Here is a 53,515-nt window from a genome sequence, read left to right on the forward strand (position 1 = left end):
CGACCTGGACAAGATCCGCGGCGACCTCAGCGTGCGCTGGGCCCGCGAAGGCGAAACGCTCGAACTGCTGAACGGCCAGACCGTCACGCTGGATTCGACGGTGGGCGTGGTGGTCGCTGGCGATCAGGTGGAGAGCCTGGCCGGCATCATGGGCGGCGAAGCCACCTCGGTCACGCTCGACACTCGCAACATCTATCTGGAAGCCGCGTTCTGGTGGCCGCAGTCGCTCGCCGGCCGCGCGCGCCGCTACAAGTTCAGCTCGGAAGCCAGCCACCGCGGCGAGCGCGGCGTGGACTACGCCACCATCCCCGAGCACATCGAATTCATCACGCGCCTGATCATTGACATCTGCGGCGGCGAAGCCGGTCCGCTGGATGACCAGATCATCAACTTGCCCAAGCGCGAGCCCGTGCGCATGCGCCTGGCGCGTTGCCACCGCGTGCTGGGCGTGCCCGTCACGCAAGCCGAAGTCGCCAAGATCTTCGGCAGCCTGGGGCTGGACTTCAAGATCGAGGGCGACGACTTCATCGTCACGCCGCCTTCCTACCGCTTCGATCTGGAACTTGAAGAAGACCTGATCGAGGAAGTGGCCCGTATCTACGGTTTCGAGAACATCCCCGTGGAGCCGCCGATGGCGCGCGCCAAGATGTTCTCGCAGCCGGAAATCCGTCGTGGCGCCCATGCGCTGCGTCGCCTGGCTGCCGCGCAGGACTACCAGGAAGTCGTGAACTACAGCTTCGTTGAAGCCGACTGGGAACGCGACTATGCCGGCAACGAAACGCCGGTGCGCCTGGTCAATCCGATCGCCAGCCATCTGTCGGTCATGCGCTCCAGCCTGATCGGCAGCCTGGTCGCCAACATCCGCCATAACGCCAACCGCAAGCAGACGCGCGTGCGTCTGTTCGAACTGGGCCGCGTGTTCATGCGCGATGCGTCCGTTCAGGACGGTCCGCTGGAAGTGGCCGGCGTGCGCCAGCCCATGAAGCTGGCCGGCGCGGCCTGGGGACCGGCCGTGGAAGAGCAGTGGGGCGTGGCGACCCGCCAGGTGGATTTCTATGATGTGAAGATGGATGTCGAGGCGCTGTTCGGCGCGCGAGGCAGCCGCCTGCGCTTCGAAGCCGCCTCGCATCCCGCCCTGCATCCGGGCCGCAACGCCCGCATCGAGCTGGACGGCAAGCATGTCGGCTGGATCGGCGAACTGCATCCGCGCTGGGCTCAGCAGGCCGACCTGGCGCATGCGCCCGTCGTGTTCGAACTGGACGCCGCAGCCTTGTCCGAAGGCGAACTGCCGCAAGTGCGCGAACTCTCGCGCCAGCCCATCGTGGTGCGCGACCTGGCGCTGTGGGTCGATGCCCACGTGTCGGCGCAATCCATGCTCGACACCGTCGCCGCGGTCGTGAAGGCGGATCCGCAACTGTCGGTGGTGCAGGACGCGCGCCTGTTCGACGTGTGGCGCGAGAAGGCCCACGGCAGCGAGCCCGTCACCGAGAAAAGCCTTGCTTTCCGTTTCTGGCTACAGGACACTGAGGTCACGCTGGACGAGGCCCGCGTGGCGGATTGCCTGGCACGCATCAAGGAAGCCTTGGTGGCTGCGCACGGCGCTCGCCAACGCGCTTGAACCATGGGGAACAGTATGCTTGCTGCCGAGCCGCGCACTCTGACCAAGGCTGAACTGGCCGAACTGCTCTTCGAGCGGGTCGGCCTGAACAAGCGCGAAGCCAAGGACATCGTCGATACCTTCTTCGAGGAAATCCGCGACGCCTTGGCGCGCGGTGATTCCGTCAAGCTCTCCGGCTTCGGCAACTTCCAGGTGCGCGACAAGCCGCCGCGTCCTGGCCGCAATCCCAAGACCGGCGAGACCATCCCCATCGCCGCGCGCCGCGTGGTCACTTTCCACGCAAGCCAGAAGCTCAAGAGCGTGGTGGAACAGGCCGCGCCCGCAGCACCCGACGCCGAGGAGTGATACGCTTTGTCGGCAATTGTTATCGGCACCTGACGCATCGCGGCATAAAATCCCCTTATGACACGTACCGAATCCACCGTTACCTTACCGCCCATTCCCGCCAAGCGTTACTTCACCATCGGTGAAGTCAGCGACCTGTGTGGCGTCAAGCCCCATGTCTTGCGGTATTGGGAACAGGAATTCACGCAGCTCAAGCCGGTGAAGCGGCGCGGCAACCGCCGCTACTACCAGCATCACGAAGTGCTGCTGATCCGCCGCATCCGCTCGCTGCTGTATGAGCAAGGCTTCACGATCAGCGGCGCGCGCAATCGCCTGGGCGATGCGCGCGACGTGCCGCATGATCAGGACGCGGCAGTGCGCCTGTCGGGCGCCGAGATGCAAGCCTTGCGCAATGAACTTGGCAACGTCTCGACGATGCTGGCCGAAGCCTTGGGCACGGCGGCAAACGCAGCAGGCGCAAGCGCCAGCAACGTCAGCCCTGCGGCCTGATCGTCGGCGCATCGTCTTCCCCATATGGTTTGAACGCAGTACCAGCAACGCGCGGCGCAAGCCGCGCGTTGCATTGAGCAGTACCTCGCGCAGCAATCATCGATGCGCATGCGGTTGATGCAATCGATGAACGCAGCGCGAAAATTTTTTTGAGTATTCAGCACTTTTTTTGCACGAATGCGTGCAAACAATTTTTTGTTCTGCTATACTCTTTTTCTTTCGGGGCGTAGCGCAGCCTGGTAGCGCACTTGCATGGGGTGCAAGGGGTCGCGAGTTCGAATCCCGCCGTCCCGACCAGTAGTTCCAAAGGCCGTCAGTGAGAAATCACTGACGGCCTTTTCATTTTTGTTGGCCTGATTTCAGCGAGCGCGGTGCAAGCGCGTTATGCCAATGGCTGATAAAAAACTGCCGGCGTAAAGCGGCACCCTGGCAAAGTGTCAGCCATGGAAAAAGCCACCCGCAGGTGGCTTTGTTTTTTCCGATCAGCTCCGATACTCCAGATGGATCAACGGGTAGGCCCTGCCTTGATCATCAAGCGGCGAACGGCCCGTGCGCTTGAAGCCCATCCTTTCATAGAAGCCCACCGCCTGGCCGTTCTGTTCATTGACGTCCGTCGTCATGTTGGGATGGAGGGATAGGCCGTGCCGCACCAGCGCGGCGCCTATGCCGGTTCCGCGGCAGGCGGGATCGACGAACAGCGCTTGCATGTGGCCGTTGTCGATGAGCATGAATGCCTGGGGGTAGTCGCGGGCGTCGACCGCAAGCCAGAGCGGCACTTGCGGGAGAAAACCGCACACCATCTCGTCGATGGCCTGGCGATCCTCGGGTGAAAGAAAGTCGTGCGTGGCGTCTACCGCGCTGCGCCAGATTTCGACTGCGCGCGCGCCTTCGTCGGGGCGGGAGGTTCTTATCGTAATCATCCTCGCAGCGTATTTGATTTCTTTCTGCGGCGTCAAATTGACGAACCCGAATGGGTACACTGGGACGCTCTTCGACTAGGAAAAGAAATGGCGCAACAGAATGCCGTGAAGAACAAGGCGCGTCGTCGCATGCCTGACGGCCGCCGCTTTTGGTTTATCAGCCTGCTGGGCATCATTGTGACCTGCAGCCCAGATATCCTAGATGCATTGCGAGGCCAATTCGGGCCGGCGCAACGGCTGGTGATCCCGGCGCTGCTGCTGTATTGGCTGTATCGGGGCAGCGAATGGGCGCGCTGGATCTTGATGGTCCTGCTGCTCGGCATCGGTGCGATGAATCTCTACCTGCTGACGGGCATGCTCAAGTATTCCGCCCATCTGTGGTTGCATGCTTACGTCGCCAGCGCTGCGATGGTCCTGACCGGGTTCTATCTGGCATTGGCGAAGAAGGACTTCACGCGTTACTGCAGCCATGTCGCTGTGCGAAACGCCCGCAAGGCAGCCGCGCGGCAGGCGGAACCTCGTTAAACGCCAGATTGGAAACGTGGAGTGGGAGGAAGTGCCGGTGCTGTACGTGGTCTTGTGGAGCGTGTTGGCGCTAGCTGCATTCACTGGCAGCCTGTTCGTCTTCTGGACGCGGCCGTTCCAGTTCAAGGAGCAGGGCGCGGGGCCGGACTATCGGCCGTCTGCCGGTATCGCAGGGGCCTTGATGACGATCGCCGTTCTCGCGCTGGTGATTGCGCTGACCGTATGACCGCGATCGGTTACGCGCCTGAATGGTATAAGTGCGCGGCAGCGTATTGCGGTGCGATTGACGGTCAGTGATAACTCCAGGCGGTATGCGGATGAAAGTCATGAGAAGTCTTGCGGTGCTCCTTTTGCTGGCGCTACAGACGGCCAGCGCTGTCGCTGAAACGCAAGCGGACACGTCGATCTCGAGTGTGGTGGAGGGCGGCCGCTGGACCGACGGCGCGGCCACGGGCGCGTACCGGATCGTCGTGGAAGAGGTCGGGTTCGAGCACGTCAGCTGCCGCATACGGATTCAATGGGTCGCTTCCACGGCCGCTGGCCGTCCCGCCAAGCTCGTCGCGGAACAGACCTTCGCGGAACTCTCGACCACTTTCTGGAGTTGCGGGCAGGGCAAGCAGAGCGTGGTTGTCGCCGGTAATGTGCTGAAAGTGCAGGCCACGCACGCGTATTCCGGTGAGCCATGCACCTTTACGGCAAAGCTCGGCAAGCCGGGCCGATATCAATACGAAGGGTGCAGCAACGAGAAGCCGGCGATCAAGGTTGGCGGTTGAGTAACGCACCCCAGCGGTACATCGCGCACCGCGAGCTCGTGCGACGTCACGCATGGCTTGGTTAAGATAAAGCCCACTCTTCGATATGCCTACTTGATGCCTCCATTCCAACGCACGTCCCTGCTCAAAAGAATATTCGCCAGCAAGATCACGCTTCTGCTGATTGCCTGCAATGTCGCGGTGTACGGCGTGGCGGGATTTTTAGACTCGCGCGCGTTCGAGAGCCTGAGCCAAACCTCGTTCCTGATCGATTGGGGCGGCAACGTACCGGCCTTGACCTTGTCCGGGGAATACTGGCGCCTGTTCACCAGCATGTTCCTGCACATCGGCTTCCTGCACCTGGCAATCAACATGCTGGCGCTGTGGTCGCTGGGGATCATCCTGGAGGCGCGCATGCGTTCCGGGGTGTTCCTGGGCGTGTATCTGCTGTCGGGCCTATGTGGCAGCCTGGTCACCGCGTTATGGCATCGCGACGAGTTTTTCCTGAGCTGCGGGGCGTCTGGCGCAATCCTGGGCATTTTCGGGGCCGCGATCGTTTACGGCTTGCATGACCGGCGTATGGGCCGGCCCCACATCCCGCCCGGCAATCTGCTGTTCAGCCTGGTGCTGACCTTTGGCGCGGGCTTCGCGTTCGACGTCGACAATGCGGCGCACCTGGGCGGCTTGCTGTCGGGAGCGCTGCTCGCGGGCATCGCGCTGTATGCCGAGCGCTTGCGGCCCGTAACGGCGGCGGTGGTCCTGGCCGCGACGGGCACGCTCAGCGCCGTGGCGCTGGCCGCGGTGACGCTCGGCAATCATGACCGCGGCATGCAGGAACAGCTTGCCGCCGCGCAGTTTGGCCGCACGCTGGGAAAAATGGGATTGCTGGGCTCGGATCGGGCGCTGTGGAAAGCGTCGTCGCTGGATGAGTGCATTGCCGGCGCGTTGTCCGCCGCTGTGCGCGATGGATCGCGAGCGCCGGATCTGCGAGGTTGCGCGAAACCCGGAGACAGGGATCAGGCGCTGTTGGCAAGGTTCATGCCGCTGCAGTACCAAAGCTGCCATGCGCAGATCGCAGGGTTGCGCAAACTCTACCCGGATGCCGCCCTGCAAGAGGCATTGACCGCGGCGGACCAGTACTGCGGAGTTCAAGCGCAGATCTATGGCGCGATCTTTCAAGCAGACGGCGCCGAACTCGATCTGGAAAAGGCGCGCCAGGCGCGTTTGAAGATGAACTTCCTGCTCGACGAGCGGGGCATGTACCGGACGGATTCAGCGCCATTGCGGGCGCAGGCAAACGCCATGAAGCGCATGCTCCGCCGCCCGGGCGAGCTGGCCTGGGCAATCATCGGGCGCTCGGGTTGCCCATACTGGAGCTGCGAGAGGTAGCGCGGGCTGCGGCGTGCCGCGCTTCACACCAGACGGCGGCTGGGGTCCGCGACGTGGGTCGTGACGATGTCGATAAACCGCTCGAGCGGCGCCGACTGGTTGTCGGCCCGCCAGACCAGCTCCCAATGCTGGACCACGTCCAGATCGGGCAGCTCCTTGAAGGCAACGGTGGGCGGCGCGGCCCGTGTGGCCGAGTCGGGCAGAACGGTGCAGCCCAAGCCCGCGGCGACCAGGGTGAGCATCGATCCGACATCCACGCCCTGTATCGATGAGCGGGGCACGAACCCGGCCTTGAAAAAGCAATGGATCAGCCTGTCATGCCAGACAGGCGCTGCATTGCGCGGCAGCCAGATGAAGTCCCGGCCGGCCAGTTCGCGCAAGGACGCCGGGCCGTCATTGTCCCAGTGCCAGTCCGCGGGATAGGCGACCAGCATCTTCTCGGAGTAGATGGGGATGCCTTTGAACGCGGGATCGTCGAGCGGCCTGAACAGCGTGAATCCCGCGTCCAGCCTGCCTGTGGGCAGTAGTTCGATCTGCGCATCCGAAAGCAGATGACTGAGTGTCAACGAGACCCCCGGGGCTTCCCGGCGGAATCGCCGCAGCGCATCGGCGAGCAGGGAACGCAACGTCAGCATGACCGGCAGGGCGATGGTCAGGTGACCGATCTCACCGCGTCCCGCGCGCTGCGCGCGCTCCATGGCCGCGGTCGCGTCGCCCAGCAGGCGGTTGGCGTCCAGGAGCAACTGCTTGCCCGCTTCGGTCAGATGGACGCCTCGGGTGGTTCGTTCAAAAACGGCGGTGCCCAGCTCTTCTTCCAATGCCTGGATCTGCCGGGTCAATGCCGGCTGGGCGATATGCACCGACTGAGCCGCGAGGCTGATGCTGCCGCATTCGGCGACGGCAACGAAGTAGCGCAATTGCCGCAGATCCATGGCTATACCTTATTAGTATGACGGACATCGTTAAATAGCATTTTACGGCATGGGTGGGGTGTCTCTACCATTCGGGCGGTAGTGAACCTGTGTAGACAAAAACTTCAATAACGAAGACCCAAGCCCATGCCACAGAAAATCCTTGATCATTTGTCCGCGGACGCCGCCAGGTACAGGCAGATACGGCACGACCTGCACGCGCACCCAGAACTGGGTTTTGAGGAGCACCGGACCGCGGCGCTGGTTTGCGAGGAGCTGCGCCGGCTCTCCATCGGATTCCACACCAACATTGGACGCACCGGCGTAGTTGGATTCATTCCAGGCCGGGAAACGAGCAGCGGACGGGCGATAGGCCTGAGAGCGGACATGGACGCGCTCCCCATCCGCGAATGCACGGGGCTGGGGTACGCGTCAGCCGAGGACGGAAAGATGCATGCCTGCGGCCACGACGGCCACGTCGCCATGCTGTTGGCCGCCGCCGCCTATCTGCAGCGCACCCGGAATTTCAACGGCGTGGTCTATCTGATTTTTCAGCCCGGCGAAGAAGGGCACAACGGCGGGTTGGAAATGGTCAAGGATGGCCTGTTCGAGCGGTTTCCCATTGAAGAGATATATGCGCTCCACAACTGGCCGGCGTTGCCCCTGGGGACGGTATCCATTCCGGTCGGGCCCGTCATGGCGGCGTCCGACCGCATTACGATCCGGATCCGCGGCAAGGGTGGCCATGGGGGGATTGCGCCTCAACGGACGGTAGATCCGGTCCTGATCGCCGGCCATGTCATCGTTGCGGCGCACTCCATCGTGAGCCGCAACCTGGACCCGCAGGACGCCGGCGTGCTCAGCCTATGCGCCGTGGCGGGAGGCAATCTGGCGGGCTTCAACGTCATACCGGACGAGGTGGTGCTTACGGGCACCGCCAGATCGTTGCGGCCGGAAGTTCAGCAGGTCTTGCAGGCCCGCCTGCGGGAAACCGTGGAAAGCGTTTCGAAAGGGCTGGGCGGATCGGCGACGCTGGACTATGAGCCGAACGTGCCGGCAACGGTCAATACGGAACCGCAGACCCGCCTGGCCAGGCTGGCGGCGCAGGACGTGGTGGGCGAACAGCATGTGGTCCGGCATCCGGTGCCCAGCCTGGGCGGGGAGGATTTCGCCTACCTGCTGCGCGAGCGGCCCGGTGCGTATCTGCATCTGGGCACGGGCGATCCGGATCATGTACACGGGTTGCACACCTCGCACTTCGATTTCAACGATGCCGCCATTCCCATCGGAAGCGCGGTGCTTTCCCGGATAGCCGAAAGAGCGCTGCCGCTGGACAACAACAACTAGGTAGCAATTGGGAGGAGACGAGACATGAATAAGGAAAAAAAGAAAAGCGCCCCGCGATGGCTGCAATTGACGGCGGCGATATTTGGCAATGCGCTCGAATGGTATGACTTCGGCGTGTTCGCGGCGATGGCATTCATCATCGCCAAGGTGTTCTTTCCGGAAGCGGGCGAACATACCGCGCTGCTGCTGACGCTGGCGACGTTCGGCGTCGGTTTCGTCACGCGCCCGATAGGCGGCATCGCCATCGGCATGTATGCGGACCGCAAGGGCAGGAAGGCAGCGCTGCAACTGATTATTGCGTTGATGACGGTGTCCTTGCTCATCATGGTCTTTACGCCTCCGTATGCGACCATAGGCGTCGCCGCGCCCATCCTGATCGTGCTGGCCCGCCTGATGCAGGGGATCGCGACTGGCGGCGAGTTCGCATCGTCCACCGCCTATCTCGTGGAGGCCGCGCCCAGGAACAAGAAGGGACTCTACGGCGCGTGGCAGATGTTCGGCCAGAATCTCGCCAATCTGGGGGGCGCCGCCACGGGGTTTCTGCTGACATCGGTCTTCACCGAGCAACAGCTGCTCGACGGGATGTGGCGCATCCCGTTTGTCGTGGGACTGCTGATCGCGCCGCTGGGATGGTGGATCCGGCGCTATCTGGACGAACCCGAAGAGTCCGCGGCGTCGCTGCGCAAGGGGGAGACGGTCAGCCTGGCAGCGATGTTGGGCCGTTATCCGCGGTCCATCGCAGCCACGCTGTGCCTGACCACGTGCGCCACGGCTTCCGTCTATACATTCATCATTTATCTGCCGACTTTCGTGACCCGCCAGTTCGGTTTCGCGCTGCACGACGCCTTCACCGCGCAGGCTATCGGGCTGCTGGCGCTGATCGTCATCATTCCAATTTCCGGCGCGATTTCGGATCGCCATGGAAGAAAGCCGGTGATGCTGTCGTTCCTGCTGCCGTACGCGATATTGATGTATCCGCTGTTCTCGTGGGTGCAGTCGACGCCGACCTTGCCGAATCTGGTCGTGGCGTTCACCGTGCTGAGCATACTGCTGGGCGGCTTTCTTGGACCGTTCGCGACGGCGCTAGGCGAACAGTTTCCAACGAACGTGCGCTCGGCCGGCTTGGCTGTTTGCTACAACATCGCCGTCATGATTTTTGGCGGTTTCGCCCAGTTCATCGTCACCTGGCTGATCCAGGCCACCGGGATATCACTGGCGCCCGTTTTTTACAGCCTTGCAGGCGGCGCGCTTGGTGTGCTGGGCTGCCTGTTGATACGGCCGGCCGATCATGCCAGGCAGGTGGCCCAGGAGTTGCCGGCACGGATGGCGCAGCGCGGATCAGTGGCGTGAGATGCCGCGCGTAGACAGCAAGAAGCGGGAGGACAGGGCCCGCTCGCGTTTGTAGGATGCAGGCATCATTCATGTCTGGAGCAGACGCCCATGTCTTTATCTCTTGCTGGAAAAGTGGCTTTGGTCACGGGCGCGTCCTCGGGTATCGGGCGCGCCGTGGCGTCGCGCCTGGCCGCCGAGGGCGCGGTGCTGGTGCTGACGGCCAGACGCCGTGATCTGCTGGAGCAGGTGGCCGATGAGATCAGGAGCGCCGGCGGGCGGGCCTGCGTTGCTGCGGGAGATGTCGCCTTGCCGGACACGCACAGACTGGCGGTGCAGTACGCCCAGCGCGAGTTCGGCGGCCTGGACATCGCGATAAACAATGCCGGCACCATCGGGCCCTTCAAGCCGCTTGCGGAAGTTGCCCTGGAAGAATGGGAGCATACGCTGAGCGTCAATCTCACGGCGGCGTTCCTGGGCGCGCGCCATCAGATTCCGGCCATGCTGGAGCGGGGCGGCGGCGCGCTGGTCTTCGTGTCCAGTTTTGTGGGGACGAGCGTGGGCCTGCCTGGCATGACGGCCTACGGCACGTCCAAAGCCGCGCTGATGGGCTTGGTCAAGGGCATTACTGCGGACTATGCCGCGCAAGGTATCCGCGCCAATGCGCTCTTGCCTGGGGGAGTGGACACCGAGATGGCCGGGAGCCAGGAGCAGAAGGACTGGGCGGCCGGCCTGCATGCCATGAAGCGGATTGCGCGCGCCGATGAAATCGCCTCGGCGGCGCTGTTCCTGGCCAGCCCGATGGCAAGCTTCGTGACCGGGTCCGCGCTCTATGCGGATGGCGGCAACTCCGCCGTGAAGTGAGCGCGCCGTCCAGGCTCAATCGCGCAAGACGGGTGCGTCGTCGGCAATCGCCTGTCGGCGCGAGTACATCTCCAGGGCTTCCTCGGCATTGACGCCCAACAGCCCGAGAACGGCATCCAGCGCCTTGGCATTGCGGGCAAGCTGATCGCGGCCGGGCAGTTCACCGTTGACCGCCATGATGACGCGATTGCCCGTTTGCAGATTGAAGAATTCTCCGAACACCGCGGCATAGGTCGCCGATTCGCGTGCATAGAGCTGGCTCTCGGTGAAGGTGTTCGCCACCGCCACGCCGCCCGGCGCGAGGATGCCGCGCACGTGTTGCAGGAATTCCAGCGTCATCAGATGTTCGGGGATGTAGTCGACGTCGAACGCGTCCAGCATCACCATGTCGTATTGCAGGCCGTCGCGATGGGCGCGTTCGATGTAGGCGCGGCCATCTTCCAGAAAGAGGCGTTGTGCGGGGCCTTCCTGGTAACCGAAGTAGCCCGCCGCGACCTTGCCCACGGCGGGATCGATTTCCACGGTATCGATGACGGTATCGGGCAGGAGCGCGGCCAGGGTCTTTTGCAGTGTGGCGCCGCCCAATCCGACGATCAGGATGTTGCGCGGCTTGGGATTGATGTAGAGCGCGGTCATCATCATGCGCGTGTAGGAAAACACCAGCTGCCCGGGATGCTCGAGGCTCATGCAGGTCTGGCGGCCGACGTCGTGCATGGAGTTGAAGTTCATGCAGCGCTCGCCGTTTTCCTCGAACACGAGCAGTTTGCCGAACTGCGAATCTTCGCTGTGGATCAGCTTGGGGCCGCCCGTACCTCGCAGCAGCACCAAGGCGGCGCCGGCGATGACGAGGACGAGAATGGCGCGGAGGGCAACACGGAGCATTTGGCGGCAAGCAACAGGTAGGGGACGCGTCATCGTATCGTGGGCCGGGTCCACCGCGCGGACGCTGGCGTGAATCCCCTGGCGGCAAGACGCCGGCGGCGTCGCGACGGCAGGAATCAACGATCGGTTTTATTGAAAGACTCGTTCGATATATTTCATTTCCTTAAATGCTCGGCTCTCCTTAGAATTTCGCTCGAAACGGGGCGCATAGATTCCCGTCCGGTAAATCAGAGGAGACCTGCATGTTCTACGATCCCGTCCCCAGGATTCAAGCCAGCGTATACGCCCGGCTGCCCGACGAGCTGAAGTGGCAGGGCCAGGACCTGAACGAGTGGGTCGCTGGCCAGCCGCAGGGCAATCCGCCGCGCTCGTTGCTGGAAGGGCCGTCCTTCGGGCCAGACGGCCTGCTGTATTGCGTGGACGTCATCAACGGCCGCATCCTGCGGGTCGATGCGCGTGGCGAATTCGAGCCGCTCGTACAGTACGACGGCTGGCCCAACGGCCTGAAGTTCCATCGCGACGGCCGCATCTTCATCGCCGACTACAAGCACGGCATCATGCAGTTCGACCTCGAGCGCCGCGAGGTGCGCCCGGTGCTCGAGCGCTACAACATCGAGCGCTTCAAGGGCGTGAACGACCTGTTCTTCTCGCAGGCGGGGGATCTCTATTTCACCGACCAGGGCATGACCGGCTGGCAGGATCCGACTGGCCGCCTGTTCCGCCTGCGGCCGGACGGCAAGCTGGACTGCCTGCTTGATTGCATACCCAGCCCCAACGGCCTGGTGATGGATCTGGACGAGCACGCGCTGTATGTGGCGGCGACGCGGGCCAACGCGATCTGGAAGGTGCCGCTGCTGCGCAACGGCCAGGTCGGCAAGGTGGGCACGTTCATCCAGATGTCGGGCGGCGGGGGCCCGGATGGCCTGGCGCTGGATGCGAAGGGCGGACTGTGCATTGCCCACGTGGGTCTGGGCGCCATCTGGTGCATGGATCCGTTGGGCCAGCCGGCTTTGCGCATCCAGTCTCCCGAGGGGCTGCACACCACCAACCTGGCCTTCGGGGGAGCCGCGGGCCGCACGCTTTACATCACCGAGTCCAGTTCGGCCAGCATCCTGCGCGTCGAACTCGATGTAGCGGGCAAGCCGATGTACCTGCCGGCGCCGGCCGCGCAGGCGCTCTGACTACCACATACCCCAACTACCAAAAGGACGGAACAGATGGATCAGGCAATTGTGCTGGGCGCGGGCACCATGGGGGCCGACGTCGCCGCCGGTTTTCATGCGGCCGGCTGGCGTGTATGGCTGGTGGAGCCCGACGCGGCGGCGCGCGCGGCGGCCACGCGGCGCGTGAACGCCTCCAGCGAAATGATCGGCGGGCAGGCGGACGCCGGGCGCATCGTCACCAGCGCAACCATGGAAGAAATCGACTGGAGCGATACCCGCATCGTGGTCGAGTGCGTGCCCGAACTGCTGGAAACCAAGCGTGCCGTATTCGCTCGCCTGGAACAGCTGGCGCCCGCTTCGATTCCCTTGACCAGCAATTCGTCGAGCTTTCCCATCAGCGCCATCGGCGAGGGCTTGCAGACCCGCGCACGCATGGTGGGTCTGCATTACTTCATGCCGGCCCATCTGGTGCCCGCCGTGGAAGTGATACGCGGAGAGGCTACCGATGAAGCCATGGCGCAGGAAGTCAGCCGCATCATGCGCGATACCGGCAAGAAGCCGGTGCAGGTCAAGCGCGACGTGCCGGGGTTTCTTGCCAACCGCATCCAGCATGCGCTGATGCGCGAGGCGATCGCGCTGGTCGAGGAAGGCTTCGCGTCCGCCGAGGACGTGGACACTGCCGTGCGCTACGGGTTCGGATTCCGCTACATCGCGGCCGGCCCGCTGCTGCAGAAGGATCTGGCCGGCATCGACATCCATTGCGCGGCGGCCGCGACGATGTATCCGCACCTGCGTACGGACGACAGGCCCAGCGCGCTCATGCGCGAGCTGGTCGAGCAGGGCAACATAGGCGTCAAGTCGCCTTCCCTGAAGGGCTTCTATCAATGGACGCCGGACCGCGTCGCCCAGGAGCAGCGGCGCTACCAGGTCGCCTTGGGCAAGGCCATGCAGATCCTGAAGGATGAAGAGGCGCTGGCCTGACGCCGACTGTCGCGGAGCGGCAGGGCTTCGAACTTGCGGATGTCAGGGTTCTTTAGCCGCCGAGGCTGCCCTGCGCCATTCCGATGCTCGCCCCGGCGGGGCTGCGCTTCGGATGGCTCCGGGGTCCTCGGCTGCCAGTCGCCTAATGCGTTGGTTTCAGCCGCCGTTCATGGGCAGATGCCGTGAGGCGGTGGCCGGACGGAGGGATCCGAAGCGCAGCCCCACCGGGGCGAGCATCGGAATCCCGCAGTCCGGACGCCGGCGGCTTAAGAACCCTGCCGCACAAAAGAACCCAGCCTCACAAAGCCGAAGCGGCAGGGCTTCGAGCTCGCGGATGTCGGGGTTCTTTAGCCGCCGAGGCTGCCCTGCGCCATTCCGATGCTCGCCCCGGCGGGGCTGCGCTTCGGATGGCTCCGGGGTCCTCGGCTGGCAGTCGCCTGATGCGGTGGCTTCAGACCACGTTCCTGGGTAGACACCGTGAGCCGGTGTCCGGACGGAGGGATCCGAAGCGCAGCCCCACCGGGGCGAGCATCGGAATCCCGCAGTCCGGACGCCGGCGACTCAAGAACTCTACTTCACCAAACCGAAGTGCAGCCCGGATTTTCCTCATCCATACGTCCTAGGACTCTCACGGATTTTTTTGACAGAACATAAATTTTTTTCTCTTTTCGCAGGCGGGAGTTTGCGAACATGCGCCTAGAGCTTTCAAGCCATAAGAACGCATCGGGAGACAAAAATGTTCTGTAAGAATGCCGCGCGCAAGCGCATTCACATCGCCGCGGCCGCCTTCATCGCGGCTGCTGCTTTCACCGTTCCTGGCCATGCATCCGCGCAGGCCGCCGACAGCTATCCGAACAAGCCCATCCGCCTGATCATCCCGTATCCGCCTGGCGGCGCGACCGACGTGATCGGACGCATCGTAGGCCAGCGCCTGAGCGAGCAGATCGGCGGCCAGGTCGTGATCGAGAACCGCGGCGGCGCAGGCGGCAATATCGGTGCGGCGGAAGTGGCGCGCGCGCAGCCTGATGGCTATACCTTGCTGATGGGGGCGCTGACTTCGCATTCGGTCATGGCGACCTTGGAGAAGGACACCATCCCCTACGACCTGCGCAAGGACTTCGCGCCCGCCGGGGTGGTCGGCTTTGTGCCGCTGGTGGCCGTGGTCAATCCCAAGCTGCCCATCAAATCGCTGGCCGATCTGGTGAGCTACGCGAAGGCGAATCCCGGAAAACTCAATTTCGCCTCGTCGGGCGCGGGCGCGCCGCAGCGCATGGCGATGGAACTCTTCAAGCAGATCGCGGGCGTCAACATCGTGCACGTGGCCTATCGCGGCAGCGGCCCGGCCATGACGGACCTGGTCGGCGGCCAGGTGGAGACGATGACCGAGACGGTGCCCGCCGCGATCTCCTTCATCAAGTCCGGCCAGTTGCGTCCGCTGGCCGTGCTGACGCCGCAGCGCGTCTCGATGTTGCCGGACATTCCCACCGCCGAGGAACAAGGCTTCAGCGGCTTCAACGTCAGTTCGCTCTTTGGCGTGATGGCGCCGGCCGGCACGCCGGCTCCCATCGTCGCCAAGATCAACAAGGCGCTGACCACGGCGCTGGCCAAGGACGATGCCAAGGCCCAGCTGCTGCAGCAAGGCGTCTATGCCGACGCGCTCGACGTCGAAGCCTCCAAGGCGCGCCTGAACGCCGAAATCGAGCAGTGGGCCAAGGTCATCCGCGACGGCGGCATCACCGTAAATTAACTGGAAGCAGCTTGAACAAGATGAGCAAGAAAAACACCGAGGCGTCGCAGGGCGAGGCCGGCGGCCTGCGCAAAGGCCTCACCAGCTACGGCGACAGCGGCTTTTCGCTGTTCCTGCGCAAGGCCTTCATCAAGGGCGCCGGCTACACGGACGGCGCGCTGGACCGGCCGGTGATCGGCATCGCCAACACGGGCAGCGCCTACAACCCCTGCCACGGCAACGCGCCGCAGCTGCTGGAAGCCGTGAAGCGCGGCATCATGTTCGCGGGCGGCCTGCCGATGGATTTCCCGACCATCTCCATCCACGAGAGCTTTTCCTTTCCCACCAGCATGTACCTGCGCAACCTCATGTCCATGGACACCGAGGAGCTGATACGCGCGCAGCCCATGGACGCGGTGGTGCTGATAGGCGGATGCGACAAGACCGTGCCCGCCCAGCTCATGGGCGCCGCGTCGGCGGACATACCGGCGATCCAGCTTGTGACGGGATCGATGCTGACGGGGTCGCACCGTTCAGAACGGGTGGGCGCATGCACGGATTGCCGCCGGTACTGGGGCAAGTACCGCGCCGAGGAGATCGACAGCCAGGAGATCGCCGACGTCAACAACCAGCTCGTCGCCAGCGTGGGCACCTGTTCGGTCATGGGTACGGCAAGTACCATGGCCTGTATTGCCGAAGCGCTGGGCATGACCGTGCCTGGCGGCGCTACGCCGCCCGCCGTCACGGCTGACCGGATGCGCATTGCTGAACTCACGGGCGCGCAGGCCGTCGAGATCGCCAGGCAGCGCCTGTCGGTCTCGAAGATCCTGACCGCGGATTCCTTCGAGAATGCCATGCGCGTGCTGCTGGCCATCGGCGGGTCCACCAACGGCATCATCCATCTGACCGCCATCGCCGGCCGGCTGGGGCTGGACCTGGATCTGCAGGCGCTGGACCGCATGGGGCGCGAGACGCCCGTGCTGGTGGACCTGAAGCCTTCGGGCCAGCATTACATGGAAGACTTCCACAAAGCGGGCGGCATGGCCACGCTGCTGCGCGAACTCAAGCCGCTGTTGAAGCTCGACGCGCTGACCGTGACCGGCAGGACGCTGGGCGAGGAGATCGAACGCGCGGGGCCGGGGTTCCCGCAAAGCGTGGTCAAGACGCGGCAGAACCCGATCTATCCACAGGGCGGCATAGCCGTCCTTTCGGGCAACCTGGCCCCCGAAGGCGCCATCATCAAGCAGTCATCCGCCGATGCCGGGCTGATGGAACACGAAGGCCGGGCCGTGGTGTTCGAGAACGCCGAGGACCTGGCGGGCCGCATCGATGCCGCGGACCTGGACGTCACGCCGCAGGACATATTGGTGCTGAAGAACATCGGTCCCAAGGGCGCGCCCGGCATGCCGGAGGCGGGCTATATCCCGATCCCCAAGAAGCTGGCGTCGCAGGGGGTGAAGGACATCATCCGGATCTCTGACGGCCGCATGAGCGGCACCGCCTTTGGCACCATCGTGCTGCATGTCACGCCGGAAGCGGCCATAGGCGGGCCGCTGGCCTATGTCAGGAACGGCGACCGCATACGCCTGAGCGTGAGTCGGCGCGAGATCTCCCTGCTGGTGTCGGACGAAGAACTCGACCGCCGCCGCCGCGAGCAGCCGGTCACGCCGCCCACGGCCGAGCGCGGCTACAAGAAGCTCTTCCTCGATACGGTGACCCAGGCCGACAAGGGCGTGGATTTCGACTTCCTGCGCGGCGTGCCGGGCAAGTCGAAGTAGGGCTACGGCGTTGCCCGGCGTGCTTCCATGTTGCCGAAGAGGGTCCGGGCATCCTGGGATATCGACGCGGCCATCTTGGCGTGATGGCCGCGGGTATTCCAGATCAGGCCGTTCCTGCGCACGGGCGCACGGTTCGGCAGCGGGATGCGCGCCACGTCGAGCGACTTCCACATGGACGACCAGTCCGGAATCAGCGCAACGCCCAGGCCTTCATGCACCAGCGCGACGATGGCGAGCAGGCCGTCAATCTCCAGCCGCTGCTTGGGCCAGATCTGGTGGTCGCGCAGATAGCGGTCGGCCAGCTGGCCGCCGTAGATGTTGCGGTCGTAGCGTATGAAGGGTTGGGTCGAGAGCAGGGTGTGGGCGTCCTGGTCCGCAAGATGGGACGGCGCGACGACGACCAGCGGTTCTTCCATGAATGGCTGCCAGAGACAGCTCTTGGGCACCGCGAACTGCGGTTCCACCACGATGGCGGCGTCGAGTTCGCCGTTGACCACCTTGCCGCACAGGTCTATGGAGCCGCCGGGCGTGACGAAGACGGAGGCGTCCGGATGCTTGCGGTACAGCGATTTCAGTATCGGCGGCAACACGTTCGTCAATGCGGACACGAAACAGCCGATGCGGAATTCGCCCGGTTGGTCGCCGTCGATGGCCATGGCGCGCAGATCGCGGATGTTGCGGATGGCCGCCTTGGTGCCTTCGAGGATACGCATGCCGCTCTCGGTGGGCCGGACCGAACGCCCCGAGCGCTTGACCAGCGCCACGCCCAGGTCCATCTCCAGCGCCTTGATGCGCGCGGCGATGGCGGCCGAGGTCAGATCGAGCTTGCGCGCCGCTTCGGCGAATGAACCGGCTTCGACGACTGCGACGAAGCTCTGCATGCACTTGATGTCCATGATGCGATGGGCCTATTGCCCTGAAAGGAGAAACTTCAGGTTGAAGATCGCACGAACCGCTACGAACCCGGCTGCGATGGTTGCAGGCTTATCGCGCCAATTTTCCGTATGTTATAGCGTCGAGGTTGAAATCCATGATCGAGCATGAACTGGCCCAAGCGCGCCAGGCAGCAGCAAATGTCTCCGGCAAGGGGGACGGCAAGTTCCCCCCTCTGCTCAAGGTAGGGGTTTTTCCCGAGTCGGTGGAAGCGCAGTTCCGCTCGAGGTTCACGTTGATCGACGAGGCGGCGCTGCAAAACGATCCTGCGCAGGCCGATGCGATCGGCGGCATCGTCACGCGCTCGAACTACCGGATTTCCGCCGAGCTGATGGATCGCTTGCCGGGGCTGCGCATCATCGCCACCAACGGCGTCGGCTACGACGGCATCGCGCTGGACCGCGCGCGTGAGAAGAACATCGTCGTGACCAACACGCCGGACGTGTTGAACAAGGCCGTGGCTGAATTGGCGGTGGGGTTGTTGCTCGCCTTGCTGCGCCAGTTGCCTGCGGCCGACAGCTTTGTGCGCACGGGCGCATGGGAGGCCTCGCCCTTTCCGTTGGGGGCGAGCCTGGCGGGCAGGAAGGTCGGCATCGTCGGTTTAGGGCGCATCGGCAAAGAGATCGTCCGGCGGCTCGTGCCGTTCGAAGTGGACCTCAGCTACTTCGGCCGCACGCCCCAGGATACGCCGTGGCGGCATTTTGATTCTCTGCCTGCCATGGCCCGCCATGTGGACGTGCTGGTCCTGTCATGTCCCGGCGGGGCGGCAACGCGCCACATCGTCGACGCCGCCGTGTTGAGTGCGCTGGGGCCGGAGGGGGTGGTCGTCAACGTCGCCCGCGGCTCGGTGATCAATGAGGCCGACCTGTGCCATGCGTTAGCCAACGGCATCATCCAGGGGGCCGCGCTCGACGTGTTCGAAAGCGAGCCGCTGGGCGAGAGCCCCCTGCGGCGCCTGTCGAACGTGATCCTGGCGCCCCATATCGGCAGCGCCACGCACGAGACGCGCCGCCAGATGGCGGAGCTGGCGATGCGGAACCTGGTGTCGTTCTTTACGACGGGGAGGGCGGTTACGCCAGTGGCGTAGCCGGACGTCGGGCTACCCGCTAGAACCACACTGTCGCAATCAGCAGCGCGCAGCCCGCCGTGGCTGTGGCTGCCATGATGGCGGCCAGGCGCAAGGCGATCTTGCGTTCCTTGCGGCCGACGTTGGGGTTGCCGACGTTGGCGGACCGCAGTTGTTCCCAGGTCCACGCGGCGCCCGCTTCGCGGCTTTGCAGGGCCGAGGCGGCGTTCGCCGTGGAGCGGGAAATGCGGGTGAGCCGCAGCGCCGGATAGGCCAGCAGCAGCCCGGCCAGGAACAAGGCGCAGGCGCTGATTGCGCCTGCCGTGAAGGCCGAGCTGTCGCGCGCCGCGAACAGGATTAGGGATGCCGCCAGGCCGATGAGGTTCAGGCCGGCCAAGGCTTTCAGCGCCTGGACTCCCCAGGGGCCGGTGGCTTCCTCGGTGAAGTCTCCGACCGAGCGCCAGTAGGCGGCGTCGTTGGATGCGGCCTGGAAAAAGAAGGCGAGATCTCTCAGGAGCACCTCGCCTTGCCTGTCATCGGGGCTGGTGTCTCCATGCCATTGGGTGGCGAACTTCCTGCTTCGATCAGCGTCCGCGTGATGCGCGCGGGCCCAGTTTTCAGCCAAGCCTATCGCGGCTTCGACGGTAAGCGCCTCTGCGGGTCTGGCACTGTCTTTCATATTTAGCGTCCCCATATATGGGACATTGTACTAGGCCTGAGTGGACGCTACCTTGATGCAAGGCACACCCCGCGCGGATCAAGGCAAGGCGGCGCCGGGATGGGGTGCTGTCCGGGAAAAACAGACTTCGAGCAAGCTGTTGCTGCGCAGTTTGAGGGTGACGTCCGTACGCTGCCCGCCCGGCGTAGTGGCGGCGAAGAAACCAAGGGCCAGCGCGCCGAACCAGGCGGGAAGAAAGCTGGCCAGATCCCAGCCCGACACGCTGGCGTTATAGGGTTGCTTGACCGTCCGCACGGTCAGCCCATGTTCGCGGCACAGCGTCTGCAGCGCTGCCGCGGTTTCGTCGATGTCGACGATGTTCTCCAGAAAGAACGGCTCCTGGACTCGCATCAATCTGGCAAGTTCGCCTGCAGGCAGGCGGTTCTGGAAGTAGGTGCGTACCGTGGACATGTGGCGGGTTCCTGGTGAGCGCAAATCGTCATGCACCGGCTTGGGGGGCGGAAAGCGCCGGGCCAGCATAGTCTATGCCAGATCCACCCGCTGTTACGGTCCCGATTCATCGCCTCTGTGTCTGGTGGGCCGCGCGCCGGCCCCGCACACTTCCCGGGTCGCCGCGCAGTCCGCGTGGCCTGAGAGGACGTTCCATGCGCTACCGTTATGTCACCGCCGATGTGTTCACCAGCCAAGCGTACGGCGGCAATCCGCTGGCGGTCGTGTTCGACGCCCAGGGCCTGAGCACGGCGCAGATGCAACGCATCGCGCGCGAATTCAACTATTCCGAAACCAGCTTTGTGCTGCCGCCGCGGGATCCTGCCCATACGGCCTGGGTGCGCATCTTCACGCCCGACCGCGAGGTGCCGTTCGCCGGACATCCCAATGTGGGCACGGCCGTGGTGCTGGCGCGCGAAATGGCTGCCTCGGGCCTGACCGTGCCGGATGCCTTCGCGTTTGAGGAGGAGGCGGGACTGGTGCGCATTGCGCTGCGCCCAGGCGCAAACGGCGCGGCGGGTGCGGAACTGCTTGCGCCGCAACCGCTGTCGCGCGCCAGCGAGGCGCCGGCCGCCGCGGTTGCGCGGGCCTTGAGCCTGGAGCCTGCGGACATCGATACCTCCACGCATGCGCCGCAGGTGGCGTCGGTAGGCCTGATCTTCCTGGTGGTGCAATTGGCCAGCCGCGACGCCTTGCGCCGGGCCGTGCCAGATCCGGCGGGCTACGCGGCCCTGCTGCCGCTGGACGGCGCAAAGTCCATCTATGCCTACACCACTGACACGGGGGCGGGCGGGGCGGATGTCCAGGCCCGCATGTTCACCGGTCGCATGACGGAAGACCCCGCGACCGGCAGCGCTACGGCGGCCATGACGGCCTTGCGCACGGCCCTGCGCGGCGCCGGCGCAATGCGCCTGAGGGTGGAGCAGGGCGTGGACATGGGACGCGCCAGCGTGCTGCTGGCTCACGCCGAACCGCGCGCCGATGGCGTATGGGCGGGCGTGGCGGGCGAGGCCGTGGTGGTCATGGAAGGCACGCTGGAGGAGCCTGACGCGTCCTGACGTTGGCTGCGCTTCGCCGCCTCGTGTATGCTTGCCCTCATGAACGCAAAGCATTTCGCGCCTATGTCTGGCGCAGCCTACCGACGAATCACTCGACGCTTACGTTGAGTGGCTGGTCACGTCCCGGCGCCAAACCATCGGCGCCATATCCTGAAAGCCACGATACCCCTCGTGGCTTTTCTGTTTCTGGCTGGTCCCGCTGTCGAGGCGTATCGCAAGGCTTTCGTTGCCATCCTTGAAGGAACGAAGCATGAGTGCGCAAGACCTCGCCATCCGGCCCTACCATTCGACCGACGAAGCGGCCATCATCCAGCTGTGGCATGACTGCGGCCTGACCCGCCCATGGAACGACCCGCGCAAGGATATTGCGCGCAAGCTTGCGGTGCAGGCGGACTTGTTTCTGGTGGGAGAGGCGGACGGCGCGATCGTCGCGACGCTGATGGGCGGCTATGACGGCCATCGCGCCTGGATCAATTACCTGGCGGTATCGCCCGCGCATCAGCGCCGCGGTCATGCCACCGCACTGATGCAGGCGGTGGAGCGCCGGCTGCTGGAAATGGGTTGCCCCAAGATCAATCTTCTGATCCGGTCGGGCAATATTGCGGTGAAGGACTTCTACGCGACCCTGGGCTTTCAGCAGGACGAGGTCATCAGCCTGGGCAAGCGCCTGATTCCGGACCTTTGACTGATCCCGATCAGGCGCTTGCGGATGGCGATCAGATCGCCACGGTCAGGTACACCGCTTCGCGACCCACGATGGGCATGCGCGTGGGCATGAAGATGGTGCAGTCGTCGCAGGGCGAACGGATTTCCTCGGTGCCGTTCATGGCGATGAGTTCACCCTTGGCGAAGGTTTCGAAGCCGATCACCGGACGGGTAAAGGTGAAGTCCTCGGACTTCACCATATGCACTTCGAGCAGGCGGTAGCGCTGCGGCGCGGGCGGGGGCGGCGTGCCGGCAGGCATGTCGATCAGGCCCGTGTGCGCGAGGAAGCGCAGCGTGACGTCGGTGGCCAGGTCGGCGGCGGATTGCGCGAAGTGCTGGCCGCATTCGACCACCAGCGAGCCGCTGCTGTCGGAGTGCGGATCGCCGTGGCGGCCGTAGCCCATGACGCCAGTGCCGGGGAAGAGGTCGGGCGGCATCACCAGATGCACCTGCGGCACGCCGACGGCGCTGGCCAGCGCCGTGTTGCGGTCCATCTCGGTGTAGACCCAGAAGGGTTGCACCGGCGCACGCGTGGAATGGATGTCCAGCACGAAGTCGGCGGCGTCCAGCACCGGACGCAGCTCGCGGGCGCGGCGCAGTTCTGGGCTGTCTTCCGGGCCGTCCAGCATGGCTGCGGACCAGATGCGGTTCAGGTTGTGGACGAGCTGGCGGTTCTCGTAGGGGTTCTCGATATCGAAGGCTTCATAGGCTTCGACGTGCGCGAAGCTGACGGTGAGCGTGCCGATCTTGGGGCGCACGCCCGAGTCCAGCAGATGGGTCGCAGCCACCATGCCGCAGATTTCGTTGCCGTGCGTGATGGCGTTGATCAGCACGTGCGGGCCGGGACGGCCCGACTCGAACCGGTGCACGTAGGGGATGCCGACATTGCCCTCGCGATAGGCCGAGAGATCGCGCGGCAGGACTTCGAGCGGGGCGGTGTCGGGTTCGAAAGCGGGATTTTTCATGGGAGTAAGGCCTATTCAGGACGGATGCCGGCGCGGTCGATCAGGTCTTTGTACAACGCCAGGCGCTCGGACATCATGGCGGTGAACTGTTGCGGGGTCTGGTTCTCGGGGGGCAGCGCGCCGGCCTTTTCCAGGGATTGCGGCATGCCGTCCTCGGTGGCGGCGGTGCGCACGGCGGCCAGCAGCTTCTGGACGATGTCGGGCGGCGTGCCTGCGGGCGCGGCCAGGCCGATCCACGACATGGAATTGAGCACGGGGTAACCCAGTTCCTCGAAGGTCGGCACGTCGGGCAGGGAGTCCAGGCGTTTTGGCGCGGCCACCGCCAGCGCGCGCATCTTGCCGACCTGGATGTGGGGCAGGAAGGGCGCGAGGTTGTCCAGCGCGAACTGCGCCTGGTCGGACAGCAGCGCGTTGATCAGCGGCGCGCCGCCGCGATAGGGCACGTGCACGGCCTGCAGCTGCAGGGTGTTCTTCAGCAGTTCGGCGTTGAGCTGGCCCATGCTGCCGATGCCTGCGGTGGCATAGTGCAATTGGTCGGGGCGCGCCTTCAGCAGCGCCACGAACTCCGCCAGGTTGCGGGCCGGCACGGCGGCATTGGTCACCAGCACATTGGGCGTGCGCGACAGCTGCGAGATCGAGACGAAGTCCTTGATCGGGTCGTAGCCCAGGTCATTGCGCATCAGCGGGTTGGCCAGGTGCGAGCTTTGCGACGACGCGACCAGCGTGTAGCCGTCCGGCGTGGCGCGCGCGACGCGCTTGCTGCCGATGGCGCCGCCCGCGCCGTCGCGGTTCTCGATGATGACGCTGGTACCCAGCGCCTTTCCCAGGGCGTCCGCGTACAGTCGGCCGATCAGGTCGACGGAGCCGCCCGCAGGGAAGGGGACGACCAGCGTGATGGGGCGCGAAGGATAGGCGTCGGCGCGCGCGGCCAGCGGCAGCAAGGCGGCGCCCAGACCGGCCAGGATCAGGCTGCGGCGGATCGAGGACGGTCCCTGCGATTGATGCTTCATGGAATTCTCTTGTGGTGACTGCGGGTTTGGTCTAATTTGCAATGAAGATTGCAGGCAGCAATATAAGATGCAATGTGTATTGTGAAATTTGGGGTTATCACCTAGGGCCATGCAAGGATGAACCTGCACCAACGTATTGCCGGCTACGGCCGCAAGCTCAGCAAGAGCGAACAATTGCTGGTCGAGGAGATGCAGGCGCGCTATCCGCAAAGCCTGCTGGAATCGGCGACGGCGCTGGCCAGGCAGGTCGGCACCAGCGCTTCCACCGTGGTGCGCCTGTTGGCCAAGCTCGGCTACGAAAGCTACGCGCAGGCCCAGATGGAGGCGCGCACGGAAGTGACGGCGCGCCTGGCCTCGCCCGGCGAGCGCGCGGACGCGGTGGGCTCGGACAAACCGTCGGCGCGCGCCTGCCTGCATAACGCCTTGCTGCATGACCAGCACAACCTGAAGGAGACCTACGCGTCGATCGACGTGGCCGCCTTCGAGGCTGCCGTCCGACTGCTGACGCAGCGCAAGGGGCGGGTGCATGTGCTGGGGCTACGCCAGGCCGCGCCGCTGGCCAGCCACGTGGCGCTGTACTTGAACCTGTGCCTGCCTTCGGTCAAGCCCATGGTCGCCGCCGGCCCGCTGTTCCTGGAAGACCAACTGCTCTGGATCGACGAGGCCGACGTGCTGCTGGCGTTTACCTTCAGGCGCTATTCGGTTGCCGCGGCCAAGGCGGTGCAGTATTTCCGGCAGCGAGGCGGCAAGGTGATTCTGATCACCGATTCGGCGTCGGCGCCCGCCGCGGCCTCGGCACACCACGTGCTGATAGCGCGCAGTTCCAGCGCGTCGCCATTCGATTCCTACACTGCGGCCTTTTCCGTCTGCAATGCCTTGCTGGCGGCGGTTGCGCAGCGCAGCAAACAGGCCTTGGGCGCGGCTCTGGAGCGCGGCGAAGGCTTGTGGGACGCGCAATGGATACGTCCGCCGGGCGGCTGAAAGATGCTGCTCGCACCGTTCTTGCGGCGAGCGCGAAAGGCCAGGATTTGGACCGATTTTCGGCCATTTGGATGAGCTTCAAGATGCGTTCGCACTACCTGCTCTAGTACTTCATAACTCCTTGAAAACATTACTTTTCAAGCCAAAAATTTTTTGGCATATTGCGGCCGGGAAAAACAATTTCGAGGAGCAAGGAATGGGCGCGTGGCCACAGCGTCATATTGATGGATTCGAGGTGGAATGTCAGGTCATCCGGCTGGATACCGGCATGTTGGCGATCGAGGTAGCGGTGTGCCGGAGGGTGGAAGGCGAATTCGAGCGGCGTTGGTCGCTGCCGCGTTTCGTGACCTTCGAGGATCCCGGGACGGCAAGACGCCACGCCGAACTGGTGCTGTCGGGCATCGTGTCGGTGGACGAAGCCACGGGCGAACCGCGCTACGGCATCCTGTAGCGGCGGGCCGGACCCGCAGCGGCAGGCAGGGTTTTGTTTCTTTTCACACAATCGCGTGCTTTGCGCTGGCGGATTTGCCCGGTACATTGGTGTAGGGTGACAACAACAAAGGAGAGTTCCATGTTTGATACTTTTCCTGTCTTGCGTCGTGTCGGCCTGGCCGCCGCGGCGATCGGCGTGGCCGGCCTGATGTTCACGGGTTGCACCACCAACAGTTCCAAGTCAGAGGCCACCGCGACCGAACAGCGCCAATCGTTGAACAGTGCGGCCGACGCCACCTTGGGCAAACTCTATCAAGCGTCGCCGCAGTCCAGGGAACTGGTCGCCCGCGCCCGAGGCGTGCTGATTTTTCCTGATGTGTTGAGCGGCAGCTTCATCATCGGGGCCGAGCATGGCAAGGGCGTGCTGCGCGTGGGCAGTTCCACCGCCGGCTACTACAGCACCACGGCGGGTTCCGTCGGCTTCCAGGCGGGGGCGCAGTCCAAGGCGATGGTGCTGTTGTTCATGACGGATGAGGCGCTTGCCAAGTTCCGCAACAGCAGCGGCTGGACCGTGGGCGCCGATGCGACGGTTGCGGTTGTCAATGTGGGCGCCAACGGCCGCATCGACACCAACACGGCACAACAACCCATCGTCGGCTTCGTAATGAACAACGGCGGCCTGATGGCAGGCGTGTCCCTGGCCGGTACCAAGATCTCCAAACTGAATCTTTGAACTGTCTGCCAAGCAAAACGCCGCGGATGATCTCCGCGGCGTTTTTGTTTGGCGCATCGGCCGGCGCTTCAGCCCATGAGCGTGTCGCCGTTGTTGCGCACCGAGCTCTCGCGCTGCATCTCGGCAGCTTCAATGTCCGGGTCGAGGCCGCGCCAGCGTTTGATGCGGCCGCGATCCTGCTCGGGCTCCCAGCCGAGCAGGCCGTAGCGCGTGATTTCGGTTTGACCCGTTTCGAATTCCACTTCGAAGTAGCCCTGACGATCGGGTAGCGTGCCGCCGGGGAACCAGTCGGTTTCAGGCATGGTGTTCTCCTTGCTAGGCGATGGGAGGGGCGCCGGCGCGGGGCGCGGCGCTTTCATTGTGGAGGGGCACCGGAGATCCCGCAAGTCGGCGCCGCCCGCTTCACGCGAGCGGGACGGCGGTGGTGTACAGCACCTGCTTCAAGGCGAAGCTGGAACGGATGCTGGCGACGCCCGGGATGCGAGTGATGTGTTCGACGATCAGCCGCTCCAGCGCGTCCACGTCAGGCACCAGGGCGCGTATCAGGTAGTCGGCGTCGCCCGACATGAGGTAGCACTCCATGATTTCCGGCAGGACCGCGATCTCGCGTTCGAACACGTCCAGCGCCGCCTTGCGCTGCTTGTCCAGCGAGATCTGGATGAATACGTTGACCTTCAGGCCCAGCTTGCGCGCGTTGAGCAGCGTGACGCGGCGGTCGATCAGGCCCTCGGTTTCGAGCCGGCGCACGCGCGCCAGACAGGGAGAGGCAGACAGGTTCACGCGCGCGGCGAGTTCGACATTTGTCAGCCGCGCATCGCGCTGGAGTTCGTTGAGGATACGGATGTCGGTGGCATCCAGGTTGATTTCCGGCATAAGTCACCCAGTTACGGTCATTCAGCAATTCATCTGTGCTGAGTATGACGGGTATCTCGCTTGATTGCAGTGAAATATGCTGGGGTTAACCCTATAGACTATTCCATCGTTTGGCAATTGTGCCAAAGCGCGGAATATTCAAGCAGTAGATTGGGCAGTAATGAGTCAGCAGAGCACGTTGGGCAGGTTTTTGCCGCTGGTCGGCGCGGTCGCCATCTGGGGCGGCAATTGGCCCGTCATGAAGCTGGGGCTGACGCACATGAGCCCGCTGTGGCTGGCCGCCAGCCGGTTCGGCTCGGCCGCGCTGATCAGCGCGCTGGTGCTGGGCATGCTGGGCCGCCTGCGTCTGCCGACGCGGCAGGAAATGCCGCTGGTGGCGGGTGTGGCGCTGCTGCAGATGGGGGCGTTCACGGCGCTGGCGCTATGGGCGATGCAATACGTGGCGCCGGGACGCGCGTCCGTGATCGCCTACGCCACTTCCATCTGGGTGATTCCGCTGTCCTCGCTGATCCTGAAGGAGCGCCTGTCGATGGCGCAATGGCTGGCGACGGGGCTGAGCTATGCCGGCATCGCCGTCATCGTCGCGCCCGCGTTCAGCCCTTGGCAGGCGCACACGGTGGTCGGCCTGGCCATGTTGCTGGGTGCATCCTTTGCGTGGGCCTGCAATATCATCCAGCTGCGCGGCTACCGGCATATCCGCCTGGGCGCGGACATGATTCCCTGGCAGACCGCCATCGCGGCGCTGCCGCTGGCCGCGCTGGCGTGGATGCGCGATGGCGCGCCCGTTTTCCTGGCGCAGCCCGAGGCATGGCCCGTGATCCTGTACACCGGTCCGCTGGCTACCGCGCTGACCTTCATCGTGGTGCTGGGCATGACGCAGAAGATGCCGCCGGTGGCGACCTCGATCGCCATGCTGTGCGTGCCGGTGATCGGGCTGATCGTGTCGTCGCTGGTGTTCCAGGAGCGCATCTCGGCCGACCTGGCGCTGGGCTTGGCCCTGATCGGCGCCAGCGTGGCGGCGTCGGCGGCGGCGACGCGCCTGAAGCGGCCGCTGGCGCTGCGGGCTTCCTAGCCCGTCAGTACGCCGCAGGCGCGAAACCGGCCATCGGCGCGTTCTAGAATGTCGAGCGCCGGAACCGTTCCGGCTTCTCTTGCAGGCGTGCGGCGGGTATGGATTCCTTATATGTGCTGGTCGCGGCGGGCGCCATGGCCGCCGGTTTCGTGCAGGGACTCTCGGGCTTCGGCTTCGGCATGGTGGCCATGTCGTTCTGGGCCTGGACGATAGATCCCAAACTCGCGGCTGCGATGGTGGTGTTCGGCTCGCTGACCGGGCAGTTGCTGGCCGCGTTCACGATGCGCCGCGGATTCACGATGGCGCACCTGCTGCCCTTCGTGGCGGGCGGATTGCTGGGGATTCCGCTGGGCGTCAAGCTGCTGCCCTATCTGGATCCGCTGATGTTCAAGGCGCTGGTCGGCGGACTGCTGGCGGTCTGGTGTCCGGTGATGCTGTTCGCGACGCGCTTGCCGCCTATCACGGCGGGTGGACGATGGGCCGACGGCGTGGTGGGAGCGATGGGCGGCGTCATGGGCGGCATAGGCGGCTTCACTGGCGTCATTCCGACTTTGTGGTGCACCTTGCGTCGCTTTGACCGCGACGTGCAGCGCGCGGTGATCCAGAACTTCAACCTGTCGATGTTGGTCGTGACGATGGCGAGCTATGTCTACACCGGCGTGGTGACGCGCGACATGCTGCCGCTCTTTGCGGTGATCGTGCCGGCGATGCTGGTGCCGACCTTGTGGGGCACGCGCGTCTACGTGGGCATCAGCGACGTTGCGTTTCGCCGCATCGTGCTGGGCCTGCTGACCGTTTCGGGCGTGGCGCTGCTGGCGTCGTCCTTGCCCAAGCTGCTTGCCTAGCGACTTTTACAGGTCGCCAGGGCGGGGCATGGCAACATGCTATCGTTGGGTATTCAAGAGAGAATCACCGCATGGCATTGCACCGTTTCGAGAAAGGCGAGTTGGGACATTGGCTGCGCATCGTGGCCGACAATTGCGAGCCCGGCGCTGCCCAGACTGAAGTGCCCGCCCACGTGGCGCAGGCGCTGGAGACGTTGCGTTGCATTGCAGCCGACGCCGACGGCCGCTGGCTGATCACCGAGAAGGGCAAGCTCGCCCTGCGCATGGAAGAGCCGGGCGCCATCCATTTGCGCTAACCCGCAAAATCCAGTTATGTCGACAGCAGGCGCGGCCCGGGGCCGCCCTCCGCGTTTCGCCGCGTCTTGACCGTTTGGCGCGGGGATTTCCACACAATTTGCGAATGTTTTCGCAGTATTTCGCGAGTTCGCGACCAATAGGGCCGTGCTACGGGAATTTCCTGAGACGGAATGCGCGATTTGGCTGCTTTTCGACGTATCGCGACCCACGAGTCGCCAGTAAGATGAACTTGCGTGACGTTTGCAGGTCTATTCATTTGCGGGGGGATTCTGCCCCCGCAACGTCACGCGTGGTTCACGCGTTTAGGTAACCGACTGGGAGGTAGCACATGCAGCATCGTGACCAGGAAGTTCTGATCGACGTTTCCACAGCGGCCATGGATACCGGCGGATATGGCGTACTGCTGACGGTTACGGCCGAGGGCGGCACCGAAGTGGATGCCGCGTTTTCCCACTTGGGCAACTGCGCTTCGTTGGACGAAGCACGCGATCGCGCGGAAGTATTCGCGCAGAACTGGGTAGAGGAAAACATCTTCCGATAGGGCGCCACGCCCTGGACGGAGCTGATCGGCGGGACCGGTCTGTGTGAGCATGACGCTTCGGAGAATACTCAAAGGTTTGCGACGAAAATTTCGGTTATCGTTGCTGCTCCAAAATCTGGGGCCCTCATTGGGTATGCGCCGTTCCAAGATGACTGCCGCACAGACCAACTCTTCACTTGCGGAACACATCCGCGCATTCCGCGACCATTTTGATTCCGTTGTCCTGCCCCTTTGGATGGGGCAGGGTTTCAATGGCGCGCTGGGTCTGCCTTATGAATCGCTGGACGCGGCGACGGGCGTCGCGCTGCCGGTCGAGCGCTACCGCGCCATGGCTTGCGCGCGCCAGCTCTACGTTTTTTCGGAAGCGCCGGGCGACGCTGCGGGCGCGCATGCAGATGTGCTGTTCGAATCGCTGCGGCGCGTATTCCGCGACGAGCTTCACGGAGGCTGGCGCTATAGCGTGGACGCCGCGGCGCATCCGCTCGATGACACGCAGGACCTGTACACCCACGCGTTCATCGTGCTGGCCTGCGCCGCCTATTTCCGCCGCAGCCGCAATGCCGATGCGCGCAAGCTCATGCTGTCGACTTCCTCGACCATCGAGGCGCGCTTCAAGACCGCCGACGGGCTGTATCACGCGGCGCTCAGCGCCGACCTGAGCCAGCCTCTGCGCGCGCCCGCGCAGAATCCCATGATGCATCTGACCGAGGCCTACCTGGCCGCAGCCCAGGTCGCGGAGCCGGCGCTGTACGCGCAGCGCCTGCGCGGCCTGGCGCAAGGCATCAGCCATTTCTTCGTGCATGCGGCCTCGCAGTGCATCGCGGAAGAGCGGCAAGGCTCGGCCGGCAACCGGCTGGAGCCCGGGCATCAGTTCGAGTGGCTGTCGCTGGTGCAAGGCTCGGCCGAGGTTTTCGACGGCCTGGAGCTGACGGAGTCGCTGCCGCGCGCTGTGCGCTGGTCGCGCCGCCATGGTGTGGACGCGGGCGGAGTGGTGGCGTCGTTGGACGAGTCCGGCGCCGTGATCGACGATACGCGCCGGATCTGGGCGCAGACCGAGTACCTGCGGGTGCTCGGCGTGCTGGGCGACCTGCCCGCGCTGGAGGCCGGCGTGGCCATGTTCCGCGCGCGTTTCCTGCACCCCGGCGGCTGGTACGAATGCCTGGACACGGAAGGAGCGGTGGTGCGCAAGGACATGCCGTCGACCTCTCCGTATCACCTGGCAACCTGCCTGGCGGCCCTGCCCACTGTTGTTTAATTGTGGCGTTAACAATATTTTTTGGATTTAGGGGCCTGATTCGATAGAAAAGTATTGGTGGAATCCCTTACAATTTAGTTACTAAAATTGTAGGGAAGCACCAATGAGCGTTATGTGCCTGGCTTGCCAACGCATTAACCCCGGGCTTGCAGGCGTTGCGCCGCATGCCCATCTGGGACACCAGGGGTTCACCAATCCCACGCAGAAAGGCCGTGAAGAAAGCCGTGAAGACCATTTCCGCTGCCTGAATTGCGGCGCGAAATGGCTGCGCGAGACCGACAAATGGGGCGTGGACCTCGGGTTCAAGCTCGCACCCTGAGCATTTTCGACCGCGCCGGCAGCATGGCGCAGACCCCCGCAGCGGGCTCCAGATCGGGAGCCCGTTTTCATTTTGTAGTATTCCCGCGCGGGACGCCGGCAACCGGTTGTGTCCGCAGGCTAGGCGCTCAGGCTGGGCTGGCGGCGATCACGTCGGGATCCTGCCCGGCGGTTTCCAGCAGCCATCGCCGGAAACAAGCCAGCGCGTAATGGTCGCGGCGCTGGGCCGGGGCGCATAGATGGTAGCCACGGTCGATGCGGATGGGCAGGTCGGGAAACGGGGCCACCACGCGTCCGGCCTGCAGGTCGTCGCGGACCAGGCAGCGCTGCAGCACGGCGATGCCCATGTCGGCCATGACGGCGCGAACCAGGATGGAAACCTGGTCAAAGCCATTGGAAAGCTGGACCGAGGCGCGCGGCACGCCGGCGGCGGCCAGCCACTGCGCCCAGTTGTCCATGCCATTCGAGTGATACAGCAGCGGTTCCCCGAGCAGGCCGGCTGGCGTGTCCCAGAGTCCCTGCGCGCGCCGGGCCGCCAGACGGGCGGGGTGGCAGATCACGACCAACTCGCGCCCGATCACGTAGTCCACCTGCCAGCCCGGCCATTGCTCCGGCATGCCGGACAGGATGCTGGCATCGGGCGTCGCGCCCGAAAAATCTTCGTTGCGGCGGTAGGCCGCGAAGCTGAGCTGGATATCCGGATGGCGCGCATGAAAGTCGGACAGGCGGGGCACCAGCCAGGCGCTGGCCAGCGTCGGCACCGTCGACAGCGTCAGGCGCAGGCGGCGGTCATTGGCGCGCAATCCGGCGCTGAGCGACTCGATCTGCTGCAGCGGGCCTAGCGTGCCGTCGTACAGGCGGCGTCCGGTTTCAGTCAGGGTCAGGCCATGGGCGTTGCGATGCATCAGCGGCTGGCCGAAATGCGCTTCCAGTCGGGAAATGGCGCGGCTGACGGCGCCCTGGGTGACGCACAAGACCTCCGCGGCGCGGGTGAAGCTGCCCAGGCGTGCCGCCGTCACGAAGGCGTGCAGTTCGGACATGGAGGGCGAGTGCAGTCGCATCTAGCATGACCATTGGTAATGAAGCCGTGCAATATAGTCGTTTGAAAGGGGATCGTAAAGTTCGGACACTGGCGGCCTTGTCGACTGACCTTCAACTTTCGGAGTCATCCCCCATGTCCCGCCGCCTCCTGGGCCGGTCCGCGCGCTTCGCGCTCGCCGGCATGTTCGCCACGTTGTCCTTTGCCGGCATCGCCCAAGCTGCCGACTATCCCGCCCGCCCCATCAAGCTGGTGGTGCCGTTCGCCGCTGGCGGTTCGACCGACATCGTGGCGCGCCTGGTGGCCGAGTACGCCGGCCGCGACCTGAAGCAGACCATCGTGGTCGAGAACAAGGCTGGCGCCGGCGGTTCCATGGGCATGGAGCAGGTGGCACGCGCCACGCCCGACGGCTACACCATCGGCATGGCCACGATGAGCACGCACGGCTCGAACCCGGCCGTGTTCCGCAAGATGAACTACGACCCGGTGAAGGACTTCGTGCCGGTGGCCAACGTGGTCGCCGTGCCCAGCATCTTCGCGATCAATCCGGGCTTGCCGGCCAAGAACATGGCCGAGTTCGTGGCCCTGGCCAAGAAGCAGCCGGAGCGCTATAGCTTCGCCTCGCCGGGCGTGGGCTCGCTGGGCCATGTGAACATCGAGAACTTCATGATGCTGTCCGGCATCAAGCTGCTGCACGTGCCGTACCGCGGCGCGGGTCCGGCGTTGAATGACGTGATGGGCGGGCAGGTGGATGCTATCACCGACAACCTGTCCTCGACCCTGCCGCAGGTGCAGGGCGGCAAGCTGCGCGCGCTGGCCGTGCTGGGCGCCGAACGCTCGCCGCTGTTGCCCGACGTGCCGACCTACATCGAGCTGGGATACCCCGACATGGGTACGGGCGGCTGGTTCGGCCTGGTGGCGCCCGCCGGCACCCCGCCGGCCGTGATCGAACGCCTGAACAAGGCGGTGCGCGCGGCCCAGGACGATCCGGAATTCCGCAAGAAGGCCGAGGAAGTGGGTGGTACGCTGGTGCGCACCACGCCCCAGGAATTCGAGGCGCAGATCCAGCAGGCCCTGGCACGCTACGCCAAGGTCGCCAAGACTGCCAACATTCAGGCTGATTGACGATGACCCACGCCGACTTCGACGCTGTTTCCGTACACGAGCCCACGGGCCCGGCCTTGCCGCTGGTTTGCGATTCGCCGCATAGCGGCGAGCGCTATCCCGACGATTTCGGCGCCGCGGCCACCCTGGCGCAATTGCGCCAGGGCGAGGACACGCACGTGGACGCGTTGTGGTCGGCGGCGCCGGCCCTGGGCGCGACGCTGATCGCCGCGAACTTTCCGCGCGTCTATATCGATCCCAACCGCACGCTGCAGGACCTGGACCCGGAGCTGCTGGCGCAACCCTGGCCCGAGCTGCTGGACCCGGGCGAGAAGACCCGCCTGGGCAAGGGTTTGATCTGGCGCAGGATGGACAGGTCCACGCCGATCTACGACCGCAAGCTGACGCTGGCCGAAGTGCGCCACCGCATCCAGGCGTATTACGAGCCTTACCACGCGGCGCTGTCGCAGGCGATCCAGCAGGTGCGGCAGCGTTTTGGCGCGGTCTGGCACCTGAACCTGCACTCGATGCCCAACGACGCCTACGAGCGCCTGGGCCGCAAGAGCGAGCATCCGCTGGCGGACTTTGTGCTGGGCGACCGCGACGGCACCACCTGCGAGCCGGAGTTCATCGCCCTGATCGAGACCGCTTTGCGCGGCAAGGGCTACACCGTGGCGCGCAACGACCCCTACAAAGGCGTGCAGTTGATCGCGCAGATCGGCCAGCCGGCCTTGAATCGGCACAGCTTGCAGGTGGAGATCCGCCGTCCGCTGTACATGGACGAAGCCACGCGCGAGCGCAACGCCGGCTTCGCGCCGCTGCAGGCGGACCTGTCCGACGTGCTGGCCCAGGTGGCGGCCTACGTGCGTGCGCGCCAGGCGGCGCTGGCTTAAGTTTTCCCGCGGCGGGCCGTAGTCGGTAACAAGGAACCGCGCTTTTTTGGGCGCGGCCACACGGAACCGCAATGGCTGAGAAGATCATCAACGGATTTTCGGTGCTCGCGTACGCGACCCAACCCGAGGGGCGCGTGCCGCCGCGCGCTTTCATCGAAACGCGGCGGTTGCCGAAGAAAAAGAGCCAGGCCGAACGGGACGCGCAAGCGGCAGCCCAGGCCGATGCGCCAGCGCCACCGGATGACGCCGTGCAGCAGGAAGCCGAGCCCGACACCCAGGCTTTCGAGATCTTCATCAGCCGACGCTTCCGCAGCACGGTCGAGGCCATGTCGGCCGCACGCAACGCGCTGGACCGCGTCAAGCAGGTCGACGAGGACGGCGTTCCGGACCACTTGCCCGAATAGTCCAGCCCCTGGGCGGCCATGCGTCGCCCATATTGTTATCCCGACTTTGTATTTGTCTAACCCCTGAGCGCAGGCCGATGATGCCGCATGGCAATCATCGCCATTCACAGTCTGCTCAAAAGGAAGGTTGATGAATACGAACGTCCATTCCCGCGCCATCTCCACGCGGGGAATTTCGCGCCGTGCGCTGCTGCGCGCGGCAGGCGCCGCAGGCCTTGCGGCGCCGCTGGGCATGCTGGGCTCGCGCGTGCTGGCCGCCAACGCCGCACCGCGCACGTTCAAGATCGCATGGAGCCAGACCGCAGTCTGCCAATCGCCCGTGTCGGTGGCGCTGGAGCGCGGCTTCTTCGACAAGTACAACCTCAAGGTCGAACGCATCAACTTCAGCGGCTCCACCGACCAGCTGCTGGAGGCGATCGCCACCGGCCACGCCGATGGCGGCATCGGCATGGCGCTGCGTTGGTTGAAACCGCTGGAGCAGGGCTTCGACGTCAAGCTGGCGGTGGGCACGCATGGCGGCTGCATGCGCTTGCTGACGGCGCAGGATTCGCCGATCAAGAGCGTCAACGACCTGAAGGGACGCCGCGTGGCGGTGTCGGACCAGGCCAGTCCGGTGAAGAACTTCTTCGCGATCCGCGTGGCGCAGCTGGGTATCGATCCCGAATCCGTGGACTGGCGCCAGTACCCGCAGGACCTGTTCGGCGAGGTCCTGCGCAAGGGCGAGGTCGACGCCATTGCGGGTGACGATCCGCTGATCTACACGCTGCGTGAGGACAACAAGCTGCGAGAGATCGCCACCAACATCGAGGGCGATTACGAGAACCGTACCTGCTGCGTGCTGGGCCTGCGCGGCGATCTGGTGCGCAAGGATCCAGAGGCCGCCGCGGCCATTGCGCGTGCGGTGATCGACGCGCAGCGCTGGACGGCTTCCAACCCGGACGAGACCGCGCGCATCTTCGCGCCGTATGTGCCCGGCAAGGTGCCGGCCGAACGCGTGGCCGCGATCCTGCGCAGCCACAGCCATGGCCATGCCTCGACGGGCGCCGCGTTGCGCGAAGAGATCGTGGGCTACGCCCGGGACCTGAAGACGATCAAGGTGCTGAGCGCGGGCCTGGACGTCAACAAATACGCGCAAGCGGTGGTGCCCAATGTCCTCGGCTGACGTATTGCACGCCCCGGCCGCGGGTGTGAATCCGCCCGCGCGCGACTGGCGCTTGTGGAAAACCGGTATCGCCGCCGCCGCGCTGTGGGCGGGCGTGGGCGGCGTGACGCTGGCATGGCCGAACGTCGAGGTGGGCTTCTCGTCCTGGGGCTACACGCGCGAATTCGGCGCGGCGGCCTTGGCGCTGGCGTTGCTGCTGTTACTGGCGGCGGCGCCGGGGGCGGGGCAGTTGCGCGCCGTGCGCGCCTTGCACCGCGCCGGCCCCTGGCTCGCGGCCCTGGCCGTGGCGGTGGGCGCCTGGGAGATCGCGACGGCCAAGCTGGCGCTGCTGCCCAGCCCGTTCTTCGCGCCGCCGCAGTCGCTGATCGAAGTCTACGTCTCCGACTACAAGCGGCTGGCCGACAGTCTGGCGAATTCGCTTTGGCTGCTGGCCAACGGCTTTCTGCTGGGCGCGGCCGCGGGTTTCCTGACCGGGGTCGCGATCGGCTGGTCGCGCGGCCTGGGCTATTGGGTGCATCCGGTGCTGCGCTTCCTGGGGCCGGTGCCTTCCACGGCCTTGCTGCCGATGGCGTTCTTCTTCTTTCCGTCGAGCTGGTCGGCAGCGGTCTTCCTGATCGCCCTGGCCACCTGGTTTCCGGTCACGGTGCTGACCTGGTCGGGCGTGGCGGGCGTCAACCGGGCCTACTACGACGTGGCGCGCACCATGGGCGCCAATGAGTGGTTCCTGGTGCTGCGCGTGGCGATTCCGGCGGCCTTGCCGCAGGTCTTCGTGGGCCTGTTCATGGGCCTGGGCGCCTCGTTTTCGGTGCTGGTGGCGGCCGAGATGATGGGCGTGAAGTCCGGGCTGGGCTGGTACCTGTCATGGGCCCAGGGCTGGGCGTCCTACGCCAACATGTACGGCGCGCTGATCGTGATGGCGCTGGTGTTCTCGGGCCTCATCACCTTGCTGTTCCTGGGGCGCGACCGCCTCCTGGCCTGGCAGAAGGGAGTCGTGAAATGGTAGCGGCAGCGGTGCCTGACAAGCGGGATGCGGCCGGCGCCGCATTGGCCGTGCGCGGCGTGAACCATCACTTCGACCTGGACGGCGCGCAACTGCCGGTGCTGGACGGCATAGACCTGGACGTGAAGCCGGGCGAGTTCGTGGCGCTGCTGGGACCCAGCGGCTGCGGCAAGTCCACGCTGCTGCGCCTGGTGGCGGGCCTGGAGCCGCCCGCCGCGGGCGGCCTGCTGGCGGACGGCGAGCCGATCACGGGGCCTTCGCCTTCGCGCATCGTGGTGTTCCAGGACCCCACGCTATATCCGTGGCGCACGGTCTGGGACAACGTGGCCCTGGGACTGCAGGCGCGCGGGCTGTTGAAGACGCAGCGCAGCCGGGTGGACGAGGCCTTGCAGCGCGTGGGCCTGAAGGCGTTCAGCCAGGCCTATCCGCATCAGCTGTCCGGCGGCATGGCGCAGCGCGCCGCGCTGGCGCGGGCGCTGGTCAACGATCCGCGCATCCTGATCCTGGACGAGCCGCTGGGCAAGCTGGACTCGCTGACCCGCATCGCCATGCAGTCCGAACTGGTGGACCTGTGGCAACGCGAAGGCTACACGGCCTTGCTGGTCACGCACGATGTGGAGGAGGCGCTGTTCATGGCCACGCGCATCGTGGTGCTGAGCGAGCGGCCGGCGCGGATCAAGGACGAAATCGTCAACGACCTGCCGTACCCCAGGCATCGCGGCGATCCGCGCCTGGCCGCGTTGCGCCATCGCGCGCTGGCCTTGTTGGGGCTGGATGCGACGTGGTGAGCATCGTGCAACGCCGGCCGGCGGATGCCGCTGGCGCGGCGCGGTGGGCCCGGCGGCGCATGGCGGCGCTGTTGACGGTCGGCTTGGCCGCATTGGCGTTGGCCCTGGGCGCCGCGGTCTGGCGCTCGCTGGGCCAGGCTCCGGCATTGGCGTATTGGCCATTCGCGTGGCGCTACGACCCGGACCTGCCCGTCAGCCCGCACACGTGGCGCCAGCTTTGGCTGGCGCTGGCGCAGTCGGCGGCGGCGCTGGCGTTGCTATGCGGCGCGCTGTTCGCCAAGCGCCGCCGGCTGGCATGGCTGGGCGCCGCCGTCGCGCTGGCGCTGCTGGCTGACTGGCCGAACCCGCGGATGTTGCTGGTCGAGGCGCACAGTTCTTCCTATCAGAGGTCGCCGTTGCCGTTTTCCGATGCCACTCTGTTGCAGGGCGGACGGCTGTACCAGGCGCATTGCGCCGCATGCCACGGCGCGGCGGCAGATGGGCGGGGCGAGCGCGCGGCCAGCCTGCCGGTGTGGCCCAGCGTGCTGGGGCCGGCCCTGTTCCAGAACAGGCTCGAAGGCGAGCTGCACTGGCGCATCGCGCAGGGCGGCCAGGAACCGGCGGCCAACCCCGCGATGCCGGCGTTTGGCGCAATGCTGAACACGGAAGAGATCTGGCAGGTGCTGGACTATCTGCGCCTGCGGGCCTATGGCGTCAGCGGCGGCAGCGGCATGCCGGCGGTCGCCGCACCCGTCGTGGCGCTTGCCTGCCGCGACGGCCGGGCGACGCGGCTGAGCGGTTTGCGCGGCTTGCCCCTGCGTGTGATGGCCTACGCGCAGGGCGCGGCCGAGGAACCGCAGGATCCACGCCTGCTCACCGTGGCGCTGACGCGTGGCCACACACAGCGCGTAGACGCGGATTGCGTGGCGGCAGGCGTAGAGGCCTGGAACGCCTATGCGCTGGCAGCCGGCGTGTCGCCTGACGAGCTGGCGGGCGCGCAGTTCATGGTCGACCGCCAGGGCTGGCTGCGTGCGCGCCGCCTGCCGGGCGCGGCTCCGGCGTGGACCAGCGCGGACGATGTCTGTGGGCCGGGAGGACGGATGGAGGGAGCGACGGCCCGCGGGCTGGGCCAACTATTGCAGGCGATGGATCGTGCGCCCATCGCCATTCCGGATATGCGCCGCGAACATTGACTGCGGCGCTTGCCCAAGCACATATCAACCCCAAGCGAGGTCTGCAACATGAGTACGTTGAACGAATACCTGGGCCAGAAACGCGAGGCCGTGCTGGCGCGCAACGCGCGCGATCCGCACACCGTGACGCCGGTGAAATTGCGCGCACAGGTCAGCGCCGAAGGCCGCAGCGGCGTGCGCCGAATCCGGATCCGAGATCACCAGGTGGTCAGCGACAGTCCCGCGGATTTCGCGGGCTATGACCTGGGACCGAGTTCGCCCGAGCTGCTGCTGGGATCGCTGGGCAGTTGCCTGACGCATATCTTCCTGATCAAGGCGGCCGAACTCGAATTGCCGCTGGAGTCGCTGCAGGTGGAGATCGAAGGCGACCTGGACCCGCGCGGCGGCAAGCCGGGCTATGAGCAGGTGCCATTCTTTCCGCACAACATCCGCTATACCGCGCACATCGTGTCGCCGGCCGACGAGAGCGCGGTGCGCGCCGTGCATGAGGCGGTGGAGCAATGGTGCCCGATCCTGAACCTGCTCAAGCAGCCGCAGCCGCTGGAAGGCCGCGTGCAGCACACCCGCTCGGCGGCGCAATAAGCAAAGGCCTCAAGTCAGCGTGCTGCGCATCAGGATCTCGGTCAGCGCGCGCGTGGGCTTGTTGGGCGCGGGCGCCGAGATCACGATGAATTCCACCTGCGGCAGCGCGGGCAGTTGCGCGGCGCCTGCTGGCGCGGCAAGGCCGAGCGTGGACAGGTGCGAAGGCTGCACCGTGATGCCCAGGCCGGCGCGGGCGGCCGCCTGGCAGCCCGCATAGCTGGTGCTGGTGCAGACGATCTGCCAACTGCGGCCGGCGCGGGCCAGCGCGTCCAGCGTCAGGCCGCGGGTCACGCTGGGTTCGCGCAGCAGGATCAGCGGCAGCGGTTCGTCCGGCGCCACCCACAGGCCTTCCTTGGCCTGCCACAGCAGGGCTTCCTTGTGCAGGGTCTGGCCGCGGCGGTCGCCCTTGCGGCGCTTGCCTATCATGACGTCCAGGCCGTTGTCGTCCAGCAGCTTGTAGAGCTCGCTGGTGACGCCGATGGTCAGGTCCAGTTCGACCTCCGGGTGGGCCAGCCGGAAGGCGGCCAGCACGTCGGGCAGAGGTCCCATTGCCAGATCGTCCGAGGTGCCCAGGCGCACGCGCCCGCGCAGGCGCGGCGCGTCGAACAGGCGCTCGGCCCGCTCGTGCGCGTCCAGGATGATCTGCGCATGCACCAGCAGGCTGCGGCCGTCGCTGGTGAGCGCGAGCGAATGCGTGTCGCGCTGGAACAGACGCCGGTTCAAGGCCTGTTCCAGCTGGCGGATGTGTTCGCTGACCGTGGGCTGGGTCAGGCCCAGGCGCCGGGCGGTCTCGGTGAAGCTGGGCGCGGCGGCGGCCGCGGCGAAGGTCTTGAGCCACAAGGGATTGAGCATGGCGGCCTGGTCATAGGAAAGTCCGATGACAGTTAAAGTACCCAGTGGGCTTCACGATGGCAAGCGCCGTGCCTATAGTTTCCGCAATCCCTACGGAAATCTTTGCCATGCGCCGCTTCCTGCCCGACCAATTCACGCTCATCCTGATCGCCACGGTGGTCTTCGCCAGCTTTTTCCCTGCCGTGGGCAAGGGCGCGGCGTTCATGACCGTGGCCAGCAACATCGCCATTTCGCTGCTGTTCTTTCTGCACGGCGCCAGGCTGTCGACGGACGCCATCGTGGCTGGCGTGAAGGACGTGCGCCTGCACGCGCTGATCCTGGCTTGCACCTTCCTGCTGTTTCCGGCGCTGGGGCTGGGCCTGCGGGCGCTGTTTCCCGGCCTGTTGACGCCTTCGCTGTGGCTGGGCGTGCTGTTCGTCTGCACCCTGTCTTCCACCGTGCAGTCGTCTATCGCCTTTACCTCCATGGCGCGCGGCAACGTACCGGGCGCGATCTGCGCGGCCACGGCTTCCAACCTGCTGGGCACCGTGCTGACGCCGCTGCTGGTGGCGGTGCTGCTGCACCGTCAGGGTGGAGGCCACGGGTTGGCCGACGCCGGCCGCATCCTGTTGCAGCTGTTGTTGCCGTTCGCGGTGGGCAGCCTGCTGCGGCCCTGGATCGGCGCCTGGGCCCAGCGCAACAACCGCACGCTGTCGAAAGTGGACCGCAGCTCCATCCTGCTGGCCGTCTACACGGCGTTCAGCGAGGCGGTGGCGCAGGGTATCTGGCATGCGTTCCCGGCCATCGACCTGGCGTCCATGGTGCTGGTGAACGCCTTGCTGCTGGGAACGGTGCTGCTGGTCACGACCTGGGGCAGCCGCAAGCTGGGGCTGTCCAAGGAAAACGAGATCACGCTGGTGTTCTGCGGCTCGAAGAAGTCGCTGGCCTCGGGCATTCCGCTGGCCACGGTGCTGTTCGGCACCTCGCAGATGGGCGTGGTAGTGCTGCCGCTGATGATCTTCCACCAGATGCAGCTGATGGTCTGCGCGGTGCTGGCGCGCCGCTACGCGGAGCGGCAGGCGCCGGCTGAAGCGGCGGCGGCGCGGGCTTGAAGTCTCTTGCTTGAGCGTAGCCCCCTAGGCGGGCGTATCTTCCAAAGGGCGGATCTTGCCGGCCGGCTGCCAGTAGACCGCGCCCTCGCGTTCCTCGACCGTCAGCACGGTCAGGCGGCCGTTCTTACAGGGGCCGCCCACGCATAGCCCGGTGTCCGGCTGGTAGGTGGCGCCGTGGCGCGCGCACATGATCAGGTCGCCGGCGCGGGTGAAGAAGCTGCCTTCCCAATCCAGTTCCACGCCCACGTGGGCGCAGCGGTTCAGATAGCCGTGCACGCGGTCCTGGTAGCGCACGAAGAAGGCCGTGGTGCGGCCGGCGGCATCTGACACGGGGATCTTCACGCCGAGGCCGCCGTTGGCGAGGTCGGAGGAAGCGCAGACGCGGACGGCGGGGACGGGGGCTGAATCCTGCATGGTGGGCCTGGAAATCAAAGGGTGCGATGTTCGGACAGGGGCGCGGGCTTGTCAATCCGGCGAGCCGGTCAGGGCGCTTTGCTGCTGGCGGGCCCACATGCCGGCGTAGATGCCGTCCTGCGCCAGCAGTTGGGCATGGCGGCCGCGCTCGACGATGCGGCCCTCGGCCAGCACGATGATCTCGTCCGCGTCCGCCACCGTGGACAGGCGGTGGGCGATGATCAGCGTGCTGCGGCCCTGGCTGACTTCGCGCAGATTGGCCTGGATTTCGCGTTCGGTGTGGGTGTCCAGGGCGCTGGTGGCTTCGTCGAACAGGAAGATGGGCGGGTTCTTCAGGATGGTCCGGGCGATCGCCACGCGCTGCTTCTCGCCGCCGGACAGCTTCAACCCGCGTTCGCCCACCATGGTCTGGTAGCCGTCCGGCATGGCCATGATCAGATCGTGGATGTGGGCCAGGCGCGCCGCCGCCTGGATCTCTTCCTCGCTGGCGCCGGGGCGGCCGTAACCGATGTTGTAGAGGATGGTGTCGTTGAACAGCACGGTGTCCTGCGGCACGACGCCGATCGCGGCGCGCAGGCTGGACTGCGTCACGTTGCGCACGTCCTGGCCGTCGATGAGGATCGCGCCGCCGTCGGCGTCGTAGAAGCGGAACAGCAGGCGCGCGATGGTCGATTTCCCGGCGCCGGACGTACCGACGACGGCCACGGTCCTGCCGGCGGGGATGGTGAAGCTGACGCCCTTCAGGATGGGGCGGCGCGCGTCGTAGCCGAAATGCACGTCGCGGAACTCCACCGCGCCGCCCGCCACGCGCAGGGGCTGGGCATCGGGCCGGTCGGCCACCTCGCGGTCCTGTCCCAGCAGTTCGAACATGCGCTCCATGTCGATGATGGCCTGCTTGATTTCGCGGTAGACGAAGCCGAAGAAGCTCAGCGGCTGGTACAGCTGCAGCAGGTAGGTGTTGACCAGCACGAAATCTCCCAGCGTGTAGCGGCCTTCGGCGATGCCGGTGGCGGCCATCCACATGACCAGGGTCAGGCCCACCGAGATGATGGCGGCCTGGCCGATGTTGAGGATGGACAGGCTGACCTGGCTGCGCACGGCGGCACGTTCATAGCGCTTTAGCGACGCGTCGTAGCGGCGCGCTTCGTGTTCCTCGTTGCCGAAGTATTTGACCGTTTCGTAGTTCAGCAGGCTCTCGATGGCTTTGGTGTTGGCCTCGGAGTCGGTTTCGTTCATCTGGCGCCGGAACTTGGCGCGCCATTCCGTGACCAGCAGCGTGTACGCCATGTACAGCGTGACGGTGGCGCCGGTGGCCAGCGCCAGCCAGATGTCGAACATCTTCCACAGCACCACGCAGACCAGCCCGATTTCGAAGAAGGTCGGCAGGATGCTGAAAAGCAGGAACGACAGCAGGGTCTGGATGCCCTTGGTGCCGCGCTCGATGGCGCGGTTCAGGCCGCCGGTCTGGCGCGTCAGGTGAAAGCGCAGCGCCAGCGCATGCAGGTGGCGAAAGACCTGCAGGCCGACCGCGCGGATGGCGTGCTGCCCGACGCGCGCGAAGATGGCGTCTCGCAGTTCCGAGAACAGCAGCGAAAGCACCCGGGCCGTGCCATAGGCCAGGATCAGGCCCAGCGGCACGGTGACGGAACCCGGGGCGCCCTGGCCCAGCTCGTCGATGGCGTGCTTGTACAGCAGGGGGACATAGACCGTGGCCACCTTGGCCGCGAACAGGCACAGCAGGGCCGCGATCACCCGCGTTTTCAGGCCCGTCTCGCCGGGCGGCCAGAGATAGGGAAAGAGCGTGTGCAGGGTGGAAAAGCCGCCGCGGCGCTCGGGCCGCGTGTCAGGAGCGTTCATGGTCTTGGGGGGATGCATGGGCCGTCGGGCCGTCGGAAGCGCATTATCGGCCACACGCTGCAATTCTGCCGCAGCACCGCGCCCAGGGGCGGAAACGCCTGCTTAGGCAGAGGGGATTCAGGGATTTTGCGGCTCTGGGGGTAATATCGGCCTCACGACCCCTGGGATGTGTAGACCTCTCCCGGGGGTTTTCAATCCGGCATGGTGACTCGGGCGCAGCCTGGCGGGCCCGTTCTTTACTGTCTCAACCAAGGATGAAGCCTGGCTGCCCCTTGGTTGCGCGACCCGGCGCATATTCGCCGCGCGGACGTCGCGTCGCAAGCTACGGAGGGTCTTATGGCGAAAGTACCGGCAATGCAATTGAACGACGGCGGCAAGATTCCCCAGCTGGGCCTGGGCGTCTGGCAGGTGCCGAACGATCAGGCCGCCGCAAGCGTGAAAGAGGCGCTGGCGGCAGGCTACCGCTCGGTGGACACTGCGGCCATCTACGGCAACGAGGCTGGCGTGGGCGCGGGCTTGCGCGCGGCCGGCGTGGCGCGCAAGGATCTGTACGTCACGACCAAGCTCTGGAACGACAGGCACGGCTACGACGAGGCCCATAAGGCCATGGACGAGAGCCTCGAAAAGCTGGGCCTGGCCTACGTGGACCTGTACCTGATCCACTGGCCCGTGGCCGGCAGCACGAAGTTCCTGGACGCCTGGAAGGCCATGGTCGAAATGAAGGAAGACGGCCGCGCGCGCTCGATCGGCGTGTCCAACTTCACCCAGGCCAACCTGGAGCGGCTGCTCGACGCGTCCGGCGTGACGCCGGCCGTGAACCAGGTCGAACTGCACCCAGGCTTCACGCAGCAGGCGCTGCGGGCCTTCCACGCCAAGCACGGCATCGCGACGGAGTCATGGAGCCCCTTGGCCCAGGGCGGCGTGGCCAAGGACAAGGTCATCCTGGAGCTGGCCAGGAAGCACGGCAAGTCGCCCGCCCAGGTGACGCTGCGCTGGCATCTGCAGCACGATCTGATCGTGATCCCGAAGTCGGTGACGCCCGCCCGCATCCGCGAGAACATCGACGTCTTTGACTTCGAGCTGTCGGCGGCCGACATGGCCGCCATCGACGGCATCAAGGAAGGCGCGCGCCTGGGGCCGGACCCCGAGACCTTCGGCAAATAATGCCGCACGCCGGCACGGAACTGGCGGTCGCGCCTAGCGCTGCAGCGGGAATACCCAGTAGCGCACGATGACCGCCAGCAGGATGGCCAGGGCGATCCAGGACGCCCAGTGCCAGCCTCCCGTGCCCAGCAACGCGGCCAGCAGGCCGAACACGCTGAGCACGCCCAGCAGGATCGGCGCGCCCCAGACAAACATGAAACCACGGGCCGTCTTGCTCATGCGGGAGTCCTTTTCGGGATGGCGGCGGCCTGGTGCTTGCGCACGAGTTCGGCGATGCGCGCCTCGGTGGCGCGGCGGCGGGCCAGCCAGAGATAGAGGCCGCTGACCAGCACGATGATGGTAATGACGTCCAGCAGCGCCCAGATGATCTTCAGCGGCATGCCGCCGTAATCGCCGAAATGCAGCGGCCGCGACAGCTCCAGCGCGGTCAGGTACCAGGGCATCTTGGCCACGGTGGTCAGTTCGCCGGTCTTGCCGTCCACCAACACGGGCGTGTTCAGCTTGGAGGTGAGCGGCGTGTCGCCGCGCATCCAGGTGATGTAGTGGTGGGGACTGCCGAAGGCATTGCCGGGAAAGGCGATGAACGACACCTCGTTGCCGGGCAGGGCCTTCCTGGCCGTGTCGGCGGCGCCCTGGGCCGAGGCCAGCTCGGTGGGTACGTTCTGGCCCTTGTAGGGTTCCAGGATGCGCACCAGTTCGGTGGACTGCCACAGGCGGAACAGCGGCGTGGAGAGTTCGTTGATCACGCCGGTCACGCCCACCACGAAGGCCCAGACCAGCGTCACGATGCCCAGCAGGTTATGCAGATCCAGCCACTTCAGGCGCGTGGAGCGGGAGGCGCGCACCGTGCCGAATTCCAGCTTTTTCATGAAGGGGCCGTAGAGCACCACGCCGGACACGATTGCGACGCAGAACAGCAGCCCCATGAATCCCAGGAACAACTCGCCGGGCAGGCCCGCGAACAGGTCCACGTGCAGCGCCAGCATGATGCCCATGAAGGAAAACTTGTCCTCCGTGTACAGCGGACCGTCCAGCAGCACGTCGCCGGTGCGCGCGTCCATGCGCACGGCGTGGCCGGACACCTGGCCGTCGCCGGGCGTTTTCGCCATGCCCACATAGACCTGAGGTTCGTCGGGATCGAAGAACAGATAGTCGACGACCTCGCCCGGATACATGGCGCGGGCGCTGTCGACCAGCTTGTCCAGGTTGGCGCGCGGGGTCGAGGCAGGGACGTCGGACAACGGCTTGCCGTCGTCGAGCCAGTGTTCGATCTCGTGGTGGAACACCAGCGGCAAGCCGGTAAGACAGATGACGAGCAGGAAGATCGTGCAGACCAGGCTGGTCCATTTATGGACCAGATACCAGGTTTTGATGGTGGACGCGGCAGTCATGGGGGAGGGCGGGGCCCTTGCAGGCGCGGATTGGGGAAAACTGAATATTATCGCGAATAATATCGATTCTCGTAACCAAATTTTGACCACGGCGCGGCAAAGGGGGACAGACGGGGCGGCGCCAAAGCGGGTTAAAAAGAGGGATCGAGCATCAACCAGTGGTAGTCCCCGGATCATCATGGAGCAGCGTTTTCTCAAAGTCCCGCGCAACGAGCTAGGCCGCGATTTCGCGGTGGGCGACCTGCATGGGCATTTTTCCCGCTTGCAGGAAAGCCTGGACGAGCTGGGCTTCGACCCGTCCCGGGACCGCCTGTTTTCGGTCGGCGACCTGGTGGACCGGGGGCCGGAAAGCGAGGCCGCGCTGGAGTGGCTGGCGCGGCCGTGGTTCCACGCGGTTCAGGGCAATCACGAGGATTACGCGATCCGCCACGTGCGCACGGGGCAGGTGGACGTGGACAACTGGCGCGGCTACGGCGGCGGCTGGTTCCTGGACCTGCCTTCTGATCGCCAGCAGGTCTTTGCCGAGGCTTTCGCGCAATTGCCCATTGCCATCGAGGTCGAAACCCTGGACGGCGCCGTGGGGCTGCTGCACGCGGATTGCCCGGTGCTGTTCTGGCCGCGGCTGGAATCCGCCTTGCAGGACCGCTACCGGCGCACCAGCGCCGCCTGCCAGTGGTCGCGCGACCGCCTGCGGCAGATGGACCGCACCGGCATCCGCGGGGTGCGGGCAGTGGTGGCCGGGCACACGCCGGTGCCGGCGCCGCTGCTGCTGGGCAACGTCTACCACATCGATACCGAGGGCTGGAAATCCGGCTACTTCACCTTCCTGGACCTGGAATCCCTGCGGGCCTGGCCACGCGAGGTCGTGACCGAACTCGCGGAGCAGGAATAGCCAGGCCTGGATTCCCGGCGGCTGTCGCCGGCCGCGGTCAGAGCGGCCGGGCGGCCACCGGTCCGGCACCGCTGACGGCGCTGGCGCGGGCGGGCGTGTCGGCGTCCACGCGCGGCACGGGGATGGGCGGGATGGCAGGCGGCGCGTTGCCTGCCGGCGCGCCGCCCGCTGGGGCCACGGGAACGGGCAGGGCCACCGGCGGTTGGGCCGGACTGCTTTGCGGCATTGCGCCGCCGCCGGGCGGCAGGGGTTTGACCGAGGTGTCCACGCCGTCCGTCGAACGGTTGTTGTTCAGGAAATCGGTCAACGCGTCGCCCGAGGACAGGTCCAGCGAGGCCACGGCCTGGCCCGGCGGGAATTCCGAGAAATAGTATTCGCCGTTGTCCACGATCAGGCCGTCCGGCCGCGGCGCGGGCTTGGCTTCGGGCACGCCTTTCAAGGCCGGCTGCATGTAGTCCAGCCAGGTGCTCAGGGCCAGGCCGCTGCCGAATTCGTTGGTGCCCAGCGACTTGGGCTGGTCAAAGCCCATCCAGACGGTGGTGGCCAGGCTGGGCGTGAAGCCCGAGAACCACACGTCCACGGCCTCGTTGGTGGTGCCGGTCTTGCCGCCGATGTCGTTGCGCTTGAGCACTTGGTGCGCGCGGGCGGCGGTGCCGCTGACCGTGACGCCGTGCAGGATGTCGTCCATGACCCAGGCGGTGCGGGGATCGATGGCGCGCGCCAGGGCGTCGCCGGCGACGACAGGCTGGGCCTGCATCAGCACGTTGCCCGAGCGGTCGGTGACGCGGTCCACCAGATACGGGGTGACGCGGTAGCCGCCGTTGGCGAACACGCTGTAGCCGTTGACCACTTGCAGCGGCGTGGCGCCGCCTGCGCCCAGCGCCAGCGGCAGCACGGCCGGCCAACGCGACTTGTCGAAGCCGAAGCGGGTCAGGTAGTCCTGCGCATATTGCGGCGAGATGGCCTGCAGGATGCGGATCGACACCATGTTCTTGGACCGCATGAGGCCCTGGCGCAGCGTCAGCATGGGCTCGTACTTGTTGCCGTCGTTCTTGGGCTGCCAGGCCTTGGAGCCGGTCTGCTCCGCGGTCAGCATGAAGGGCTGGTCGGAGATCTGCGTGGCCGGGGTCAGGCCGCGTTCCAGCGCCGCCGCGTAGACGAAGGGCTTGATGTTGGAGCCGGGCTGGCGCCAGGCCTGCGTCACGCGGTTGAAGCCGCCGCGGTTGTAGTCGAAGCCGCCGATCATGGCGCGGATGGCGCCGTCCTGGGGCACCATCGAGACCAGCGCCGCCTGCAGCGTCGGCATGTTGATGATTTCCCAGCTGTCGCCGTTCTTGTGGATGTAGACGACCGAGCCGCGGCGCAGCCGCTGGCTGTCGCTGGCCTTGGGGTTGAGCGCGCGCGCCACCACTGCCAGCGCCTTCTTGTCGCTGATGGTGATGATGTCGCGCGCGCTGCGCGCCAGCGTCACTTCGGTGGGGCTGGCGGCCAGCACCACGGCGGTCAGCAGATCTTCGCTGTCAGGCGTCTTTTCCTGCACGCCGTCGAGGATTTCATCCAGCGCGGCCGGGTCTTTTTCAACGCCCTCGGGCAGGTCGATCTGGTCCTCGGGGCCCGGATACACGGCGCGGCGCGTGTAGTCCAGCACGCCGTCGCGCACGGCGCGGTAGGCGGCTTCCTGGTCCTTGGAATCGATGGTGGTGTAGACGTCGATGCCCTTGGTGTAGGTCTGTTCCTGGAACACGCCGTACATGAGCTGGCGCGCCAGTTCGGCCGGGTAGTCGCCGTGGATTGCGAAGCCGCGCGCGCTGGCGCCGTCCGCGCCGCGAATCGTCAGGCGCTGCTTGAGCGCCTCGTCGGCCTGTTCGGGCGTGAGATAGCCCAGCGTCTTCATGCGGCCCAGCACGTAGTGCTGACGGATCTCGGCGCGCGGGAAATTGGTGATGGGGTTGAAGCGCGATGGGGCCTTGGGGATGCCGGCGAGCATGGCGGCCTCGGCCGGCGTGACGTCCGACAGGGGCTTGCCCAGATAGGTGCGCGAGGCGGCCGCGAAACCGTAGGCGCGGTGGCCCAGGTAGATCTGGTTCATGTAGAGCTCAAGGATCTGGTCCTTGGAGAGCTCGGATTCGATCTTGAACGTCAGCAGCAATTCATAGAACTTGCGCGAATAGGTCTTTTCCGACGACAGGTAGAAATTGCGCGCCACCTGCATCGTGATGGTGCTGCCGCCCTGGCTCTTGGAGCCCTTGACGAGGTTGGTCACGACCGCGCGCGCCACCCCCATCCAGTCGACGCCGCCGTGGCTGTAGAAGCGGTCGTCCTCGGCTGCCAGCACCGCCTGGCGCATCACGGGCGGGATCTCGTCAAAGCGCAGCACGTTGCGGTGCTCTTCGCCGTACTCGCCGATCAGGACCTTGTCCGCCGTATAGATGCGCAGCGGCACCCGCGGACGGTAGTCCGTCATGGCGTGCAGGTCGGGCAGGCTGGGCCAGGCCAGGGCCAGCGCCAGGCCGAGCGCGATGCCGCCGCACACGGCGGCGCCGCCGGCGGCTACGCCCGCCTTGACGAGAATGCGTTTCCAGGGGAGGCCCGGTTTGCCGCCCGGGGTGGCGGAGGATTGCTGGGGGGTGCTCATTGCAGGCGATTCTAGGGCAGAACACGATGGACCGCCCAGAGGGTCATAAGGTTTCAGTAACTAAACATGAATTGCGTCGCGAGTGACGGCAAATCCGGTTGCAGGCGTCAGCCATTGTTCAGGTAGCGTTGGGGCGGCGCGCCCAGCGCACGGTGGAACATGGCCGAGAAGGCGCTGGCGCTGCGGTAGCCCAGGTCAGCGGCGATGCGCGCGACCGGCACGCCCTGCGACAGCCGGCACACCGCCTCGGCCAGCCGGACCTGCTGGACCCACTGCCGGTAGTTCAGCCCCAGTTCGGCCTGGAACAGGCGGATCAGCGTGCGGGCGCTGGCGCCGACTTCGTCGCCCCAGTCCTCGATGCCGCGCTGCAGCCCCGGATCGTCCAGGATCGCCGCGCAGATGGTCTGCAGACGCCGGTCGCGCGGCCAGGGGATCTGTAGCGGCGCGACGCGTGCGGCGGCCAGCTCGGAAAGCAGCAGGGCGGCGACCTGCCCGGCGCGGCCGTCCAGCGGATAGTCGATGGGTTCGGCGGTCAGCGCCAGGATCAGCTCGCGCAGCAAGCCGCCGACCTCGACCACCTGGCATTGCGGCCAGTAGCCGCGGGCGGTCTCGGCTTCGAGATAGAGCGAACGCATGGACACCGCGCCCACCATGTCCACGCCATGCGGCACGCCCGCCGGCACCCATAGCGCGCGCAGCGGCGGCAGGGCCCAGAAGCCGCTGGGCGTGGTGACGCGCATGACGCCTTCGACCGCGTAGACCAGTTGCGCGCGCGGATGCGAGTGGGTGCCCGTGCGGGTGCCTGGCAGGAATTCCTTGGCCATGGCCGTCACGGCGCGCGGCCGGTGCTGGTAGTCCTGCGGATTGACGCTGCGGGCGGGGTCGGGCAAAAGGAGTCGGGCGGGCATGCGTGTCACTTCCGGCATAAGGATGAGTTGGGCGGCTCAGGGCTGGTTTGCGTATTTTGTCACCATATTTTGTCACTTGAGCGACGAAAATTGGCAGATCGGTTCCGTCCCGGATTCCTACACTGGGTATTGGTCCGGCGTGGCGCTGGACATGTCCATCCCCATTACTTGCGTCCATCGCCCATGAATCCCCCTCAGAACTCCGCCGCCGGCGTCGCCGACGCCAATCCGGCCCCGCCGTCCGCCGCTTCCTCGGACCCATCCACCGCCTTCAAGGTGCTGGGCGCGATCAGCGTGGCGCACCTGATGAACGACATGATCCAGTCGATCCTGTTGGCCATCTATCCCATGCTGAAGGATTCATTCAGCCTGTCGTTCGCGCAGATCGGGCTGATCACGCTGGTCTATCAGCTCGCGGCCTCGCTGCTGCAGCCCTTCATCGGTTTCTATACGGACCGCAACCCCAAACCGTACTCGCTGCCGGTGGGCATGGGCTTCACCCTGGTGGGGCTGTTGCTGCTGTCGATGGCGCCGTCGTTCGGCTGGCTGCTGGTGGCCGCGGTGCTGGTGGGCACGGGCTCGTCGGTGTTCCACCCGGAATCCTCGCGCGTGGCGCGCATGGCCTCCGGCGGACGCCATGGCCTGGCGCAGTCGCTGTTCCAGGTGGGCGGCAACGTGGGCTCGGCGCTGGGGCCGCTGCTGGCCGCGCTCTTCATCATCCCGCACGGGCAGCGCAGCGTGGCCTGGTTTTCGCTGGCGGCGCTGTTCGGCATCGTGGTGTTGACCGGCATCGGCCGCTGGTACAGCGCCAACCGCGTCCTGCTCAAACCGCGCGCGCGGCGCGAGGGCGCGGGCAACGGGCTGTCGCGCAACCAGGTGCTGGGCGCGCTGGCGGTGCTGGGCGTGCTGGTGTTCTCCAAGTATTTCTACCTGGCCAGCCTGAACAGCTATTTCACGTTCTACCTGATCGACAAGTTCGCGCTGTCGGTGCGCGAGGCGCAGCTCTACCTGTTCCTGTTCCTGGCAGCGGTGGCGGTAGGCACGGTGGTGGGCGGACCGGTAGGCGACCGCATCGGCCGCAAGATCGTGATCTGGGTGTCCATCCTGGGCGTGGCGCCGTTCACGCTGCTGCTGCCCTATGTGAACCTGTTCTGGACCGGCGTGCTGGTGGTGATCATCGGCATGGTGCTGGCCTCGGCGTTCTCGGCCATCGTGGTCTATGCGCAGGAGCTGGTGCCGGGCAAGGTGGGGATGATCGCCGGACTGTTCTTCGGCTTTGCCTTCGGCATGGGCGGCGTGGGCGCCGCGGCGCTGGGCAAGCTGGCTGATGCCACCAGCATCGGCTATGTGTACCAGGTCTGCGCCTATCTGCCCTTGCTGGGCGTGGTGGCGATCCTGCTGCCGAACGTGGAGAAGGCGCGCCGCTGAAGGCGGGCGCCGGGCCTGGCGCCGTCAAGCCGGGAGGCTCACAGCGCCAGGCAGGGCCCGTATCAGCCGGCCTGCACCGCGTTCAGGCGGGGGCGGCTGATGTCGATGCCGGTGATGTCGCCGGCCGCGCCGTGGTGGACGACGCAGGTGTGCGCGGAGCGCACCTGCATCAGCTGCGCCGGGCTGATCGCGAAGCTGGCCGCCACGCGGCGGTCGCCCACCGGCTTGATGGGCTTGCGGCGGTCCTTACCTGCGAACTTGCGGTGGTTGTAGACGGCCCAGCCCACCAGCACGCCCGCGTTGATCAGCGCCAGCAGCGCATAGCCCCACAGCGTGTGCACGGTGGGCAGGAACACCGGCCAGAGCGAGACATCGGGGCCGCCCGCGGCGGCGCGCAGGATCGCCAGGATGCCGGCGCCGAACAGATAGACGAAGGCGAACCAGCCGATGGCGGTCAGGACCAGGTCGAACAGATAGCCTGCGCGGGAACGTTGCGTGGTGATGATCATGACGTTGCGTCCGGTGATTTGATGCCCCGGTCCGGGCTGGTCCAGCGCGCGCGCCGGGCCTGCTTGCGGAGCATGACTTTGGGGAAACTGACCAGGGTGGTGAACAGGCTCACCATCCAGAAGGCCAGCGGATACCAGATGACCCAGTACAGCGAGCGGGCCAGGCCGGGCTCGTAGCGGCGGTCGATCAGGATGCTGACGACGAACTGCAGCAGGCAGACCACGGCCAGCATCATGCCGGTGAAGGCGGGCGGCATCAGGCTGGCGATCTGCATGTTGTTGGGCAGCGTGACCACCTGGCTGACGGCCCACAGCAGCACCGACACGCCGAAGGCGAAGGCCCAGGCGGTGGACAGGCAGAACTCGGCCATCAGCGGCCACAGGCGGCGGTGGCGCCAGACCCAGATCGAACGCAGGTTCTTCAGGAAGACCTCGGCGCCGCCCTGGGCCCAGCGCAGCCGCTGCTTCCACAGTCCGCGCAGGGTTTCGGGCATCAGGATCCAGCACAGGCCGCGCGGCTCATAGAAGATCGACCAGTGGTCGCGCTGCAGCTTCCAGCTGATGTCGATGTCCTCGGTGATCATGTCCAGGCTCCAGTAGCCCACGCGGTCCAGCGCCGCGCGCCGGAAGGCGGCGACCACGCCGGATACGGTGAACACCTGGCCGTAGACGCGCTGGGTGCGCTTGATCAGGCCGATGATGGAAGAGAATTCGCCCACCTGGATGCGCCCGATCATGGTGGAGCGGGTGCGGATGCGCGGGTTGCCGGTGACGGCGCCCACGCGCGGGTTGTCGATCAGCGGCGCCACCAGGTAGGCGGCCGCGTCCGGGTCCAGCATGGCGTCGCCGTCGATGCAGACCAGGTACTCGCTGCGCGCAGCCATGGCGCCCATGCGCAGCGCCATGGCCTTGCCCTGGTTCTGCGCCAGGTGCACCACGCGCAGCCGCGGATGGGCGGC

58 protein-coding genes and 1 tRNA gene (2 of these 59 only partly in view) are annotated in these 53,515 nt (G+C 65.8%); 39 read left to right on the top strand and 20 right to left on the bottom strand.

Translation table 11 applies throughout. The features are described from left to right. From pheT to IB257_RS25595, 4 genes are all read left to right on the top strand, one after another. Positions 1-1,618: the 3' portion of a phenylalanine--tRNA ligase subunit beta gene (gene pheT, locus IB257_RS25580; protein WP_192493014.1), read on the top strand. Its footprint begins 800 nt before the window's first position; only the last 1,618 of its 2,418 coding nucleotides appear in the window; its start codon lies beyond the left edge, outside the window; it ends in the stop codon at positions 1,616-1,618. A 3-nt stretch (positions 1,619-1,621) separates the two neighbouring features. Then, the gene (locus tag IB257_RS25585) at positions 1,622-1,963 is read left to right on the top strand and encodes an integration host factor subunit alpha (protein ID WP_054458248.1); all 342 of its coding nucleotides are present in this window, start codon (positions 1,622-1,624) and stop codon (positions 1,961-1,963) included. Positions 1,964-2,020: 57 nt separating this feature from the next. After that, complete coding sequence (locus IB257_RS25590) at positions 2,021-2,452, top strand: MerR family transcriptional regulator (RefSeq protein ID WP_054458247.1); 432 nt, start codon at positions 2,021-2,023, stop codon at positions 2,450-2,452. Between the two features lie 220 nt (positions 2,453-2,672). Beyond that, positions 2,673-2,749: transfer RNA gene (locus tag IB257_RS25595), tRNA-Pro, on the top strand. Between the two features lie 185 nt (positions 2,750-2,934). Here IB257_RS25595 and IB257_RS25600 read toward each other — a convergent pair. Then, positions 2,935-3,372 (bottom strand): acetyltransferase, encoded by a 438-nt coding sequence (locus IB257_RS25600; RefSeq protein ID WP_054458246.1) that lies wholly within the window; start codon positions 3,370-3,372, stop codon positions 2,935-2,937. Positions 3,373-3,459: 87 nt separating this feature from the next. On the opposite strand from IB257_RS25600, the gene IB257_RS25605 reads away from it, so the two are divergent. From IB257_RS25605 to IB257_RS25620, 4 genes are all read left to right on the top strand, one after another. Then, entirely contained in the window at positions 3,460-3,897 is a 438-nt protein-coding gene (locus IB257_RS25605; protein WP_119451627.1) for a hypothetical protein, read from the top strand. Positions 3,898-3,934: 37 nt separating this feature from the next. Beyond that, positions 3,935-4,123: a hypothetical protein gene (locus IB257_RS25610; protein ID WP_054458306.1), complete on the top strand. Its 189-nt coding sequence runs from the start codon at positions 3,935-3,937 to the stop codon at positions 4,121-4,123. 100 nt (positions 4,124-4,223) lie between these two features. Then, positions 4,224-4,670: a hypothetical protein gene (locus IB257_RS25615; protein WP_192493015.1), complete on the top strand. Its 447-nt coding sequence runs from the start codon at positions 4,224-4,226 to the stop codon at positions 4,668-4,670. A 180-nt stretch (positions 4,671-4,850) separates the two neighbouring features. Continuing rightward, positions 4,851-6,038, top strand: coding sequence for a rhomboid family intramembrane serine protease (locus IB257_RS25620; RefSeq protein ID WP_192493016.1), 1,188 nt, complete (start codon positions 4,851-4,853; stop codon positions 6,036-6,038). A gap of 23 nt (positions 6,039-6,061) precedes the next feature. On the opposite strand, the gene IB257_RS25625 is transcribed toward IB257_RS25620, so the two are convergent. After that, positions 6,062-6,970 carry a LysR family transcriptional regulator gene (locus IB257_RS25625; protein WP_054458242.1) on the bottom strand — a complete coding sequence of 303 codons (909 nt, stop codon included), beginning with the start codon at positions 6,968-6,970 and terminating at the stop codon, positions 6,062-6,064. A gap of 126 nt (positions 6,971-7,096) precedes the next feature. Between IB257_RS25625 and IB257_RS25630 the strand changes: the two genes are divergently transcribed. The 3 genes from IB257_RS25630 to IB257_RS25640 all read left to right on the top strand — a co-directional run bounded on the left by IB257_RS25630 (position 7,097) and on the right by IB257_RS25640 (position 10,489). Then, positions 7,097-8,296: an amidohydrolase gene (locus IB257_RS25630; protein ID WP_192493017.1), complete on the top strand. Its 1,200-nt coding sequence runs from the start codon at positions 7,097-7,099 to the stop codon at positions 8,294-8,296. Positions 8,297-8,320: 24 nt separating this feature from the next. Next, positions 8,321-9,646, top strand: coding sequence for an MFS transporter (locus IB257_RS25635; protein WP_192493018.1), 1,326 nt, complete (start codon positions 8,321-8,323; stop codon positions 9,644-9,646). Positions 9,647-9,736: 90 nt separating this feature from the next. Further along, positions 9,737-10,489 (top strand): SDR family oxidoreductase, encoded by a 753-nt coding sequence (locus IB257_RS25640; protein WP_192493019.1) that lies wholly within the window; start codon positions 9,737-9,739, stop codon positions 10,487-10,489. Positions 10,490-10,504: 15 nt separating this feature from the next. On the opposite strand, the gene IB257_RS25645 is transcribed toward IB257_RS25640, so the two are convergent. After that, positions 10,505-11,371, bottom strand: coding sequence for a spermidine synthase (locus IB257_RS25645; RefSeq protein ID WP_192493020.1), 867 nt, complete (start codon positions 11,369-11,371; stop codon positions 10,505-10,507). A 242-nt stretch (positions 11,372-11,613) separates the two neighbouring features. On the opposite strand from IB257_RS25645, the gene IB257_RS25650 reads away from it, so the two are divergent. The 4 genes from IB257_RS25650 to IB257_RS25665 all read left to right on the top strand — a co-directional run bounded on the left by IB257_RS25650 (position 11,614) and on the right by IB257_RS25665 (position 17,019). Beyond that, positions 11,614-12,552, top strand: coding sequence for an SMP-30/gluconolactonase/LRE family protein (locus IB257_RS25650; RefSeq protein ID WP_054458237.1), 939 nt, complete (start codon positions 11,614-11,616; stop codon positions 12,550-12,552). A 36-nt stretch (positions 12,553-12,588) separates the two neighbouring features. Continuing rightward, complete coding sequence (locus tag IB257_RS25655) at positions 12,589-13,515, top strand: 3-hydroxyacyl-CoA dehydrogenase family protein (RefSeq protein WP_119451633.1); 927 nt, start codon at positions 12,589-12,591, stop codon at positions 13,513-13,515. Positions 13,516-14,251: 736 nt separating this feature from the next. Then, positions 14,252-15,262, top strand: coding sequence for a tripartite tricarboxylate transporter substrate binding protein (locus IB257_RS25660; RefSeq protein ID WP_054458235.1), 1,011 nt, complete (start codon positions 14,252-14,254; stop codon positions 15,260-15,262). Between the two features lie 20 nt (positions 15,263-15,282). Continuing rightward, positions 15,283-17,019, top strand: coding sequence for an IlvD/Edd family dehydratase (locus tag IB257_RS25665; RefSeq protein ID WP_054458304.1), 1,737 nt, complete (start codon positions 15,283-15,285; stop codon positions 17,017-17,019). Between the two features lie 2 nt (positions 17,020-17,021). On the opposite strand, the gene IB257_RS25670 is transcribed toward IB257_RS25665, so the two are convergent. Further along, positions 17,022-17,915, bottom strand: a complete 894-nt coding sequence (locus IB257_RS25670; protein ID WP_054458234.1) for a LysR family transcriptional regulator — start codon at positions 17,913-17,915, stop codon at positions 17,022-17,024. Between the two features lie 134 nt (positions 17,916-18,049). On the opposite strand from IB257_RS25670, the gene IB257_RS25675 reads away from it, so the two are divergent. Then, positions 18,050-19,039, top strand: a complete 990-nt coding sequence (locus IB257_RS25675) for a 2-hydroxyacid dehydrogenase (protein WP_119451635.1) — start codon at positions 18,050-18,052, stop codon at positions 19,037-19,039. Positions 19,040-19,058: 19 nt separating this feature from the next. On the opposite strand, the gene IB257_RS25680 is transcribed toward IB257_RS25675, so the two are convergent. Together IB257_RS25680 and IB257_RS25685 are read right to left on the bottom strand one after the other, a co-directional pair. Then, a complete protein-coding gene (locus tag IB257_RS25680; RefSeq protein ID WP_192493021.1) occupies positions 19,059-19,697 on the bottom strand; it encodes a hypothetical protein in 639 nt (212 codons plus the stop codon). Positions 19,698-19,775: 78 nt separating this feature from the next. After that, entirely contained in the window at positions 19,776-20,147 is a 372-nt protein-coding gene (locus tag IB257_RS25685) for a hypothetical protein (protein WP_192493022.1), read from the bottom strand. Between the two features lie 194 nt (positions 20,148-20,341). On the opposite strand from IB257_RS25685, the gene IB257_RS25690 reads away from it, so the two are divergent. Both IB257_RS25690 and IB257_RS25695 read left to right on the top strand, forming a co-directional pair. Further along, the gene (locus tag IB257_RS25690) at positions 20,342-21,244 is read left to right on the top strand and encodes a PhzF family phenazine biosynthesis protein (RefSeq protein ID WP_192493023.1); all 903 of its coding nucleotides are present in this window, start codon (positions 20,342-20,344) and stop codon (positions 21,242-21,244) included. Between the two features lie 250 nt (positions 21,245-21,494). Continuing rightward, a complete protein-coding gene (locus IB257_RS25695; RefSeq protein ID WP_054458230.1) occupies positions 21,495-21,929 on the top strand; it encodes a GNAT family acetyltransferase in 435 nt (144 codons plus the stop codon). A 31-nt stretch (positions 21,930-21,960) separates the two neighbouring features. Here the strand turns inward: IB257_RS25695 and IB257_RS25700 are convergent, their stop codons facing one another. Both IB257_RS25700 and IB257_RS25705 read right to left on the bottom strand, forming a co-directional pair. Beyond that, positions 21,961-22,914, bottom strand: coding sequence for a succinylglutamate desuccinylase/aspartoacylase family protein (locus IB257_RS25700; RefSeq protein ID WP_054458229.1), 954 nt, complete (start codon positions 22,912-22,914; stop codon positions 21,961-21,963). Between the two features lie 11 nt (positions 22,915-22,925). Continuing rightward, positions 22,926-23,924 carry a tripartite tricarboxylate transporter substrate binding protein gene (locus IB257_RS25705; RefSeq protein WP_192493024.1) on the bottom strand — a complete coding sequence of 333 codons (999 nt, stop codon included), beginning with the start codon at positions 23,922-23,924 and terminating at the stop codon, positions 22,926-22,928. A 117-nt stretch (positions 23,925-24,041) separates the two neighbouring features. On the opposite strand from IB257_RS25705, the gene IB257_RS25710 reads away from it, so the two are divergent. The 3 genes from IB257_RS25710 to IB257_RS25720 all read left to right on the top strand — a co-directional run bounded on the left by IB257_RS25710 (position 24,042) and on the right by IB257_RS25720 (position 26,070). After that, a complete protein-coding gene (locus IB257_RS25710) occupies positions 24,042-24,905 on the top strand; it encodes a MurR/RpiR family transcriptional regulator (protein ID WP_054458227.1) in 864 nt (287 codons plus the stop codon). 268 nt (positions 24,906-25,173) lie between these two features. Continuing rightward, complete coding sequence (locus IB257_RS25715; RefSeq protein WP_225589211.1) at positions 25,174-25,356, top strand: hypothetical protein; 183 nt, start codon at positions 25,174-25,176, stop codon at positions 25,354-25,356. A 120-nt stretch (positions 25,357-25,476) separates the two neighbouring features. Then, positions 25,477-26,070 (top strand): YSC84-related protein, encoded by a 594-nt coding sequence (locus IB257_RS25720; RefSeq protein WP_054458225.1) that lies wholly within the window; start codon positions 25,477-25,479, stop codon positions 26,068-26,070. Positions 26,071-26,138: 68 nt separating this feature from the next. On the opposite strand, the gene IB257_RS25725 is transcribed toward IB257_RS25720, so the two are convergent. Both IB257_RS25725 and IB257_RS25730 read right to left on the bottom strand, forming a co-directional pair. Then, positions 26,139-26,372, bottom strand: a complete 234-nt coding sequence (locus tag IB257_RS25725) for a hypothetical protein (RefSeq protein ID WP_059378407.1) — start codon at positions 26,370-26,372, stop codon at positions 26,139-26,141. A gap of 100 nt (positions 26,373-26,472) precedes the next feature. Further along, positions 26,473-26,943, bottom strand: a complete 471-nt coding sequence (locus IB257_RS25730; protein WP_006226939.1) for an Lrp/AsnC family transcriptional regulator — start codon at positions 26,941-26,943, stop codon at positions 26,473-26,475. A gap of 160 nt (positions 26,944-27,103) precedes the next feature. Between IB257_RS25730 and IB257_RS25735 the strand changes: the two genes are divergently transcribed. The 6 genes from IB257_RS25735 to IB257_RS25760 all read left to right on the top strand — a co-directional run bounded on the left by IB257_RS25735 (position 27,104) and on the right by IB257_RS25760 (position 31,272). Then, entirely contained in the window at positions 27,104-28,015 is a 912-nt protein-coding gene (locus IB257_RS25735; protein WP_054458223.1) for a DMT family transporter, read from the top strand. A 98-nt stretch (positions 28,016-28,113) separates the two neighbouring features. After that, positions 28,114-28,860, top strand: coding sequence for a sulfite exporter TauE/SafE family protein (locus tag IB257_RS25740; RefSeq protein ID WP_054458222.1), 747 nt, complete (start codon positions 28,114-28,116; stop codon positions 28,858-28,860). A gap of 71 nt (positions 28,861-28,931) precedes the next feature. Next, on the top strand, positions 28,932-29,156 hold the full coding sequence (locus IB257_RS25745; protein WP_054458221.1) for a hypothetical protein: 225 nt from the start codon (positions 28,932-28,934) through the stop codon (positions 29,154-29,156). Between the two features lie 329 nt (positions 29,157-29,485). Beyond that, positions 29,486-29,698: a hypothetical protein gene (locus tag IB257_RS25750; protein ID WP_008159938.1), complete on the top strand. Its 213-nt coding sequence runs from the start codon at positions 29,486-29,488 to the stop codon at positions 29,696-29,698. Positions 29,699-29,846: 148 nt separating this feature from the next. Next, entirely contained in the window at positions 29,847-30,953 is a 1,107-nt protein-coding gene (locus IB257_RS25755; RefSeq protein WP_192493025.1) for an AGE family epimerase/isomerase, read from the top strand. 103 nt (positions 30,954-31,056) lie between these two features. Then, positions 31,057-31,272 (top strand): hypothetical protein, encoded by a 216-nt coding sequence (locus IB257_RS25760; RefSeq protein WP_042792993.1) that lies wholly within the window; start codon positions 31,057-31,059, stop codon positions 31,270-31,272. A gap of 127 nt (positions 31,273-31,399) precedes the next feature. On the opposite strand, the gene IB257_RS25765 is transcribed toward IB257_RS25760, so the two are convergent. Then, positions 31,400-32,332 (bottom strand): LysR substrate-binding domain-containing protein, encoded by a 933-nt coding sequence (locus IB257_RS25765; protein WP_192493026.1) that lies wholly within the window; start codon positions 32,330-32,332, stop codon positions 31,400-31,402. A gap of 113 nt (positions 32,333-32,445) precedes the next feature. On the opposite strand from IB257_RS25765, the gene IB257_RS25770 reads away from it, so the two are divergent. The 8 genes from IB257_RS25770 to IB257_RS25805 all read left to right on the top strand — a co-directional run bounded on the left by IB257_RS25770 (position 32,446) and on the right by IB257_RS25805 (position 39,415). Next, a complete protein-coding gene (locus tag IB257_RS25770) occupies positions 32,446-33,435 on the top strand; it encodes a tripartite tricarboxylate transporter substrate binding protein (RefSeq protein ID WP_054458219.1) in 990 nt (329 codons plus the stop codon). A 2-nt stretch (positions 33,436-33,437) separates the two neighbouring features. Further along, positions 33,438-34,307, top strand: coding sequence for an N-formylglutamate amidohydrolase (locus IB257_RS25775; RefSeq protein ID WP_192493027.1), 870 nt, complete (start codon positions 33,438-33,440; stop codon positions 34,305-34,307). A gap of 71 nt (positions 34,308-34,378) precedes the next feature. Beyond that, positions 34,379-34,711 carry a hypothetical protein gene (locus IB257_RS25780; protein ID WP_054458217.1) on the top strand — a complete coding sequence of 111 codons (333 nt, stop codon included), beginning with the start codon at positions 34,379-34,381 and terminating at the stop codon, positions 34,709-34,711. Positions 34,712-34,841: 130 nt separating this feature from the next. Continuing rightward, complete coding sequence (locus IB257_RS25785) at positions 34,842-35,873, top strand: ABC transporter substrate-binding protein (RefSeq protein ID WP_119451641.1); 1,032 nt, start codon at positions 34,842-34,844, stop codon at positions 35,871-35,873. Beyond that, positions 35,860-36,876, top strand: a complete 1,017-nt coding sequence (locus IB257_RS25790) for an ABC transporter permease (RefSeq protein ID WP_054458215.1) — start codon at positions 35,860-35,862, stop codon at positions 36,874-36,876. The genes IB257_RS25785 and IB257_RS25790 overlap by 14 nt, the downstream gene beginning before the upstream one ends. Beyond that, on the top strand, positions 36,870-37,661 hold the full coding sequence (locus IB257_RS25795; protein ID WP_119451643.1) for an ABC transporter ATP-binding protein: 792 nt from the start codon (positions 36,870-36,872) through the stop codon (positions 37,659-37,661). The genes IB257_RS25790 and IB257_RS25795 overlap by 7 nt, the downstream gene beginning before the upstream one ends. Next, complete coding sequence (locus tag IB257_RS25800; protein ID WP_370540128.1) at positions 37,658-38,833, top strand: c-type cytochrome; 1,176 nt, start codon at positions 37,658-37,660, stop codon at positions 38,831-38,833. The genes IB257_RS25795 and IB257_RS25800 overlap by 4 nt, the downstream gene beginning before the upstream one ends. A 48-nt stretch (positions 38,834-38,881) precedes the next feature. Then, on the top strand, positions 38,882-39,415 hold the full coding sequence (locus IB257_RS25805) for an OsmC family protein (RefSeq protein WP_054458213.1): 534 nt from the start codon (positions 38,882-38,884) through the stop codon (positions 39,413-39,415). A gap of 9 nt (positions 39,416-39,424) precedes the next feature. Here the strand turns inward: IB257_RS25805 and IB257_RS25810 are convergent, their stop codons facing one another. Next, positions 39,425-40,267: a LysR family transcriptional regulator gene (locus IB257_RS25810; RefSeq protein ID WP_192353208.1), complete on the bottom strand. Its 843-nt coding sequence runs from the start codon at positions 40,265-40,267 to the stop codon at positions 39,425-39,427. 107 nt (positions 40,268-40,374) lie between these two features. Here IB257_RS25810 and IB257_RS25815 point away from each other — a divergent pair, with 107 nt between their 5' ends. Then, positions 40,375-41,358 (top strand): bile acid:sodium symporter family protein, encoded by a 984-nt coding sequence (locus tag IB257_RS25815; protein WP_054458211.1) that lies wholly within the window; start codon positions 40,375-40,377, stop codon positions 41,356-41,358. 24 nt (positions 41,359-41,382) lie between these two features. On the opposite strand, the gene IB257_RS25820 is transcribed toward IB257_RS25815, so the two are convergent. Both IB257_RS25820 and IB257_RS25825 read right to left on the bottom strand, forming a co-directional pair. Further along, complete coding sequence (locus IB257_RS25820) at positions 41,383-41,772, bottom strand: Rieske (2Fe-2S) protein (RefSeq protein ID WP_054458210.1); 390 nt, start codon at positions 41,770-41,772, stop codon at positions 41,383-41,385. Between the two features lie 51 nt (positions 41,773-41,823). Further along, complete coding sequence (locus IB257_RS25825) at positions 41,824-43,629, bottom strand: ABC transporter ATP-binding protein/permease (protein ID WP_192493028.1); 1,806 nt, start codon at positions 43,627-43,629, stop codon at positions 41,824-41,826. A 336-nt stretch (positions 43,630-43,965) separates the two neighbouring features. On the opposite strand from IB257_RS25825, the gene IB257_RS25830 reads away from it, so the two are divergent. After that, positions 43,966-44,793: an aldo/keto reductase gene (locus IB257_RS25830; RefSeq protein WP_054458209.1), complete on the top strand. Its 828-nt coding sequence runs from the start codon at positions 43,966-43,968 to the stop codon at positions 44,791-44,793. A 33-nt stretch (positions 44,794-44,826) separates the two neighbouring features. Here the strand turns inward: IB257_RS25830 and IB257_RS25835 are convergent, their stop codons facing one another. Both IB257_RS25835 and IB257_RS25840 read right to left on the bottom strand, forming a co-directional pair. Continuing rightward, on the bottom strand, positions 44,827-45,012 hold the full coding sequence (locus IB257_RS25835; RefSeq protein WP_054458208.1) for a hypothetical protein: 186 nt from the start codon (positions 45,010-45,012) through the stop codon (positions 44,827-44,829). Continuing rightward, entirely contained in the window at positions 45,009-46,184 is a 1,176-nt protein-coding gene (locus tag IB257_RS25840) for a PepSY domain-containing protein (RefSeq protein WP_054458207.1), read from the bottom strand. The genes IB257_RS25835 and IB257_RS25840 overlap by 4 nt, the downstream gene beginning before the upstream one ends. A 178-nt stretch (positions 46,185-46,362) precedes the next feature. On the opposite strand from IB257_RS25840, the gene IB257_RS25845 reads away from it, so the two are divergent. Then, entirely contained in the window at positions 46,363-47,076 is a 714-nt protein-coding gene (locus IB257_RS25845; protein ID WP_054458206.1) for a metallophosphoesterase, read from the top strand. Between the two features lie 37 nt (positions 47,077-47,113). On the opposite strand, the gene IB257_RS25850 is transcribed toward IB257_RS25845, so the two are convergent. After that, positions 47,114-49,711 (bottom strand): penicillin-binding protein 1A, encoded by a 2,598-nt coding sequence (locus IB257_RS25850; protein ID WP_192493029.1) that lies wholly within the window; start codon positions 49,709-49,711, stop codon positions 47,114-47,116. Between the two features lie 107 nt (positions 49,712-49,818). After that, positions 49,819-50,619, bottom strand: coding sequence for a helix-turn-helix domain-containing protein (locus IB257_RS25855; protein WP_054458295.1), 801 nt, complete (start codon positions 50,617-50,619; stop codon positions 49,819-49,821). A gap of 183 nt (positions 50,620-50,802) precedes the next feature. Between IB257_RS25855 and IB257_RS25860 the strand changes: the two genes are divergently transcribed. Beyond that, entirely contained in the window at positions 50,803-52,047 is a 1,245-nt protein-coding gene (locus IB257_RS25860) for an MFS transporter (protein WP_175162747.1), read from the top strand. A gap of 62 nt (positions 52,048-52,109) precedes the next feature. On the opposite strand, the gene pgaD is transcribed toward IB257_RS25860, so the two are convergent. Both pgaD and pgaC read right to left on the bottom strand, forming a co-directional pair. Continuing rightward, entirely contained in the window at positions 52,110-52,556 is a 447-nt protein-coding gene (pgaD, locus tag IB257_RS25865) for a poly-beta-1,6-N-acetyl-D-glucosamine biosynthesis protein PgaD (RefSeq protein ID WP_175162745.1), read from the bottom strand. After that, positions 52,553-53,515, bottom strand: partial view of a poly-beta-1,6-N-acetyl-D-glucosamine synthase gene (pgaC, locus tag IB257_RS25870; protein ID WP_118934541.1) — the 3' portion only. Its footprint extends 378 nt past the window's final position; 963 of the gene's 1,341 nt are visible here — the last part of the coding sequence; the start codon falls outside the window, past its right edge; it ends in the stop codon at positions 52,553-52,555. Before pgaC ends, pgaD begins: the two co-directional genes overlap by 4 nt.

This window comes from Achromobacter sp. ACM03 (assembly GCF_014851665.1).
GTDB lineage: Bacteria > Pseudomonadota > Gammaproteobacteria > Burkholderiales > Burkholderiaceae_B > Achromobacter > Achromobacter aegrifaciens.

What these genes read in the sequence shown, in the direction of transcription:
- IB257_RS25585 (WP_054458248.1), top strand. Translation starts at nt 1,622, where the DNA reads ATGGGGAACAGTATGCTTGCTGCCGAGCCGCGCACTCTGACCAAGGCT.
- IB257_RS25590 (WP_054458247.1), top strand. Translation starts at nt 2,021, where the DNA reads ATGACACGTACCGAATCCACCGTTACCTTACCGCCCATTCCCGCCAAG.
- IB257_RS25600 (WP_054458246.1), bottom strand. Translation starts at nt 3,372, where the DNA reads ATGATTACGATAAGAACCTCCCGCCCCGACGAAGGCGCGCGCGCAGTC.
- IB257_RS25605 (WP_119451627.1), top strand. Translation starts at nt 3,460, where the DNA reads ATGGCGCAACAGAATGCCGTGAAGAACAAGGCGCGTCGTCGCATGCCT.
- IB257_RS25615 (WP_192493015.1), top strand. Translation starts at nt 4,224, where the DNA reads ATGAGAAGTCTTGCGGTGCTCCTTTTGCTGGCGCTACAGACGGCCAGC.
- IB257_RS25625 (WP_054458242.1), bottom strand. Translation starts at nt 6,970, where the DNA reads ATGGATCTGCGGCAATTGCGCTACTTCGTTGCCGTCGCCGAATGCGGC.
- IB257_RS25630 (WP_192493017.1), top strand. Translation starts at nt 7,097, where the DNA reads ATGCCACAGAAAATCCTTGATCATTTGTCCGCGGACGCCGCCAGGTAC.
- IB257_RS25635 (WP_192493018.1), top strand. Translation starts at nt 8,321, where the DNA reads ATGAATAAGGAAAAAAAGAAAAGCGCCCCGCGATGGCTGCAATTGACG.
- IB257_RS25640 (WP_192493019.1), top strand. Translation starts at nt 9,737, where the DNA reads ATGTCTTTATCTCTTGCTGGAAAAGTGGCTTTGGTCACGGGCGCGTCC.
- IB257_RS25645 (WP_192493020.1), bottom strand. Translation starts at nt 11,371, where the DNA reads ATGCTCCGTGTTGCCCTCCGCGCCATTCTCGTCCTCGTCATCGCCGGC.
- IB257_RS25650 (WP_054458237.1), top strand. Translation starts at nt 11,614, where the DNA reads ATGTTCTACGATCCCGTCCCCAGGATTCAAGCCAGCGTATACGCCCGG.
- IB257_RS25655 (WP_119451633.1), top strand. Translation starts at nt 12,589, where the DNA reads ATGGATCAGGCAATTGTGCTGGGCGCGGGCACCATGGGGGCCGACGTC.
- IB257_RS25660 (WP_054458235.1), top strand. Translation starts at nt 14,252, where the DNA reads ATGTTCTGTAAGAATGCCGCGCGCAAGCGCATTCACATCGCCGCGGCC.
- IB257_RS25665 (WP_054458304.1), top strand. Translation starts at nt 15,283, where the DNA reads ATGAGCAAGAAAAACACCGAGGCGTCGCAGGGCGAGGCCGGCGGCCTG.
- IB257_RS25670 (WP_054458234.1), bottom strand. Translation starts at nt 17,915, where the DNA reads ATGGACATCAAGTGCATGCAGAGCTTCGTCGCAGTCGTCGAAGCCGGT.
- IB257_RS25675 (WP_119451635.1), top strand. Translation starts at nt 18,050, where the DNA reads ATGATCGAGCATGAACTGGCCCAAGCGCGCCAGGCAGCAGCAAATGTC.
- IB257_RS25680 (WP_192493021.1), bottom strand. Translation starts at nt 19,697, where the DNA reads ATGAAAGACAGTGCCAGACCCGCAGAGGCGCTTACCGTCGAAGCCGCG.
- IB257_RS25685 (WP_192493022.1), bottom strand. Translation starts at nt 20,147, where the DNA reads ATGTCCACGGTACGCACCTACTTCCAGAACCGCCTGCCTGCAGGCGAA.
- IB257_RS25690 (WP_192493023.1), top strand. Translation starts at nt 20,342, where the DNA reads ATGCGCTACCGTTATGTCACCGCCGATGTGTTCACCAGCCAAGCGTAC.
- IB257_RS25695 (WP_054458230.1), top strand. Translation starts at nt 21,495, where the DNA reads ATGAGTGCGCAAGACCTCGCCATCCGGCCCTACCATTCGACCGACGAA.
- IB257_RS25700 (WP_054458229.1), bottom strand. Translation starts at nt 22,914, where the DNA reads ATGAAAAATCCCGCTTTCGAACCCGACACCGCCCCGCTCGAAGTCCTG.
- IB257_RS25705 (WP_192493024.1), bottom strand. Translation starts at nt 23,924, where the DNA reads ATGAAGCATCAATCGCAGGGACCGTCCTCGATCCGCCGCAGCCTGATC.
- IB257_RS25710 (WP_054458227.1), top strand. Translation starts at nt 24,042, where the DNA reads ATGAACCTGCACCAACGTATTGCCGGCTACGGCCGCAAGCTCAGCAAG.
- IB257_RS25715 (WP_225589211.1), top strand. Translation starts at nt 25,174, where the DNA reads ATGTTGGCGATCGAGGTAGCGGTGTGCCGGAGGGTGGAAGGCGAATTC.
- IB257_RS25720 (WP_054458225.1), top strand. Translation starts at nt 25,477, where the DNA reads ATGTTTGATACTTTTCCTGTCTTGCGTCGTGTCGGCCTGGCCGCCGCG.
- IB257_RS25725 (WP_059378407.1), bottom strand. Translation starts at nt 26,372, where the DNA reads ATGCCTGAAACCGACTGGTTCCCCGGCGGCACGCTACCCGATCGTCAG.
- IB257_RS25730 (WP_006226939.1), bottom strand. Translation starts at nt 26,943, where the DNA reads ATGCCGGAAATCAACCTGGATGCCACCGACATCCGTATCCTCAACGAA.
- IB257_RS25735 (WP_054458223.1), top strand. Translation starts at nt 27,104, where the DNA reads ATGAGTCAGCAGAGCACGTTGGGCAGGTTTTTGCCGCTGGTCGGCGCG.
- IB257_RS25740 (WP_054458222.1), top strand. Translation starts at nt 28,114, where the DNA reads ATGGATTCCTTATATGTGCTGGTCGCGGCGGGCGCCATGGCCGCCGGT.
- IB257_RS25745 (WP_054458221.1), top strand. Translation starts at nt 28,932, where the DNA reads ATGGCATTGCACCGTTTCGAGAAAGGCGAGTTGGGACATTGGCTGCGC.
- IB257_RS25750 (WP_008159938.1), top strand. Translation starts at nt 29,486, where the DNA reads ATGCAGCATCGTGACCAGGAAGTTCTGATCGACGTTTCCACAGCGGCC.
- IB257_RS25755 (WP_192493025.1), top strand. Translation starts at nt 29,847, where the DNA reads ATGACTGCCGCACAGACCAACTCTTCACTTGCGGAACACATCCGCGCA.
- IB257_RS25760 (WP_042792993.1), top strand. Translation starts at nt 31,057, where the DNA reads ATGAGCGTTATGTGCCTGGCTTGCCAACGCATTAACCCCGGGCTTGCA.
- IB257_RS25765 (WP_192493026.1), bottom strand. Translation starts at nt 32,332, where the DNA reads ATGCGACTGCACTCGCCCTCCATGTCCGAACTGCACGCCTTCGTGACG.
- IB257_RS25770 (WP_054458219.1), top strand. Translation starts at nt 32,446, where the DNA reads ATGTCCCGCCGCCTCCTGGGCCGGTCCGCGCGCTTCGCGCTCGCCGGC.
- IB257_RS25775 (WP_192493027.1), top strand. Translation starts at nt 33,438, where the DNA reads ATGACCCACGCCGACTTCGACGCTGTTTCCGTACACGAGCCCACGGGC.
- IB257_RS25780 (WP_054458217.1), top strand. Translation starts at nt 34,379, where the DNA reads ATGGCTGAGAAGATCATCAACGGATTTTCGGTGCTCGCGTACGCGACC.
- IB257_RS25785 (WP_119451641.1), top strand. Translation starts at nt 34,842, where the DNA reads ATGAATACGAACGTCCATTCCCGCGCCATCTCCACGCGGGGAATTTCG.
- IB257_RS25790 (WP_054458215.1), top strand. Translation starts at nt 35,860, where the DNA reads ATGTCCTCGGCTGACGTATTGCACGCCCCGGCCGCGGGTGTGAATCCG.
- IB257_RS25795 (WP_119451643.1), top strand. Translation starts at nt 36,870, where the DNA reads ATGGTAGCGGCAGCGGTGCCTGACAAGCGGGATGCGGCCGGCGCCGCA.
- IB257_RS25805 (WP_054458213.1), top strand. Translation starts at nt 38,882, where the DNA reads ATGAGTACGTTGAACGAATACCTGGGCCAGAAACGCGAGGCCGTGCTG.
- IB257_RS25810 (WP_192353208.1), bottom strand. Translation starts at nt 40,267, where the DNA reads ATGCTCAATCCCTTGTGGCTCAAGACCTTCGCCGCGGCCGCCGCCGCG.
- IB257_RS25815 (WP_054458211.1), top strand. Translation starts at nt 40,375, where the DNA reads ATGCGCCGCTTCCTGCCCGACCAATTCACGCTCATCCTGATCGCCACG.
- IB257_RS25820 (WP_054458210.1), bottom strand. Translation starts at nt 41,772, where the DNA reads ATGCAGGATTCAGCCCCCGTCCCCGCCGTCCGCGTCTGCGCTTCCTCC.
- IB257_RS25825 (WP_192493028.1), bottom strand. Translation starts at nt 43,629, where the DNA reads ATGAACGCTCCTGACACGCGGCCCGAGCGCCGCGGCGGCTTTTCCACC.
- IB257_RS25830 (WP_054458209.1), top strand. Translation starts at nt 43,966, where the DNA reads ATGGCGAAAGTACCGGCAATGCAATTGAACGACGGCGGCAAGATTCCC.
- IB257_RS25835 (WP_054458208.1), bottom strand. Translation starts at nt 45,012, where the DNA reads ATGAGCAAGACGGCCCGTGGTTTCATGTTTGTCTGGGGCGCGCCGATC.
- IB257_RS25840 (WP_054458207.1), bottom strand. Translation starts at nt 46,184, where the DNA reads ATGACTGCCGCGTCCACCATCAAAACCTGGTATCTGGTCCATAAATGG.
- IB257_RS25845 (WP_054458206.1), top strand. Translation starts at nt 46,363, where the DNA reads ATGGAGCAGCGTTTTCTCAAAGTCCCGCGCAACGAGCTAGGCCGCGAT.
- IB257_RS25850 (WP_192493029.1), bottom strand. Translation starts at nt 49,711, where the DNA reads ATGAGCACCCCCCAGCAATCCTCCGCCACCCCGGGCGGCAAACCGGGC.
- IB257_RS25855 (WP_054458295.1), bottom strand. Translation starts at nt 50,619, where the DNA reads ATGCCCGCCCGACTCCTTTTGCCCGACCCCGCCCGCAGCGTCAATCCG.
- IB257_RS25860 (WP_175162747.1), top strand. Translation starts at nt 50,803, where the DNA reads ATGAATCCCCCTCAGAACTCCGCCGCCGGCGTCGCCGACGCCAATCCG.
- pgaD (WP_175162745.1), bottom strand. Translation starts at nt 52,556, where the DNA reads ATGATCATCACCACGCAACGTTCCCGCGCAGGCTATCTGTTCGACCTG.